38 protein-coding genes and 2 pseudogenes are annotated in these 49,014 nt (G+C 67.4%); 15 read left to right on the forward strand and 25 right to left on the reverse strand.

The annotated features are described in order from the left end of the window. Nucleotides 1-47: 47 nt before the first annotated feature. The 5 genes from NZH93_RS51040 to NZH93_RS40325 all read right to left on the reverse strand — a co-directional run bounded on the left by NZH93_RS51040 (nt 48) and on the right by NZH93_RS40325 (nt 9,353). Nucleotides 48-1,223, reverse strand: coding sequence for a cytochrome P450 (locus NZH93_RS51040; RefSeq protein ID WP_259628586.1), 1,176 nt, complete (start codon nt 1,221-1,223; stop codon nt 48-50). A gap of 79 nt (nt 1,224-1,302) precedes the next feature. Beyond that, nucleotides 1,303-4,191, reverse strand: coding sequence for an AAA family ATPase (locus NZH93_RS40310; protein WP_259628587.1), 2,889 nt, complete (start codon nt 4,189-4,191; stop codon nt 1,303-1,305). A 2-nt stretch (nt 4,192-4,193) separates the two neighbouring features. Further along, nucleotides 4,194-7,154, reverse strand: a complete 2,961-nt coding sequence (locus NZH93_RS40315) for a helix-turn-helix transcriptional regulator (protein WP_259628588.1) — start codon at nt 7,152-7,154, stop codon at nt 4,194-4,196. Between the two features lie 234 nt (nt 7,155-7,388). Continuing rightward, on the reverse strand, nt 7,389-8,102 hold the full coding sequence (locus NZH93_RS40320; RefSeq protein ID WP_259628622.1) for a LuxR C-terminal-related transcriptional regulator: 714 nt from the start codon (nt 8,100-8,102) through the stop codon (nt 7,389-7,391). A gap of 969 nt (nt 8,103-9,071) precedes the next feature. Continuing rightward, nucleotides 9,072-9,353, reverse strand: coding sequence for an Rv0250c family protein (locus tag NZH93_RS40325; protein WP_259628589.1), 282 nt, complete (start codon nt 9,351-9,353; stop codon nt 9,072-9,074). A 630-nt stretch (nt 9,354-9,983) separates the two neighbouring features. Here NZH93_RS40325 and NZH93_RS40330 point away from each other — a divergent pair. Then, nucleotides 9,984-11,855, forward strand: coding sequence for a helix-turn-helix transcriptional regulator (locus NZH93_RS40330; protein WP_259628590.1), 1,872 nt, complete (start codon nt 9,984-9,986; stop codon nt 11,853-11,855). A 417-nt stretch (nt 11,856-12,272) separates the two neighbouring features. On the opposite strand, the gene NZH93_RS40335 is transcribed toward NZH93_RS40330, so the two are convergent. Beyond that, a complete protein-coding gene (locus tag NZH93_RS40335) occupies nt 12,273-12,959 on the reverse strand; it encodes a DJ-1/PfpI family protein (protein WP_259628591.1) in 687 nt (228 codons plus the stop codon). Nucleotides 12,960-13,029: 70 nt separating this feature from the next. Between NZH93_RS40335 and NZH93_RS40340 the strand changes: the two genes are divergently transcribed. Both NZH93_RS40340 and NZH93_RS51430 read left to right on the forward strand, forming a co-directional pair. After that, on the forward strand, nt 13,030-14,166 hold the full coding sequence (locus NZH93_RS40340; protein ID WP_259628592.1) for a GlxA family transcriptional regulator: 1,137 nt from the start codon (nt 13,030-13,032) through the stop codon (nt 14,164-14,166). Continuing rightward, nucleotides 14,115-14,319: pseudogene (locus NZH93_RS51430) on the forward strand (IS701 family transposase); the annotation flags it as partial. The gene NZH93_RS40340 and the pseudogene NZH93_RS51430, both read left to right, overlap by 52 nt. A gap of 76 nt (nt 14,320-14,395) precedes the next feature. Here the strand turns inward: NZH93_RS51430 and NZH93_RS40350 are convergent. From NZH93_RS40350 to NZH93_RS40370, 5 genes are all read right to left on the reverse strand, one after another. Further along, nucleotides 14,396-15,208 carry a hypothetical protein gene (locus tag NZH93_RS40350; RefSeq protein ID WP_259628593.1) on the reverse strand — a complete coding sequence of 271 codons (813 nt, stop codon included), beginning with the start codon at nt 15,206-15,208 and terminating at the stop codon, nt 14,396-14,398. A gap of 281 nt (nt 15,209-15,489) precedes the next feature. After that, complete coding sequence (locus NZH93_RS40355; protein ID WP_259628594.1) at nt 15,490-15,825, reverse strand: DUF4387 domain-containing protein; 336 nt, start codon at nt 15,823-15,825, stop codon at nt 15,490-15,492. Continuing rightward, nucleotides 15,818-17,197, reverse strand: a complete 1,380-nt coding sequence (locus tag NZH93_RS40360) for an acyclic terpene utilization AtuA family protein (protein WP_259628595.1) — start codon at nt 17,195-17,197, stop codon at nt 15,818-15,820. Before NZH93_RS40360 ends, NZH93_RS40355 begins: the two co-directional genes overlap by 8 nt. A gap of 29 nt (nt 17,198-17,226) precedes the next feature. Then, nucleotides 17,227-18,228 carry a phosphoglycerate dehydrogenase gene (locus tag NZH93_RS40365; protein ID WP_259628596.1) on the reverse strand — a complete coding sequence of 334 codons (1,002 nt, stop codon included), beginning with the start codon at nt 18,226-18,228 and terminating at the stop codon, nt 17,227-17,229. Further along, entirely contained in the window at nt 18,225-19,514 is a 1,290-nt protein-coding gene (locus NZH93_RS40370; RefSeq protein ID WP_259628597.1) for an MFS transporter, read from the reverse strand. Before NZH93_RS40370 ends, NZH93_RS40365 begins: the two co-directional genes overlap by 4 nt. Before the next feature lie 264 nt (nt 19,515-19,778). On the opposite strand from NZH93_RS40370, the gene NZH93_RS40375 reads away from it, so the two are divergent. Further along, nucleotides 19,779-20,705 carry a LysR family transcriptional regulator gene (locus NZH93_RS40375; protein WP_259628598.1) on the forward strand — a complete coding sequence of 309 codons (927 nt, stop codon included), beginning with the start codon at nt 19,779-19,781 and terminating at the stop codon, nt 20,703-20,705. Between the two features lie 85 nt (nt 20,706-20,790). Here NZH93_RS40375 and NZH93_RS40380 read toward each other — a convergent pair whose 3' ends face one another. The 3 genes from NZH93_RS40380 to NZH93_RS40390 form a co-directional block, all read right to left on the reverse strand. Further along, nucleotides 20,791-21,672, reverse strand: a complete 882-nt coding sequence (locus tag NZH93_RS40380) for a cyclase family protein (protein WP_259628599.1) — start codon at nt 21,670-21,672, stop codon at nt 20,791-20,793. 124 nt (nt 21,673-21,796) lie between these two features. Further along, nucleotides 21,797-22,678 carry a helix-turn-helix transcriptional regulator gene (locus tag NZH93_RS40385; RefSeq protein WP_259628600.1) on the reverse strand — a complete coding sequence of 294 codons (882 nt, stop codon included), beginning with the start codon at nt 22,676-22,678 and terminating at the stop codon, nt 21,797-21,799. Between the two features lie 67 nt (nt 22,679-22,745). Next, entirely contained in the window at nt 22,746-23,720 is a 975-nt protein-coding gene (locus tag NZH93_RS40390; protein ID WP_259628601.1) for an SMP-30/gluconolactonase/LRE family protein, read from the reverse strand. 180 nt (nt 23,721-23,900) lie between these two features. Here NZH93_RS40390 and NZH93_RS40395 point away from each other — a divergent pair, with 180 nt between their 5' ends. Continuing rightward, complete coding sequence (locus tag NZH93_RS40395) at nt 23,901-24,803, forward strand: helix-turn-helix transcriptional regulator (RefSeq protein WP_259628602.1); 903 nt, start codon at nt 23,901-23,903, stop codon at nt 24,801-24,803. A 9-nt stretch (nt 24,804-24,812) separates the two neighbouring features. Here NZH93_RS40395 and NZH93_RS40400 read toward each other — a convergent pair whose 3' ends face one another. The 4 genes from NZH93_RS40400 to NZH93_RS40415 form a co-directional block, all read right to left on the reverse strand. Next, the gene (locus tag NZH93_RS40400; RefSeq protein ID WP_259628603.1) at nt 24,813-25,436 is read right to left on the reverse strand and encodes a LuxR C-terminal-related transcriptional regulator; all 624 of its coding nucleotides are present in this window, start codon (nt 25,434-25,436) and stop codon (nt 24,813-24,815) included. Between the two features lie 542 nt (nt 25,437-25,978). Continuing rightward, nucleotides 25,979-28,777 (reverse strand): ATP-binding protein, encoded by a 2,799-nt coding sequence (locus NZH93_RS40405; protein WP_259628604.1) that lies wholly within the window; start codon nt 28,775-28,777, stop codon nt 25,979-25,981. After that, nucleotides 28,774-29,493, reverse strand: a complete 720-nt coding sequence (locus tag NZH93_RS40410; RefSeq protein WP_259628605.1) for a hypothetical protein — start codon at nt 29,491-29,493, stop codon at nt 28,774-28,776. Before NZH93_RS40410 ends, NZH93_RS40405 begins: the two co-directional genes overlap by 4 nt. Nucleotides 29,494-29,664: 171 nt before the next feature. Then, nucleotides 29,665-32,469 carry a helix-turn-helix transcriptional regulator gene (locus NZH93_RS40415; protein WP_259628606.1) on the reverse strand — a complete coding sequence of 935 codons (2,805 nt, stop codon included), beginning with the start codon at nt 32,467-32,469 and terminating at the stop codon, nt 29,665-29,667. A gap of 254 nt (nt 32,470-32,723) precedes the next feature. Between NZH93_RS40415 and NZH93_RS40420 the strand changes: the two genes are divergently transcribed. Then, entirely contained in the window at nt 32,724-33,998 is a 1,275-nt protein-coding gene (locus NZH93_RS40420; RefSeq protein ID WP_259628607.1) for a lipase family protein, read from the forward strand. Between the two features lie 210 nt (nt 33,999-34,208). Here NZH93_RS40420 and NZH93_RS40425 read toward each other — a convergent pair whose 3' ends face one another. After that, nucleotides 34,209-35,114 (reverse strand): oxidoreductase, encoded by a 906-nt coding sequence (locus NZH93_RS40425; protein ID WP_259628608.1) that lies wholly within the window; start codon nt 35,112-35,114, stop codon nt 34,209-34,211. A gap of 139 nt (nt 35,115-35,253) precedes the next feature. After that, nucleotides 35,254-35,646, reverse strand: a complete 393-nt coding sequence (locus tag NZH93_RS40430) for an ester cyclase (protein ID WP_259628609.1) — start codon at nt 35,644-35,646, stop codon at nt 35,254-35,256. Between the two features lie 131 nt (nt 35,647-35,777). Between NZH93_RS40430 and NZH93_RS40435 the strand changes: the two genes are divergently transcribed. From NZH93_RS40435 to NZH93_RS40445, 3 genes are all read left to right on the forward strand, one after another. Beyond that, complete coding sequence (locus NZH93_RS40435) at nt 35,778-36,653, forward strand: helix-turn-helix transcriptional regulator (protein ID WP_259628610.1); 876 nt, start codon at nt 35,778-35,780, stop codon at nt 36,651-36,653. An 87-nt stretch (nt 36,654-36,740) separates the two neighbouring features. Further along, the gene (locus tag NZH93_RS40440; RefSeq protein WP_259628611.1) at nt 36,741-37,658 is read left to right on the forward strand and encodes an alpha/beta hydrolase; all 918 of its coding nucleotides are present in this window, start codon (nt 36,741-36,743) and stop codon (nt 37,656-37,658) included. A 121-nt stretch (nt 37,659-37,779) separates the two neighbouring features. After that, on the forward strand, nt 37,780-38,415 hold the full coding sequence (locus tag NZH93_RS40445) for a LysE family translocator (RefSeq protein ID WP_259628623.1): 636 nt from the start codon (nt 37,780-37,782) through the stop codon (nt 38,413-38,415). 29 nt (nt 38,416-38,444) lie between these two features. Here the strand turns inward: NZH93_RS40445 and NZH93_RS40450 are convergent, their stop codons facing one another. Then, nucleotides 38,445-39,044, reverse strand: coding sequence for a TetR/AcrR family transcriptional regulator (locus NZH93_RS40450; protein ID WP_259628612.1), 600 nt, complete (start codon nt 39,042-39,044; stop codon nt 38,445-38,447). A gap of 76 nt (nt 39,045-39,120) precedes the next feature. Between NZH93_RS40450 and NZH93_RS40455 the strand changes: the two genes are divergently transcribed. From NZH93_RS40455 to NZH93_RS40465, 3 genes are all read left to right on the forward strand, one after another. Beyond that, a complete protein-coding gene (locus NZH93_RS40455) occupies nt 39,121-40,431 on the forward strand; it encodes an NADH:flavin oxidoreductase/NADH oxidase family protein (protein WP_259628613.1) in 1,311 nt (436 codons plus the stop codon). 116 nt (nt 40,432-40,547) lie between these two features. Continuing rightward, nucleotides 40,548-41,795: an FAD-dependent monooxygenase gene (locus NZH93_RS40460; RefSeq protein WP_259628614.1), complete on the forward strand. Its 1,248-nt coding sequence runs from the start codon at nt 40,548-40,550 to the stop codon at nt 41,793-41,795. Nucleotides 41,796-41,854: 59 nt separating this feature from the next. Next, nucleotides 41,855-42,724: a helix-turn-helix domain-containing protein gene (locus tag NZH93_RS40465; protein ID WP_259628615.1), complete on the forward strand. Its 870-nt coding sequence runs from the start codon at nt 41,855-41,857 to the stop codon at nt 42,722-42,724. On the opposite strand, the gene NZH93_RS40470 is transcribed toward NZH93_RS40465, so the two are convergent. From NZH93_RS40470 to NZH93_RS40485, 4 genes and pseudogenes are all read right to left on the reverse strand, one after another. Further along, nucleotides 42,669-44,213 carry an acyl-CoA synthetase gene (locus NZH93_RS40470; RefSeq protein ID WP_259628616.1) on the reverse strand — a complete coding sequence of 515 codons (1,545 nt, stop codon included), beginning with the start codon at nt 44,211-44,213 and terminating at the stop codon, nt 42,669-42,671. The genes NZH93_RS40465 and NZH93_RS40470 overlap by 56 nt on opposite strands. A gap of 145 nt (nt 44,214-44,358) precedes the next feature. Further along, a pseudogene (locus NZH93_RS40475) lies at nt 44,359-45,072 on the reverse strand (LLM class flavin-dependent oxidoreductase); the annotation flags it as partial. A 595-nt stretch (nt 45,073-45,667) separates the two neighbouring features. Then, nucleotides 45,668-46,015: an antibiotic biosynthesis monooxygenase gene (locus tag NZH93_RS40480; RefSeq protein ID WP_259628617.1), complete on the reverse strand. Its 348-nt coding sequence runs from the start codon at nt 46,013-46,015 to the stop codon at nt 45,668-45,670. A 2-nt stretch (nt 46,016-46,017) separates the two neighbouring features. Further along, on the reverse strand, nt 46,018-46,932 hold the full coding sequence (locus NZH93_RS40485; protein WP_259628618.1) for an NADP-dependent oxidoreductase: 915 nt from the start codon (nt 46,930-46,932) through the stop codon (nt 46,018-46,020). A gap of 50 nt (nt 46,933-46,982) precedes the next feature. Here NZH93_RS40485 and NZH93_RS40490 point away from each other — a divergent pair, with 50 nt between their 5' ends. The 3 genes from NZH93_RS40490 to NZH93_RS40500 all read left to right on the forward strand — a co-directional run. Further along, a complete protein-coding gene (locus tag NZH93_RS40490) occupies nt 46,983-47,555 on the forward strand; it encodes a TetR/AcrR family transcriptional regulator (RefSeq protein ID WP_259628619.1) in 573 nt (190 codons plus the stop codon). Nucleotides 47,556-47,715: 160 nt separating this feature from the next. After that, on the forward strand, nt 47,716-48,357 hold the full coding sequence (locus NZH93_RS40495) for a TetR/AcrR family transcriptional regulator (protein ID WP_259628620.1): 642 nt from the start codon (nt 47,716-47,718) through the stop codon (nt 48,355-48,357). 120 nt (nt 48,358-48,477) lie between these two features. Next, nucleotides 48,478-49,014 (forward strand): alcohol dehydrogenase catalytic domain-containing protein (locus NZH93_RS40500; protein ID WP_259628621.1); only part of this gene is annotated, 537 nt, incomplete at its 3' end.

A 49,014-nucleotide genomic window follows, 5' to 3' on the forward strand; every position in this document is an offset into this window, starting at 1 on the left:
GGGCCCCGACCGGTGAGGCCGGTCGGGCCGCTCCTCGCGCCTTCCGGTCACCAGGCGATCAGGAGCCGGTCCATCGTGGAGCTGAGCCGGGCCTGGGCGTTGCCCGCGGCCGCCTCTTCCGCCGCGTCGGGCAGGCGCAGGGTCGGGAACCGGGCGAGCAGCGCCCGGACGGCGATGGCCAGCTCCATCCGCGCCAGCGGGGCACCGAGGCAGTGCCAGACGCCGTGCGCGAAAGCCAGGTGCGGGTTGGTCTTCCTGCCGAAGTCGATCTCGTCGGGGTCGTCGAAGACGCGCTCGTCGAAGTTCGCCAGCGCGAAGTCCGGCAGCACGAGGTCCCCGGCGCGGATCGTCACCCCCGCGATCTCGATGTCCTCCGCGGCGTAGTGCGGGTGCGCCCCACCGCCGTAGGTGGCGGTGCGCAGCAGTTCCTCCACGGCGGCCGGGACGAGGTCGGTGTCCTTGATCAGCGCGTCCCTCAGGTCCGCGTTGGCGGCCAGGCGACCGATGCCGTACCCCACGCTGTTCGCGACGCTGTCGCCGCCCGCGAACATGAGCATGGTGCCCAGCCTGGCGACCTCGTCGTCGGCCAGGCCCGCCGCGACCAACCCGGACAGCACGTCGTTGCCGCGTTCCAGCCGCTTGCCCGCCACCCTCTCCTGCAAGTACTGGCCGACCTTGGTGGCGTGCTTCTTGGCGTGGTCCTGCTCGTCGAGCACGGCCATCTCGTAGAGCATCCCGTGCAGGGACCTCCACTCGGAGTCGGGGATGCCGACGAACGCGCACAGCACGCGCATCCCCAACGGCACCGAGAAGTGTTCCTGGAGCTCCATCGGTGGGGTGCCCGCCGCCAGCGAGTCGACCAGTTCGTCCACGATGGACACCACGACGGGTTCGATGGCCCGCATCGCGGACTGGGAGAAGAACGGCGTGAGCACGGCCCGGAACCTGGAGTGGTCGATCGGCTCCGACCGCACCATGTCGAAGATGGGGCTCTGCACGTACTGCGCCGCGTTGGTCGGGTCGGGGTGCGAGCGCACCAGCTTGCGGTTCACCAGCAGGGCCCGGATCTCGGCGTGCCGCACCACCAGCCACGCCTCGTCGCCCGCCGGGGTGCGGACCTTCCAGATCGGCTGCTTGGCCTGCAACTCGCGCAAGTAGTCGTTCTGCCCGAACAGGGGCGAGAACATCTCGGTCATCCTCGGCAGCTCATCGGCTGAGGTCACTGTTGTTTCCTCTCAAAGATGTTGCGGATGACCAGTCTCAAGGGGTGCCCGTCCGGAAAACCCTAGTGGTTTCACCGACTCAGGGCCGCGACCACCAGCCATGACCGGGCGCCAGCGTTACCGGCGCCGGTTCGCGGTCAGCGCCGTCGGCGGTGCGCAGGGCGTCAGCCAGTGCCGCCCGGCCCGACACCTCCAGCTTGCGGTAGGCGCTCGTGAGGTGCTTCTCCACGGTGCGCAGCGCCACGGCCAGCTCGCCCGCGATCTCCCGGTTGCTCCGGCCGTCGACGACCAGCCGGGCGACCCGCAGCTCGGCTTGCGTCAACTCGGGCCCCCCGTTCCGGCGATCCGCCCCGGCCAGGTGCGCGGTCGCCCGCTGGGCGAGCCTGTCCGCGCCGCACCTGGTGGCCAGGTCGCGACCGTCGCGCAGGAGCTGGTCGGCGCGGGGAGCCCCGTCGGCCCGCAGCATGCCGCCCAACTGCGTCAGCGCCTTCGCCCTCAGCAGCGCGTTCTCCGAGCCCGCCAGGACGTCGACGGCGCGCTGGGTCAGCTCCACGCCCTCCGCTCCCCCGGTCAGCATCCCCCGCCACCGCAGGGCGGCGCCCAGAGCGGCAGGCGCACCCCACCGCACCGCGAGCTCGTAGTCCTCGTCGGCCAACCGGCGCGCGGAGTCCAGGTCGCCGAACTTCAGGTACGCGGTCGCGGCCCACTTGCGCCAGGGGTGCAGCACGGGATTGGACCACCCGGCGTCCTCGAGTAGCTGCCCGCAGTCGAGCACGTAGCTGAGCCCCCCGCAGGGGTCGGTCCGGCTGAGGAGGAAACCGCGCAGCAGCAACAGGATCGCGTTGCTGCCCACGCGCGGGTAGGCGCCCGCCCGGCGCGAGGTGCGTTCGAGCACCGCCTCGCCCAGCTTCGCGTCCCCGGACTCGAGCACGACGGCGGCCAGGGTCACGCTCGCCGTCCCCATCCCTTCCGACCAGCCCTCGTCGGCCAGGTCCCACGCCTCGGTGGCCATCGCCTTGGCCGTGCGCAGGTCGCCGAGGCCCAGGTGCACGAGCGCCTGCTCACAGCGGATGCCCACCTGCGCCGTCAACGAGTTGTGCAGGCGCGCCTCCCGCATCGCCGCGTCCAGCCAGGGCACCGCCCACCGCACGGCGTCGGCCGCCAGCAGCACGGGGGTCAGCATCGGCAGCAGGGTGTGCACGTGCGTGTAGTCCGGCGGTTCCGCGGCCAGGAGGCGGTTGCCCATGTCCGCGACGACGCGCGCGGGCAGCCGCAGCCGCGTGGTGGCGGAGTGCAACAGCGCGGTGGCGAGCTCGCGCTCACCGCCGGTGCCCAGGTCCAGTCGGGCGTCCGACAGCGCCAGCGCGTCCACCTCGACGAGCAGGTCGGACACCGCCCACTCGTTGATCAGGCTCAGCCTGCCCTTCAGCCGCAGCGCCAGGTCCCTGGTCTGGCCGGTCAGCGCGTCCGGGTCACCGAGGTCGGCGGCTACCCGCTCGACGACGTTCCGTTCACGAGCGGAGACCCCGACGAGCAGGAACGGCGCGATCCGGGAGATCGCGACGGCGCGCTCGCGCGCGGTGGCGAGCAGCGGCAGGGCCTGCATGACGTGCCGGATGGCCGCGTTGGAGTCGAACTCGCGTTCGGCGGTCGCGAGGTCGACCAGCAGGGCCGCGCGCTCGGCACCGTCGGGTGGGCACACCTGCAACGCCCTGCGCAGGCAGTGGGCCGCCAGGACGGGCGCGCCGCGGCTCAGCGCGGCGGTCGCCGCCGACCTCAACGCGGCGATCGCCCGGTCGTCGCCCCAGGTCGTCGTCGCGAGCAGGTGCGTGGCCGTCTGCTCGACCGAGCGCCCGCTGTCGTGCAGCAGCAACGCCGCGTCGAGCTGGATGTGGTCGCGCTCGGCCGCGGACATGACCTGCTCGACGGCGTCCTGCACGACGGGATGGCAGAACCGGTGGGGCAGGCCCGGCGCGAGCAGGCCAAGGCTGCTCAGGACGGTCAGCGCGGCCTCGCAGGCGTCCTCGGTGATGCCGAGGAGCCCGCAGAGCAGCTCGCGGTCGGTCAGCTCGCCCAGCACGCTCATCGCCTTGGCCATGTCCCGTACCGCGGACGGGAGGGACATCAGGCAGGCGGTGAACCGAGCGCGCAGCCGTTCCGGGCGGGAGTTGCGCACCAGCGCCGCCCCCTCGGCGGTCGGTGGCACGCCGCGGGCCGCCAACGAGGCGAGCAGGCTCACGAGGAACAGCGGGTTGCCGCCGGAGGTCGTCTGGCACGCCGACACGAACTCGTCCTGCCCGGACGTGTAGAACTCCGCGTGCACCAGCACCCGCGTGCTCGCGATCCCCAAGGGGCCCAACGGCAGCACGCGCGTCGCTGAACCGGCGAGCCTGCGGACCGCCTCGTGGTTCACGGGCTCGACCCCCGCGCGCAGGGCGAGGACGACGGTGGCAGCGGTGCCCGCCAGGTGGTCGGACAGCAGTTCGAGCCAGCGCAACGACGCGGAGTCCACCCACTGGAGGTCGTCCACGAGGATGAGCAGGGGCAGGTCGGCGCTGAGGTTGCGCACCAGCTCCAGCAGTCCCTGCAACGCCTCGGGCGTCGCGTACGCGGACTCCGGCACGTCGTGCTCGAACGCGCGGTAGGTGAACAGCGGGCGGCACGCCCCGGCGGTGCCCTGCAACCACCTCTCCCTGTCGGGCTCGGGCGAGGCGACCATGACCGGGTCGAGCAACTGGTGGACCACCCCCAGCGAGTGGTCCTGCTCCAGCCACGCGCCGTTGGCCCGCATCACCCGGATGCCCTCGTCCGCCGAGTCGCGTCCCACCAGGGTGGGCAGCCCGCGCAGGAACGTCGTGCGCCCGGCACCGACCGCGCCTGTCACCAGCAGCAACGAGCCGTTGCCCGCCCTGGCCTCGCGCACCGCGTCGGTGACCGCGGCCAGCCCGACCTCCCTCTCGAGGAACACGGTCAGTCCTCCTCGGCCAGGGTGGGGACGCCGACGTACGCGGCGCGGCGCGGTGGGCGGTCGTCGTCGTGGTCCGCGGACACGGGTCCCCGGTGTCGAGCCGGGCCGCTGGGGAGGATCTCGACCAGTGCGGACCGCCTGGAGACGCCGAGCTTGCGGTAGATGTTCGTCAGGTGCATCTCGACCGTCCGGACGGTGACGAAGAGGGCCTCGGCGATCTCCTTGTTGCTGCTGCCCCGCGCGGCGATGTCGGCGACCCGGCGTTCCGCCTCCGTCAGGTTGTCCACGGCGGACCGGCCGGACTGGCGGCGCCTCCCGCCCGCGGCGGCGTGGAGCCGGCCGGCCGTCCGCACGAGCGCGGAGGCGCCGCACAGGGTGGCCAGGTCCATCGCGACGCGCAGGTGCTTGCGGGCCGCCCCGGCGTCCCCCAGCCGCAGCAGGGCGGCGCCCAGCCTGCGCTCGGCGTGCGCCAGTTCCAGTTGCGCCGGGCTCGTGGACAACACGTGCACGGCCTCGCCGAGCAGGTCCACCGCGCGGGTGCCCGCACTGGCGATCCCCTCCGACAGCAGCCCGATCCCGATCGCGCGCGGCGTCGGCCAGAGCCTGGCCAGGTCCTGTCCCTCCTCCGCGACGCGGTGCGCCTCCGCCGTCCGCCCCATGCTGGTCAGCACGTACGTGGCGTCGACCCACCACGACGCGACCACCGGGTTGGTGACGGCGCGCTCGGCGAGGCCGCGCCCGCAGGCGAGCAGGTGGCGCAGCGCGGCGTCCGGGTCACCTGCCACCCACCGGGCGTGTCCCCTCGCCAGCAGGTAGAGGGGCCATTCGCCCACGACGTCCTCGGGCCGGGACCGGTCGACCAGGTCCAGCAGGTGCTCGGCCTGCCCCGGTTCGTCCTGCGCCGCGTGGGTGAGGGCGCGCACGATCTCCGGCATGGAGGTCCGAGCCTGTCCTGGGCCGCGTTCGGCCAGGGCGCGGTCACCCTCCGCCGCGGCGGCGTGGAGGTCGCCGACCCAGTAGTGCAGGTGCGCGCGGCCCGACAGTGCCAGGACGTGCGTCGCCGACGCCTGCTCGCCTCCTCGGTCGGCAAGCCAGCGGTACGCGGTGTGCGAGGCGTCGACCTCGTCCGCCAAGCGCAGCGCGCGGGCGGCGTTGAGGATCGCCCAGTCGCCCGTGTCGGGCAGCACGCGGGTCGCGCGCGAGGCCCAGTCGACCACGCGGGCGACCGGAACGCACTCGTCGGCGGCCAGTGCGGACATGAGGCCGAGTGTCTGCCGCTCCCCTGGGCTGTGCCCGGACGGCGGGGTCATCCCGCGGACCTTCGCGCGGGCGAGGCCGACGGTCGACCTCTCCTCCGCGCTGGTGGCCAGCAGCACCCCCTCGGCTGTCGCGAGCAGTTCCCGGTCCGCGGGCGACGGCCGGTCGCCGACCAGCAGGGTCAGCTCGTCGAGTGCGCCGCCGACCACGCGGGCGCCCTCCAGCGCCCGGCGCGCGATGAGTGAGGTGAGACCGAACTTCGCGGCGATGACCGTCCTGGTCCGGGGGTCGGCCGTCTCGGAGATGGCGATGCCCAGTTGCTCCAGCGCGGCCACCGGGTCGGACTCGCCAAGCGACCGGGCGAGGTCGACCCGGATGTGGGGTCGCGCGGCCTCGTCCCGGCCGAGTTCGATCGCTCGGCGCAGGTAGTCGACCGCCACGGTGTGGGCGCCCCGCTGTTGGGCGCCCGCGGCCGCCTCGACCAGCACTCCCACCATCCAGGACTCCGGCAGGTCGGACAGCAGCATCAGGTGCCGCGCGATGTCCTCGGCAGGCCACCCGGCGTCGTTGAGCAGCCGGGCGACCTTGGAGCGCAGCCTCTCGACCTCCTCTCCCCTGATCCGCCCGATCACACTGGCGAACAGGGAGTCGTGCGCGAACACGAGTGAGTCCGGTCTGAGCACGTCGATGCGGCGCAGGGCGTCCAGTGCCTCGGTGACCTGCCGGGACGGCACTCCGGCCAGCTCCCCGAGGGAGTGCGGTCCGACGTCCGCGGTCGTGCCGTCCAGCAGCGCCACCGCCGTGGCGACGGCGCGCACGGACTCCGACTGCTCGACGAGCCGGTCCAGCGCCGACTCGGCGACGACCGCGCCGCCGACGCGGGCCACCGCGTCGGCGGCCGCGGCGTCCGTGCTGACGCCGGAGCGGGCCAGTTCCTCCAGCAGTCGACGCAACAGGAGCGGGTTGCCCCTGGACACGTCCGCGCACGAACGGACGAACAGCGGGTCGAGCCGGTCGTCCAGGACGATGCCCGCCAGCTCGGCGACATCCGCGTGACCGAGTGGAGGGAGGTCGACGGTCTCGGCGCGCGGCTCGGCGACCATGGCCGCGAGGATGCCCTGGACGGGCCCCGGGGTGTCGGTGCGCTGGCCGAGCACCACCAGCAGCGGCAGGCGGTCCGCGCGGCGCAGCAGGAACTCCAGCCAGCGCAGGGAGGGCTCGTCGCACCACTGCGCGTCGTCGAGCACGATCGCCAGCGGCTGGTCGGTCATCACCTCGGCGGCGAGCCAGAACAGGCCGTACAGCACCTGGTAGTGCAGGAGTCTCGGCATGTCGGAACCGGCCGAGCGGCTGACGGTCAGCGCCTCCCGCGCCCACGTGGCGCCGACCTGCGCCCGGTGCCGCGCGGTCACGTCGTCCGCCGCGTCGGCGACCTCCGCCAGCGCGAACAGGGCCCGCACGGCGGCGTACCCCGTCTCGCGTTCGGTTTCGGCGCAGCTCGCGTGCAGGACGAGGAACTCGTCGTGGCGGAGCACGTCCCGCCGCACCGCGGCCAACAGGCTGGTCCTGCCCACACCCGCCGGCCCGCGCACCACGACGAGCCGCGAGTGGCCCGCGTGCGCGGCCTTCGCGCACTCCGACAGCCTGGACAACTCGGTCGACCGGCCGAGCAGAGGCCAGTCACTCGCTACGGACTTGTCCGGCATCCCTTACCCTTCGGTCTTCGAGCGTGTCTCCTGACGACCCGTGGCACCGCGCGACAAGGCTGCGGAAACCGTGTGCACAGCCCACGGGCCAAGTGGGAGTCAACCTTCGACAGCACAATCCGCTCACTGCATGAATACCAGAGAGCGGGCCTCGAAGGCACCGCGCCCGTAAACGACCTCTGCCACGAGTACCGCACGTGAGCGCACGGAAGTCGAGGTAGAGGAATTCCCAATTCAGCTCGCCACGTCATCACGCCACGAAGGCGCGACCCGAGGCGGCCACACACCGACGCTGAGAATGCCCAACTCGTATGCCTTGGACACCAGGGAGGCGCGGTTCGGCACGTCCAGTGCCCTCAACATCGCACCGACGTGGTATTCGACGCCTTGCCGACTCAGGTAGAGCTGAGTCGCCAATTGCATCGTCGAGATACCGGCTGCGACGCCTTCCAGGACGCGCCCGCCCATCCCGACGAAACGCAGTCCTTTCTTCCCCGGAACAGACAACTGGTCGACCGTGTGGTCGTAGGGGACGAAAACCGCGAACATGCTGATGGACCATTCGGACCGCCCGCCTGCCGGAATCAAGCTCAGGTCACCCAGCACGGCGCCATCGCCCTTGCGCAGCAGGACGATGTTCTCGATCACCTGCCCCCGGCCGCCGTCGACGAGCGTCGCCAGCCGTTGTCGCAGGTTGACCAGGAACGCGGGGTGCAGGAAGTCCGCGAGGGCCAGGCCGCGAACGTCGTCGGCGGACCGGTTGATCACCCGGAGGAAATCGTCATTCGCGTCGACGACGCGATCGTCGAGGTCGATGCAGAAAATACCGAGTCCCGACCAGTCGAACAATGACCGGAAGAGGTGATCCGACGCACTCGAACCCAATCGATCCTCACCACACGCGGACCCGGCATCGGCCACGACGGCGTCGATGACACCAACATCCATCTCGAACAAGGATCCTCCATTGACCAGAGACACGGCTACGCATCGGGGAACTGCCGTGCAAAAGTTTCCAACGACGTAACATCGAGATCGAATCGGGCCGGGATCAGGCCCGAACGATTATTACGGGTTGATCCGTAACGATGCAATGATTCGAGACGGGGGCGCCGGCTAAGTATGCGGCAACAGGCGGTCGAGTGCGGTTCGCACTAGGCTGTTCAGTCGTACGAAAATGCGCCGTACGGCCGCACGAATGCCACTCAGGGTGACATTGCGTAGTGGATGACGGCGTGGACGCCCAGCTCCGGCTACGAAAGGTGACCGCGATCCGCGACGCCGTGAGGCCCCCTCCACACCCTCCGACATCACGACCACTACGGCGCGGACGGACCTGGTTCAGGCCGATGACCTGCACGAACACTGGATGTCGACCACGGATGTCGATAGTGATTCAAGGGGTCCCGCGCACTCGGGAGAGCGCGCACAAGAGGCCCACCACGCGAACCGGGGCGGCGCCCCTATCGCGGGTGGCGAGATCGTGCCACCCGAGCGGTATCGGCAGACCGACCTATCCACTTCTTTCGCGTGACTGCGGTCACAAACTCCTGTTTGCGAAACGGAAAGACCGTTCACATTAACCCGGAGTCCCACTTTGACAGAGACCGGCGAACCGCTGCGAACTCGTCCACGACCGTGGACGCACTATCAGAGGCGAGCCGGAACAGGCAAGGCCCACGCCGTCCACGCCACAAAATCACCCAGCACGTCTCGAATGGCGAGAATGCCGCACCACATCGGACAGGCCGCGTCGACAACCAGCCGGGAAACCGCCGGGTCAGACTGAGAAATCGCACCGAGCGATCTACGGGCACCATCGCCGAATGCGAATTAAGCTCAGGAATTGGTCGTCGTCCGCCGGAGGGGCGCCGCGGCGGGCGTCCGCCACGACGACCGCGTCCCCGCTTCCCGACGTCAGGCGATGTGCGGCCGGTAGCCGCCGATGCCCTCGTCGTCGGCGTGGCTCCACAGATCGGGGTCGTACGGCGCGTCCGACACGTAGACGACCTCGTCGGCCGGGTAGCCCGATGCCGGGGCCAGACCCAGCAGGTCGGCGGCGTCGATCTCGAGGCGCTCCACGCCGTTCACGAGCCGCCGGATCGCCGCGTGATCTCCGTGGGCGGCACGCAGTGCCCCGAGGCAGCGACGCAGCTCACCCAACGCACGGTGCAGGTCGGAGTTGTTGGCACTCGTCACGGGAACCTCCAAGTTCGCCTTGCGGACTCGTCCTCGCAGCTTTTCGACCGGGGTGCCCCAGAACACCCGCACCCCTGACCGTTCAGGCCAGCGACCGAACTGACAAGTACCTCCGGCATCTCCTGGTGATTCCGCAGTGCGGATCCCGCTTCCGCTGGTCGGGTCCGACACCGGGATCGCACCGGAATGCCTTTACAACGCGGCATCCGACGGAATCGGACGCCGCCGATCGCCGAGCGGCGACACCGCCACGGCCTGCACCACACCGCCCGCGGCGGAATCGATTGCCACCACTTCCGCCATCGGAGACGGCCGCCTCCCCGGACCTTGGTGATTTCCCTACACATCCGCACGGGCGGCGGTCGGACGAAGAATCGTCGATAACATCGGCGGCATGCGCGGCCCACGCCTTCCGAGCTAGATGGGAAACACCCACCGACGACCGAGAACGCATCCGCGCCGTCCATTTCCGCACCGGTTCCCGCCGAACCAGGTCGCTTCTCGACCAATCCCGCACAGGTCCGGAACCCGGTGCCGCCACCGCTTTCCCCGCACGGCCGGGGTCGCCCCGCGGCGGCCCGGCCGCCCGGTGAGTGGGTGCCGGAACCACCAGGCCGAGGAGGTTGTCCGATGAACACGGCGAAGAACACCGCACTGCACCACACCCTCGCAGAGCTCCGCCGCTGCCTTGTGCTGCTGCACGCGAAGCACGGCAACCACGCGGTGATCCAGCGCCTCGCGAACGGGCTCGGGCGGCTGGAGATCGACGCGGCGGACCTGCCAGGTGCTCGGCGCGGACCCGCCGACGAGGTGTTGCCGAACGCGACCCCGGCACCGTGGCTCCACGTGGTGCAGCAGGGCGCGGACGGCGAGGTGGCGAAGTGGGCGCTGCTCGACGACCAGGTCGAGGACGCGCTCGAGTACCTGGAACTCGCGATCCGCGACCGCACCGACGAGGTCCCCTTCGAGCTCACGATGATGCTGGTGCGCCTCAGGTTCCGACTCAGCCCGGCCTCCGTGCTCCAGCAGGTGCCCGCACTGGCGGAGGCCATGCGCGAGGGCAGGTTGCACGGCCGCGGCCTGCTCTGGTTCGTGCGCTTCCTCGTCCTGAACGGCCGGGTGGACGACGTCGCCGCGGGCTTGACGCGGCTCGTCGAGCGGATGGACGAACTGGACGAGCACAGCGTGGCCGAACTGATGAGCACCCGGATGTGGGCCGCTTACTCGCACCCCGACCTCGCTCGCGTGCTGCCCTCGGTGCCGATCGGCTCCGACCGGTCGCCGGTCGACGTGGACGCGCCGGTCCGCGCGGCCACCGCGTTGGCAGATTTGGTCGGCCGTGAACTCGACGACGCGGCGGAGGACGCGGAGCGCGTACTGAAGGAGGCCGATCCCGTCGAGCGGCCGGGCGAGGCCGTCCGCGAGGCGCTGCACACGCTGCTGCACCTGGAGAAGTTCCACCGGGTGAAGTCCTGGTGCGACACCTTCTTGACCGACGGTCCCGAGTCGTCCGGCCCACCGGACTGGCGGCGAGAGCTGGCGGCGATCCGCGCCCAGGCCGCGCTGCGCACAGGTGACCTGCCCGCTGCCCGCGAGTACGCGCGATTCGCGCTGGAGAGAACCGCCTCCGGCACCAGCGGTGCCGACATCGGCATGGCGCTCGGCACGCTGGTGCAGGCGAGCACCGCGATGGGAAAGCTCACCGAGGCCACCGAGACCTTGGCTCTCGGTGTACCCCAAAACCTCTACCGCGCCCAGCACGGGTTGCAGCACTACTTGTTCGCCAAGGCCTGTCACCACCTGGCCACGCGGCAGCTACCCGAGGCGCTGAACGACTTCCTCTCCTGCGGCGAACTGATGGTGGCGTGGAAGGTGGACTCGCCAGGGATCCTGCCGTGGCGCACCGGCGCCGCCGAGGTGTACCTGCTGCTGGGCAACCAGGCCAAGGCTCGGGAACTGGTCGACGAGCAGCTAGCGCTGCCGGTGGCCGGGCCGTCACTCTCGCACGGCACGGCCTTGCGGATCAAGGCCGCCACGGTACGACCGCGGCGACGCTCCCAGTTGCTGCACCAAGCGCTGGACGAACTCCAGGCCGCGGGCGGGCAGTTGGAGGTCGCCCGCGTGATGGCCGACCTGAGCCGCCTCCACCACGAACTGGGGGAACGCGGCCGAGCGCGGGTGACCATCCGACGGGCCTGGTGGCTCGCCAAGGCCTGCCAGGCGGAGCCGCTGTGCGACGAACTGTTCCCCGACCGGAGCCGCGCGGCGAGCAGACCGGAGGCCAACGAGGTCGAGGTGGGCCCCGCCGCGCTGTCCGACGCCGAACGGCGAGTCGCGGAACTGGCCGCGCTCGGGCACACCAACCGGGAGATCGCCAACAAGCTCTACGTCACGACCAGCACCGTCGAGCAACACCTGACGAAGGCGTACCGGAAGCTGAAGGTCACACACCGCAGAAGCCTGCCCGCCGTGATGTCCAACGACGTCATCTCCACCGCCTGACGGCCCCGCGATGCTGGCGCGAGCAAGCGCTGGACAAGGCACCGGGAATGGCGCTGTCCCAGGCAGACTTCGTGCGGATAGTCCCAACTGGACACCCGATCACGACAACCTCCACCACGGGCATCAGCCTGTCCGGCTCCTTGTCGCATGTGGACGATTCGATGAGCGCCCGACGAACCGATCGTGCCCAGCCACGCCTACGAGCATGTCCTTACCGTTCTCGGCACAGCACCCGACGGCATGCGCGCCAAGGACATCTGCTTGGCCCTCGACATCGAACCCTGCCCAAACCCGTCGAAGGCACCCGCGCAGGCTCAAACGCCTGATCGGCCACGAACTCGTACCGGAACCTCAGCGCGGAATGTTCACCCTGATCCAGAGACGGACCTGATTTCCCGAACCTCCCTCTGAGGCCGATCAATCGGCCCTGCGGGCCGCCTGCATCAGCGGGAGGATGTTGGTGAGCGTGTGGTGGCGGTTCTCCGGGCTGGTCGCCGCGACGAGGTCCACCCGCGGGTCCCACGGGTGCTCGAGCATGCCGGCCACCGCACGGGCAGTGTCGGTGTTCTCCAGCCGGTCGACCAGGTGCAGTGCCATGTCGATGCCTGCGGTGATGCCCGCGCTGGTCACCACCGGGCCAGCGTCCACCCAGCGCCGGTCGCGGACGACCTCGACCTTCGGGTGCTGCCCGGCCAACTCGTCCAGGACGAGCCAGTGGGAGGTGGCGGCGCGGCCGTCGAGCAGACCGGCCGCGGCGTAGACCATCGCGCCGTTGCAGACCGAGGTCATGATCGTGCCGTGCTCGGCGAGGGCCCGCATCCGGGCCAGATGGGTCTGGTCGGCGTACAGCGTGTCGATGCCCGCGCCGCCGGGGTGCACGATGAGGTCGGGCCGAGGCTCGTCGTCGATCCCGCCGTCCGGGGTGACCGTCAACCCCAGCGCACAGCGTACGGGCGCCCCGTCGAGGCTGGCCGTACGCACGCTCACCGGACGGGTCGCCACCGTCTGCCAGATCCGGAGCGTCTCCCACGGGCCGGTGAAGTCCAACTCCTCGACACCGTCGAAAAGGAGCACGGTGATGCGGTAGGGCCGTGTGTCCGTCATGCCCTCATCCTTCGTGCCCCGCCCCGCCCCGACGAGAAGCAGGAATGCCCCTGATCGATAGGATTCCGCCATGACCGGTTCGTCCAGGCGGCGCCATCGCATCGCGGTGCTCGCCCTCGACGGTGTGCAGCCGATGGAAGTCGGCATGCCGTTCCAGACCTTCGGCCTCCACGACAGCCGCTACGACGTCATCTTGTGCGGGCAGTCCGCCGGGCCGGTCGAGACCCTCAACGGCTGGTCGCTCACCGCGCCGTACGGCCTCGACGAGGTGGTCACGGCGGACACGGTGATCGTGCCGGCCTACCGGGGCTCGGAGCGGGACACCCCACCGGATGCCACCCCGGACGTGCGCGACGCGCTCCGCGAGGCGCACTCCCGTGGCGCGCGGATCGCCACCATCTGCGCGGGCGCGTTCGCCCTGGCCTCCACCGGCCTGCTCGACGGCAAGCGCGCGACCACCCACTGGCTGCTCACCGATGAGCTAGCCCGCCGGCATCCGCGCGTCGAGGTGGATCCCGGCGTGCTCTACGTCGACAACGGTTCCCTGATCACCTCGGCCGGGGTGGCCAGCGGCATCGACCTCTGCCTGCACCTTCTGCGCCGGGACTGCGGCGCGGCCACGGCCACGTCGATCGCCCGCGGAATTGTGGCCGCGCCACACCGCGAGGGCGGACAGGCACAGTACGTGACCCGCCCGCCCGCGCCACCGAACCGCACCGAGCTGAGCGCGACCCTGGAGTGGGCCCTGCGCCGCCTCGACACCCCGCTGACGGTCGCCGAGTTGGCCGCGCACGCTGTGGTCGCCGAGCGCACGTTCGCCCGGATGTTCACCGCGCAGCTCGGGGTCAGCCCGATCAAGTGGCTCACGGCCGCCCGGATCAGCCGCGCCCGCGAACTACTCGAGACGACCGACGCCGGCATAGACCACGTCGGCCAGGCATGCGGTCTGGGAACCCCGGCGAATTTCCGCCACCACTTCCGGCTCGCGACAGGAACCACCCCGACCGACTACCGCCGCACCTTCTCATCCCGCACCCCCCACCCGGTGTCCACGCCTCGCCGAAGAGGGTTGCTGGCGGAGTTGCAGGCGGAGTTGCAGGCGGACTTGCCCGGACCGCTTGGCCCTGGGCGGACATCAGCACCACGATCGCCCGCCATCGGGTCGAACCCTGGCGGCGCGAACGGGCGTGTGCGCGGGGCCTGCTGAAGCCGATCGCGGGAAAGAACGGTTGGACACTGGCGGAAGTGGCCGGGGAATCCACGCCGGATGGATGGAATGCAGCGGCTGCTCAACGCCGTGTCGTGGGACGCCGACGGTGTCTGGAACGGTCTCCGCGCCTATGGGGTGGAGCAGCTCGGCGTGCAAGAGTGGACGAGCAGAACGCCGGTGATCGAGCCGGTGACCGTGATCAACTGTCCGGCCTGATCGTTCGCCGTCAAGGGGTCTCGAGTGCGGGCTCGACCCAGGCCCCACTGACATCCACGCAAGCGGCGGCGGAAGTCCGCAGGGTCACCCGCCGCACACCCGCGAGTTTCGCCTCCAGTTCCTCGGCCGACTTCACCGGCAGAGTGATCGAGGCCACCGTGACGCCGTCGGCGATCACCGCGAACGTGACCGGCGCTCCGGTCGGCGTGTCGCGCACGGCGACCTTCGTGGTGAGCCTCCCGGAGAAGCCGCCGAGGTCGTAGGTCTCCACCAGCACACCGGGAACGCCGTTCACGCAGGACAGGTGTGCGATCTTGGCCTCGAAGCCGGGTTTGTTCTCGACGGTGACGGTCTCATCGCTCAACACCCGCCCGTCCAACGGCGTGAGCCGGGCCAGCGGACCAGGGGACGCGACCTCCGCGGAGGGTGCCGTGCTCGATGGAACACTGCTCGAGGTGGTCGTCGTGGTAGGTGAGGGCTGGGTCCACGGAGACGATGGCGCCGACCCGGTGGGCGACGACCCGAACGGGATGCCCACGGCGACGCCCAGTGCCGTCACCGCGACGATTCCGACGATCACCGCACCCCAGACCAATCCCGAGGTGGTATGAACGTGCACACCACCCTCGATCGCCCCGGCTTGGACAACAGGTGACTTGGCCGCGTTGGACGTGCCAGTCGATGGCCCGTCTAATCGGGTCACGGCCGCAGTGTGGTGATGGTGTACGACCACGTCCCTTCCCGCTTGGACGACCTTGCTGGAGTTCGAGGCGTCCGCCGACTGCTGAGCGACGAGCGGATCCGGCCTGGATTCATGGTCCACGGGAAGATTCTGCCCCGCAGCGACTCACCGCTCCGGACCCCCGTCACGTTTCCCGACCCAACTGCGGCCCCGCCCGCAATAGTGCGGCCGGGGCAAGCTCGACGAGCCCGCCGTGGAACTGGTTCCGCAACTGCGTCCAGGTTCGGTCCGCTGGACTCGGAACTTGCAGTAGGGCGGGGTGACCACCCGCCCTACTGTTCAGGCGACGAGCCGTCGATAGCTGACGTAGGCCAAGATCCACAGACCAATGGCGAGGGTCCTCTTTGGTCACCCAGCGCCCGCTACTCCCCCAGCACCCTCATACGCGCCAACGGGACGTGGTGCTGACCGGCGTGAATATCGCGGTCTCGAAGCGAACCCTGGCTGATCGGGCGCGGGAAGGACACCTTCACGACGTTGAGCGAGGGGATCCGGAAGATCTGGATGGAGCGGGCGTCCACGCCGTAGAGCCCGCTCACCACCTGTTCGTTGATGAAGGACTCGTCCGCGACGATCGCATAGCCTTCGGAGTCGCGCATGAACAGCTCCATGGTGACCCAGAACGGACCGGCGTTCTTGGAGCGCACCTCGATCGCCAGGTCGGCGAGCGTACGTCCCTCCGCAAGGGTCTCAGACATAACTGGCCTCTCCCATCTTGGTGCGGAACAGCTTGGTGGGGGTTGTGTCGACGGCGTGGTTCAGCACGAACTCGTACGCGGGTCCGCGCTCGATCTCGGCCGGGGAGTAGGGGAAAGCCAGACTGGGCAGGTAGTCCATGTCATGGGCGGGCAGGTGGAGCATGAGTGGATTGGCGACTTTCGCGACGGCGGTGGCGGTCGCCTGGTCACCGGCGTTGACGAGCAGCATCACTCCGACTTCCCGCGGAGGTGCGGACTCGGGCTCGAGTTCGTCGAGCACCGCGTTGTGGCCGTAGAGACGGATGTCGAAGGCGTACTCGGACGGTTCGAGTTCCAGCGTCTGCCTGACTCGACCGATGATCGTCTCGCGCAAGAACCCCGCCCAAGCGTCGATCTGACCGAGGATGATCGGGTCTCGGACCGCGCTGAAGGAAACGGTCTCGAAGCCCGAGATCCGAGCCCCCTCCAGCTTGATCGTGTACTGGTCGGCCACGTGGAACCGCGAGCCCTCCACCCGCACGACGCGGTCGTCAACCGCGGTGTAGACGGCGTCTCGGACGTCAAGCGTGCCGTCAGGCTCGCGCATCTCGAACGGGTTGACCGTCTCGTAGAGCATGTGGGCCGCCACGGAGATCGGGGTGCACGCCGCGTCCGGGCTCAGGGGCTCGATCGAGAACCCGGTCGCGTCGATCGTGGCGAGCACCCCACCCTCACGCGGATTGGTCGTGCACAGACCGCCACACTCGACGATCTTCGCGGCGTGCCAGGTCGGACCCGCGGGCATCCCCTTCATCAGCGGGTACGCCGCAGCAACCGCGGTGTCGGTAGCACGCCCGGCCAGCACGACCTGCGCTCCGCCCTGGAGGGCTTCCACGATCGGCTCATGCCCCATGACCCCGACGATGTGGGTGCAGCTCTCGAGCGTCTCCGAGTCGAGTTCTCCCGCCGGTGCCAGAGCGCGAACACGGCCGGCGGCCACGTCGTCCTTCAGGTGGGCCGCGTCCTGCTCGCTGTAAATTCGCGCGACCTTGAGGTCGATGCCTTCCTCCCTCATCACATCCGCGACGATTCCGGCGACCCAATCCACCCCCTTGTCGGTACCGCTGGTGCCACAGGAACCCACGATGAGTGGAATGTTCGCTCGGGCGGACGCCCTGAGCAGGTGGCGAAGGTCGCGCTTGACCGCTTGCGCCGTGGACTTCGAGCTCGCCGAACCCAGGTAGTAGGGCCCGCTGTCGGTCGATCCACCATCCACGCTGATGACATCGGCACCGAGTTCGAGGCCACGCTCGATGGTGGCCTCCGGAAATCCGCTACCCAGCATCCCGGTGGCGGCAAGCACCCGGACCACGTCTCCTGGTCGGTTGTCCATCTTCTCTCCCTGTGTAGTCGACGTAGTCATCAGGAATACGTGGGTCCATCTACACCGGCATCCGCGGTGATCGCCGTCTGATGCCGAGCGTTCACGCAGTGCCGGGCCTGGCCGGCCAGAGCAGCGACGAGTTCCACCGCCCCTTCCATTCCGGCAGCGGCCCGAGCCTGCGCGGTCTGTCCCGCGAGGTGCGAGTAGACGACGATTCCGTCCACACCGCGCAGCGGACTACCAGCGGGCAACGGCTCTTGAGCGGCAACGTCCAGGTGTGCGCCCGCGATTGTTCCGTCACGCACGGCGGTCGCGAGAGCGACTTCGTCGACCACACCGCCCCGCGCGGTATTCACCAGGAAAGCCGTCCGCCGCATCTGGTGCAGCTCCGCCATTCCAATGAGTCCACGGGTTCGCGCCGTCAGCGCGGTGTGCAGCGAGACGTAGTCCGAGCCCGCGAGCAATTCAGGTAGGTCCACGAACCGAACGTCATGGCCGACGCGCTGGTCACGTGGCACTCCGGTCACGCACAGCACGTTCATGCCGAAAACACGGGCGAACGGCACGACAGCCCGCGCCACGGTTCCGTATCCGACCAAGCCGAGGTTCGCGCCGCGCAACTCCTGTCCGTCAGCGCGCGGCCAAGTCCCTGCCGCAACACCGGTCGCGCTCTGCACCAGACCACGGGCAGCCGCCAGCAGCAATCCCATGGTGTACTCGGCCACGGCGTTCGCGTTGATGCCGGGCAGGTTGCTGACGGTGATGCCCAAACGCGCCGCCGCTGCCACGTCGATCGAGTCGTAACCGACTCCGGTGCGAACGATGACGCGCAAGTCCGGAGCCTGGGCCAGAACCTCGGCGGTCATCGGCTCGTTGCCGACCAGGGCCGCACTTATCCCCTTGAGGGCGACCACGAGCTCGTCGGGGTCGCGTGGACCCACGAGCGGCCGGTACACGGGTTCCAGCCCGGCCCCGCGAAGGTATCGGTCGACCTCCCCACCAGGACGGAGGTAATCAGTCGTCACCAACACACGGGTCATAGCGCACTTCCCGTGCCGTACCTGCGCTGAAGCACGCTTACCCGCCCCACGACGACTATCGCGAAACCGGCCACGACCGCGATGTTCAACATCAAGAACGGCCAGCCCGTGACGTCGACCATGGCCCCGACCAGGGCCGGGCCGATGAACGCGCCGCCCGCCCAGCCCACCGTGTAGAGCCCGGTGTAGGTGCCGACCACACGGGTCGACGGCGCGAGGTTCCACAGGACCACGACCGCGTTGATCAGGAAACTGGACGCCCCCACCGCGGCAAGGGCCAACGCCGTGTACGCACCCGCCGGGGCCTGCCACAACGTACCCAGCACCATTGCGACCAAGAAGATGGCCATACCCGCGAGCATGACCTTGATGCGCCCGAAGCGTTCCGCCAGCAAAGCCACGGGGAAGGCGGCGAGGAGGAAGGCGACGCCGCTGGGGAGGGTCAACCCGCCTGCCGAACCTCGGGACATCTCGAGCGCTTCCTGCCCGTACGGGGTGATGAGCGCCCTCAACGCCGCCCAAGCACTGCCGAAGAGCAAAATGCCGACCATGAACAGGAGTCGACTGCGGTCACGATCCCGCACGATGTCAGCAATGGTGTCACGAACCCGAACAGTCGCGATCTCGTCGCCCTTCTGCGCGCGATCCTCCTCCACCGCCGCCCGGTAAGCGGGAGAATCACTGTCGCGGATCTTGAAACCGACCACCGCGATCGAGATGAGCATGAGGACCGAGGGGATGGCGAAGGCCAGCGTCGGGTAGTCGTCCACGAGCAAGGCACTGATCAGCGCGGAGACGATGACCGTCATCCCAGCGGCGAACTTCACCGCCGCGTTGGCGCGACTACGCCTCTCAGGCGAGATGTAGTCGGGCAGGAGCGACTCCGCCACCGGCTTGAAGGAGTTGCACACCAGCGCGTAGGCAAGCATGACCCCCAGGAGCAACGGCAACGAGTCCGCACTGAAGGGGATCAGCACGAACAGAAGCGCCGCCACCGGCATCCCGACCACGAGGAACGGAATCCTTCGACCCCATGGCGTACGCGTATTATCCGAACGATTTCCCATCCATGGCTGGATGAATATCCCAAGAAGATTGTCCGACCCCATCAACAGGCCGACAACGGCAACACTGGCAATGTGCTCACGCAGCAGTGGCGGCACCTGGGCGTCGAAAAAATTCCAGGTCACCTCCTGCGCGAACACCACAAGCGCCACATAGAAGGTAATGCGCACGCCCCGCGGAGGATTCACTTTCCCCACTTGCGCATCATCGACCGCGGTCATCGGGTCGCCTTTCCTAGTCCACGGTTTCATGTACTGATTTCCATGCTTTCCAGGTCACAGCCAGAGGTGGCCGAAAGTTCTTACGCAAGCCCTGGACGTTGACGGAACCTCACGACGTCTCTTCGTCGAAGGACCCGTCCACACCGGCTCCTTGACCCACGTCTCCACTGTGGACGCTGCGCACCCCATCTACAAGACCGCAGCGGACAACGTAGCCTTTCTCCAGCAGAAAGTCGTGGTCTCGGCGGGAGCAGGCAGGAGCAGATGAACGACATCATCGACGATCTCCGGTTCTTCCAGGTGATCGCAGCCAGTGAGACACTCACATCGGCCTCACGCGAGCTGGGTTGTTCCCTGCCAGTAGTCAGCAAACGCCTCAGCGCCTTGGAGAAGAGGCTCGACGTTCGACTGGTGCAGCGAGGTGCCCGTCGGCTTGTCCTGACCTCTGAAGGCGAGCTGTACTCCGCCCGTCTCGGCTCGATCCTCGATCAGATCCGAGAACTCGAAGACCAGGTCAGCGACAGCTCCGAACAGTTGCGCGGATCCGTCGTAGTCCACGCCACACTGGGTTTGGGGCGAACACATGTCGCCCCGCTGCTGAGCGAGTTCGCCGGAGATCACCCGGAGCTGCACTTGCAGCTCAACACTTCCGACCTTCCACTACGACCGCACCGCCGCGAGTTCGACCTGGCCGTGCACGTGGGGGCGCCGGGCGACTCGACCCTTCGCATGCGCCGCCTGGCCCAGAATCGGCGAATCCCGTGCGCCGCTCCCGCCTACCTCGCTCGGCGCGGTACGCCTGCGACCGTGGCGGACTTGGTGAACCACGACTGCATCGTGCTTCGCGAGAACGAGGGTGACTTCGATCTGTGGCGGTTCGGCGACGCCAGTGCGACGCACCAGTTGCGCGTCAGCGGTGGCCTGTCCACCAATGATGGTGATGTGGTCACGCTCTGGGCCCTCGAAGGACGTGGTGTGGTGATGCGCTCCGAGTGGCAGGTCCTCCCGTACCTGGAGAGCGGCGAGTTGGTTCGAGTCTTGCCCGAGGTGCCCACGCCAGCCGCGGACATCTACGCGTTGTTCACCGACGACAGGCACGTTCCTCGTCGGGTGAGCAAACTCGTCGAGCACCTCGCCGCTCGACTTCCCGAACGGCTCGGCAGAGCGCACCCCCGACTCGACCCGTTCTGACGGACGTCGAGATCAGGGGTGACCACCCCGCGCCGCGACCGAGCACGGCGACATCATCCTCACGGCTGAAGCGATCGACGCGCGATCAGAACACGGCGACAGGGTTGACCGGAACGCCTGTCAGCCCGTGAATGCGTGGCGGAGCGACGACGAGCATGAAGCTGTAGCGCTGCGACTCCGCGCACAGCGCCGCGAGATCGTCCAGCGCGGCCGCGTCGATCAACGGCATCGCCATCCGACCAAGCCCGACCCCGTGCAGGGGTGACGGTTCGTCCGGGTCGAGCGGCGGGTGCGCGTCACCGCGGTCCGCGGCGCAGAGCGCGACACCACGCTCGTGCATCCAGCGCACCGCATCCATGCTGATCCCCGGTGAGAGCCTGCCGTCCGACAGCGGCAAGCTCGTCCACCCGAGCCGGACCACCAGCGCGTCACCCGACCCCACCTTCACGCCCTCCCGTTCCTCAGCCCGTTCGAAGTCCCGCGACGTGACGGCGTAACCAGAGGGCACGGGCCCGTCGATCGCCAGGTCGAGCAAAACCCCCCGCGTGGTGATCCCGGCGGCGAACGCCGTCGTCGACGCGTGCGTGACACCTCCGGCGGTCACCACCTGAGCCCTCGGCACACCGGGGTAGACCTGGTCGTCGGTCGACCAGTGCGCCAGCGCGTCGATGTGCGTCGACCTGGCGTGGTGATTGGTGACCAGCACGTGGTCCGCCGCCACGCCGATTCCGGTGTAGGACATCAGGTGCTGCACCGGAGAGGCGTCCACCGTCAAAGGCGCGAACGGGCTGCTGATCATCGGGCTGGGGATGATCGGCTGAGCCAAGGACACGGACCGACCGGTCCGCACCTCCGCGGCGGCTTTCGCGCGCACCGCGTCGGTGACCAGGTTGAGCGTGCCGAGTTCGTCGTCGATTCCCCACCGACCCCAGTTGTCAGGCAGGTCGGAGACAGTCGGAACAGACATTTTCATTGCTCCTCTTAAACAGGCCATGAAGTATTCGCGGAGTGATAAGTACACAATGGACACCAGCTTGCAGGGCTCGGGCGGACTTCTCCCTACCTTCTCGAGCGTGTGCCACTCCTGGTGCTCATCGCGATCGGGCCCTTCCGTCCAGTGAGCGTGTCGCGTGCAGGGACGTGAGGATTTGCAGGCGGTCCGCGTCGGCGCTGTTCGGTTCGACGGTGAAGACGAGCATGACCGGTCCCGGATTGCCCGGTAGGGGGTAGGTGTCCCACGTCAGGTCGATGTCGCCGACCTGGGGCACTCGGAGGGTTTTGCTGCCGCTGACCGCTTCGCGGACGTTGTGGCGGGCCCACAGCCTGCGGAACTCGGCGCTGCGGATGCTCAACTCCCCAATGACCGCGGTGGCACGGGGGTGGGTGGGATCGGCGGCTACGGCGGTGCGCATCATACCCATGTACTCCAGGGCCTGTTCTTCCCAGCCGGGGCAGGTCAGCGGGTCCGTGAACGTCTTGTCGAACATCAGCAGGAGCATGTTGAGGCGGTCGGGTGGGTAGTCGTCCGGCGACCCGAGCAGCGCCTCGGCCATCTGGTTCCAGTCGAGCACGTCGAGGTGCCTGCCGAGCACGAGGGCCGGTGTGGCCATCAACCGCAGCAGTCGTCGGGTGCTGTCCGGTACTCGTTCCCGGTCGTGGTCGGTGTTGACGGGCGCAGGCTGTCTGGCTGCGCGGGCCAGGGCGAACAGGTGCCTGCACTCCTTGTCGTTGAGACCGAGCGCTTGGGCGAGCGCGTTCAGGATGTCATCGGACGGGCGTACCTCCCGGCCCTGCTCCATCCGCTGGTAGTAGTCAGTGCTCACCCCGGCCAGCAGAGCCAGTTCCTCGCGTCGCAGCCCGGTGACCTTGCGCCTTCCACCCGGATCGAGGCCGACGTCTTGCGGACGTAGCTGACCTCGCCGGGCACGCAGGAAATCACCGAGCTCCCGCGCGTGCGGAGTGGACCTGTTCATGGACGTCAGCTTGCCCGCTACCCGACCGCTGAAGATAGGTCTCCCAGACCCGGGCACCCCGTTGGCTCTAGAGCGTCACCCGCACCACCGTGAACGGCAGGTGAGGATTTTCGATCTGATACTGGAAGTTGACGACCAGCAGATCGTCGCAACCGTCGAACGTCGCCGTTGACGGGACGTCCATACCCCGACCATTGATTCGACGCTTCACGCGCGCTCGCGAGTAGTCGTCGGTCAACTCGAGAACGCTGATCTCACCTTCGGGATGGAAGAGACTGGTGATGCTGTACAGCTCGCCGTCGCGCAGCAGCAGGCCATCAGCTCCGATGTCCGTCACCCCGCCGAGATCAACAGGAGTGACAGCACCGGTCGATGTGCTGATCCGGTAGAACGCTTGCGAGTTGGTGTCCGCCATCAGCACGTAGCGTCCATCCGGGGTCACGACGAGGCCGTTGCCGTTGATGCCGTCCTCGTATTCCACCGGCGTACCACTGAAATTCACGGCCACTCGCAACGGCTGGTTGACCGTGGTGTCGTCCAGTTGGGCCGCGCTGATCCGATAGAGGACGGGTTGCAGGGAATCAGTGACGTAGGCGTCTCCGTTGGGGGCGATAGCGACGTCGTTGACCAGTCCGGTCCGCGAGCCGGAGTCGAACACGTGCAGCAGCGCTGCGGCTCGCGTGCTGTACACGAAGACCTTGCCGGTGGCACCTCCCGCGACGACCAGTCGGCCCTTGGTGATCTTCATACCGACCGCGGTGGTACGGCCGTCGCGTCCGCCGGGCAGGAAGACTTGCAGGCTCTGCTGGTCAACCCTGCCACGCCAGATCGTTCCATCGCTTGTTCCGCCGACGTAGAAGTACGGCGTACCGGGCTCGCGGACGATGCCTTCGGGATAGGCCTTGTCCCCTGGAACGACGTAGCGGTCGACAACTCGGCCACCGTGCGCCTGGCTCACCGGTGTCGTCGAACCAAAGGCGGAGAGAGCAAGAGTCACGGCCAGGGCGGTGCTGAGCAGGTGACGTGGACGGGGCTTGCGCATGGCGAACCTCCAGGGAAGTGCTGAAACAACGTCAGTGGCACCGAATTCGCGGCCGAGGTCCGTCCGCGCTTCGTAAACAGGTATGCAAGCTCCTTTTAACCAGGACTGGCAGGGGGTGGCTTATCCGGGGAAGAACCTCTCCCCCCTCTTCCACCGCTGTGGCAGAGGTACCGTGGAGACGTGAGCAACGCCTCTCAGCACAGATCGAGAAATCAGGCCGACGTGAGGGATTTCTTGATGAGCAGGCGCGCCAGGATCACGCCGGACCAGGCCGGACTGCTCACCTTCGGACCACGTCGGGTCCCAGGGTTGCGCCGGGAAGAGGTCGCACGCCTCGCAGGCATCAGCACCGACTGGTACACGCGCTTGGAGAAGGGCTACATCGGTGAGGTGTCCGAGGATGTTCTCCGAGCTGTGGCCAGGGTTCTGCGACTGAACGACGAGGAGCGGATCTACCTGCTCGACCTGGCTCGCGCGGCCCGGCGAGCACGTCGCCCGAGCAGGACCACGCAGGAGTTCTCACCGAGCGTGCAGTGGCTGCTGGACAGCATGACGCTGTCGGCGGCGATGGTCAGCGACAGTCGCCAGGACGTCCTGGCGACGAACGCACTGGGACGCGCGCTCTACGCGCCGCTGTTCACCAGCGACACCACGCTCGAACGTGGGCGCGCGAACTTGGCGCGCTACCACTTCCTCGACCACAGTGCTCGTGACTTCTACGGCGACTGGAACGCGACTGCCGACGTTCTCACCGCTTCATTGCGCACTGAGGCCGGACGCGATCCTCATGATGTCGAGGCTCGTGACCTCGCCGACGAACTGATCGCCGCCAGTCCTGACTTCCGGACTCGGTGGAACTCGCATGATGTTCTCATTCACGCGCAGGGCGTCAAGACCTTCCACCATCCCGAGGTGGGCGAGCTGAGCCTGACTTACCGATCGGTGGATTTGCCCGTCGTCGCCGAAGAGATCATGTCCCTCTGCGTCTGCACCGCCGAACCTGGCTCTACCGCCGAGGACCAGGTGAAGCTGCTCACGAGCTGGGCGGCATCATCGCGAACACCACTCGACGCGAACGACTGAAGTCGTCAACTACTTCAAGAACTCAGGCTCGACCCTCGGAGGCCAGGTAGCGACGCTCAACATGCCCATCGAGTACGCCTTGGACACCAGCGCGGTCCGGTTCGGGGCTTTGAGCTTCCTCTGCATCGCCGCAAGGTGGTACTCGACACCCTGTCGGCTCAGGAAGAGCCTCGACGCCAACTGCATCGTGGACTCCCCCGCGGCCATTCCCTCCAAGATCCTGGCGTGCACATCACTGAGCACTTTTCCTTGACCGTTCGCCGCGCGGTCCCGTTCACCCGCGGTCTGCTTCAAGATCACCAGTAGCGCCGTGATGGACGAGCCGTCCCCGCGCACCGCGATCCCGGTCATGGTCGTGAGGACGGTGCTGCCGTCCGGCTGGATGGCCGCGACCAACTCGGCGAACCGGCTGCGCTTGCCCTCGACCAGCTTCTCCATCTGCCGCTCCAAGCCGGATCGAGCACCGGGGTGGACCAACTCGGCGAAGTCACGGCTGTACACGTCCTGGATCGACCTGCCGAAGAAGGTGAGCAGGTCGATGTTCGCTTCCAGAACTCTCCTCGTTGGATCCAGGCGCGCCATGCCCAGCCCTGACTGCTCGAACATCGAGCGGTAGAGGCTGTCATCAGCCAATCCACCGGAGTGCTCAACCGGATGATCGTCACACGTGAACACAAATACTCCTTACGACGAACAGGAGGCAGCACCCTGCCCACCACTCAAGGGATTCTTCGACGATCGTACGAATGGCAGTAATGCAGAGGCAAACTTCATCGCCCGGACGTAGCTAATTCTGTGGTTGACGCACCACATCGGTTCGGTGTCACCAACCCCCGAACCTTTAACCCAAAACTCGCGCACAAAACGGCCCTGAACTGCGACAGAACCAGATCCACAGTGGACTCGAACTCGCCTTTGCCAAGCCTTCGAAGCCCAGGCTCATCTCAATTGGACACCTACACCAGACAATGGCCGATAAGCAGAAAATTTGCGCCATCAACTTCTTACGGCAACACGCGAGCGTTGCACGGCCGAGATGATTGCGATGGATTTCACAGATCATGAGAGATGTATGCGCGCTGGGGCACATCAAACTGCCCCAATGGACGCGTCAGCCGGGCAAGCAGGAGATCCACAAGTAGAGCGACCTTGAGCAGACCAGGCGGTGAAGCGGCCTATTCGAGGTCAGCCAGTGCCGCCGGGAGGCCGGCCCGACCCGCTACTCCGAGCTTGCGGTAGGAGCTCGTCAGGTGCTTCTCGACCGCACGCGAGGTGACCCCGAACTCCTCGGCGATCTCATGGTTGGTGAAGCCTTCAGCCGCCCGCGCGGAGACGCGCCGCTCGGTCTTGGTCAACGCGGCCGAGACCGGCTTGCCCAGGCCGAACCACACATCGACACCCGCCTGCACCGGATGGCCCTTGCGGGATGCGGTGCCGCGGCGATGGTCCAGCGCGGACGTGACCCTGGCGAGTTCCAACGCGTCACCCGAGGCCGCCAGGATCGCGGAGGCACGGATGAGCAGCTCGACACCCGCATCGCCCTCGGTGATCATTCCCCGGATCCGCAGGGCCCTGCCGACGGTGTCAGGAGCTCCCCATTCGAGCGCACGCCCGTACTCCTCGTCGGCCAGTTCAAGAGCTTCGCCCTGCTTGCCGAGGGAGTAGTTCAAGCCCGCCGCCCAGCCTCGCCACGGGATCGCCGCGGGGTTCCTCCAGCCCAACAGGTCCAAGCTTCGCCCACAGTCCATCAGGTGGTCGAGCGCTGCGACCTGGTCTCCCGAGCGGGCGGCAAGCCAGGCCCGGATCAGCCCGACCAGCCAGGACTCGGAAACGCTCGGCTCGACGCCCCCGCACCGGGCTAGAACCCACTCGGCGAGCACGACGTCGTCCACCTCGATCGCGACGAGCGCAAGCACGAGCACCGACCTCGATGCCGGCTTGGCCCGGTCCGAGCCGACCGACTCCACAGCCATCGACGCCATGGTCTTGGCCTCGGCCAGGTCCCCTGTTCTCAGCAGCACCAGCGCGTACTCGGCACCGATGGCGGTCTGGGCGGCAGCCGAGCCGACCCGAACAGCCTCGTCCAGCGCGAGCTTGAGCCAATCCTGGGCCGATTCAGGCGAGCCTGCCGCGATCAGCGCACCGATCACCAGCGGCACCACCGCATGCGCGGTCCGGGACGATGCGGGCTCGAGGTCCAGCAACTTGCGCCCGAGCCGGAGCGCGTCCGCCGCGGGGTAGGAACCGGTCATGGTCGCCGCGTAGAGCAGAACTTCAGCGAGCTCGCGGTCGCCTTTGGTGTTCAACGGGACATCGGGTCCCAGTCCACGCAGCCGCTCGACGGCGTCCGCGAGTTGTCCGGCTTGGCGAAATCGGGTGAAGCGCAGCCGAGCTTCCAGGCAGAGCGCTATTTCCCGATCGAAAGCGGATACCCGCACCGACTCGGCCGCCTCCTGGGCCATCTCGTCTGCCACTCGGGCGTAGATCTCGACCACCATCTGCGAGGCTGTTGCCAGCAGAGCAGGTGGAACCTGTGCGAGAGCGACGGCGCGGTCACGGGTGGACGGCAAGGACGGCACTCCCTGCGACAGGTGCCGCAGGGCCGCGGCAGGATCGAACTCCACCTCCACAGCCGCCAGTTCGACGAGCAGAGTCGCTCGGTCAGCGGTGCCGGGCGACGAGTCCATCAGCGCTCGATGCAGGTACCGGGCCCCCATCTCCGGAGTTCCGCGGTGGAAAGCGGTCGCCGCCGACTCCCGCAGAACCTCGATCGCCCACGGTTCACACTCTCCAGCGGTGGCGAGCAGATGCACGACGACGTCTTCGGACGAGTGGCCACTGTCGTACAGCAGCCCGGCGGCTCGCCGGTGGAGGCGGTCGACCTCCCCCGCCGTCATCATCTGTTCGACAGCTCCACGGATGACAGCATGGACGAAGCGCGGCGGTTCACCCCGAACGATCAGCCCGAGCCTGCCCAGTTGGCGGACAGCTTCGGCGCGACCCACAGGATCGAGATCCGCCAGTCGCCCCACCAGTGCGCTGTCGCCCTGGCGGTCCAGCACGACCATTGCCTTGGCGAAGGCCGTGATGGGGTGCGGCTGCACTCGGAGGTATCCCGCCACTCGGTCGCGCAAGTGCGGCGGCGACAGCGATGTCACCATCCCTGCCGAGGTGGCCAGCGGTCGGTACCCGCTCCGGCGCAGGAACGCGATCATCGATGTCAAGAACATCGGGTTGCCCATACCAACTTCGTGGCAGGCAACCACGAACTCTTCGTCACCCGCTTCCCCGAACTCGTCGCGCACCATTCGCTGGACGCTGTCGGCTGCCAGGGGCCCGAGCCACAGCCGGTGCGTGGCGACAGCGACCAATTCCCGTACCGCCAGGCGATCGGCACGGGGATCACCCTCCCGGATCGCCATCACCACCGTGACCCGTGGATCCGCCATTCGCCTGGCGAGGTATCCCAACATCCGCAACGAGGGCATGTCGGCCCACTGCACGTCGTCCACCAGCAGCAGTAGCGGTTGGTCCGCGCTCATGGCGCTGATCATCCGCACCAGGCCGTGCAGCACGGGATGTTCCGCGCTGCGGACTCGACGATCCTCGTCCGGCATCAGTTCCTCGTCACGGCCTCCTGACGAACGCATGAGGTCGGCGGTGAAGAGCAGTGATGTTTGGGATGCGGCATTTCCCAGCCACCGTTCGCGAACGTCCCCGTCTGCCGCGATGAACGATGCCTCCAACAACTGCCGTACGACGCCAAAGGCGAAGTCCTGCTCCAGAGGCGCACAACCGGCTTGCAGCACAAGCACTCCGCGCTCGTCAGCCAGTACTGGTAGGTGCTGGAGGAATTTCGACTTCCCAATCCCCGCCGGGCCCGACACCACCACGAGCTGGCCGCGGCCGTGTTCCGCGACCCGCATCGCGTCGACAACGGTGTCGACCTCAGGACCTCGGTCGTACAGCGTCACCGTCGCGCACCTCCGACAGTGGTGCCGTACCACGTTCGCGACCACATGCCGTGTGCATTTCGGAGGTCTGTGGCTCCCGCGGGGCTCTCCGCGTCACCGCTCGACAACCGCACCAAACCGCGCGCGTACAGCAGAATCGCCGAGTCCGCGCAGCTCGAGCCGTCCGGCACTTCGCCCATCCAGTCCTGGCTGAGCCAGTGCAGTGCGAGCAACGTGCCGCGAGCGCCGGGGGACATGTCCTCGCGGCGCCGCACCTCACCGGTGAGTCGGCTGACGAGCGCCTGGTCCCCGCGGGACAACGCCAAGTCCGCAGCGCGCACACGCAGCACATCGGTCTCGCGGTCCGCCGGAGCCGCGATCACTCTGGCGAAGTGGCGGTCGCTGGCGAACGGCACCGTCGCCAACTCCACCTCGCCGAGGTCGAACAGGATCCGCGACGCGAGCGAGCCGGTAGCCGGTTCCTGGAGCGCACGTCCCAACAGGCGGGTCGCGATGGCGGTGTTGCCCTCTTCGGTGCACGTACGGGCAGCATCGTGCAGAACTCTCGCAGCCCGGGTTTCACCGATCGGTCGAGTGCCGAGCAGGATGTTCGCGACGACGGTATCCGGAATCGCCCTGCGATGACAAAGCTCAGCCACGCCACCCTGTGTCCGCTCCCGCGCGTCGGCGTCCATCGTCACGAGCAGGTGGTCCGAAGGCACCCAGTCGGCCAGCACGGGCCACCGGTCGTCCGTCAGCAGCCTACCTCCACCCAGTGTTGCCAGAACTCCTCGGAAAACGTCCTGCTCACTGTCGCGATCGACCAACAAGCCAAGGCGCTCGGCTATTCGCAATGAAAACTCCAGAAAGCGATCGACAACGAAGCTCCCCCACCCACCCGCTCCGTGCTACGGCCCGTCGCGCCTATCGTGCGGCCGAGCCTCGACTACCCCACGACGTTCAGCGGGTTCCACCACGTCGATCAATTGGGAGCGCTCGCTCAACCCGAGCTTGCGATAGCTGTTGGTGAGGTGGAACTCGACGGTTCGCTGGGTCACGAAGAGGGAGTGTGCGATCTCGTCGTTGCTGATGCCGCGCGCGGCCAGGCTCACGACCTGCGTCTCGGCAGGGGTGAGGGCCTTCGCCCCGGACAGGCGGGTGCGCCGAGGCCTGCCTCCCGCGGCAATCAACTCCAGCCGGGCGCGCGCGGCGAGTACCACGGCTCCGCATTGCGTGGCCAGGTCAAGACCACGACGCAGCGTCTTGCGTGCCACCTCGTCATCATCTGCGGCGTGCTGTGCACAGCCGAGCTCGACAAGGGCCTTTGCCAGTTCCAGGCGAACCGGGGATCGCTCACCATGAGAAACCGCGCGGCGTAGGAGAACGAGGCCCTTCGCGCCGCCTTCGACCACTCCCAGAACACGAAGTGCCGACCCGACCGCGCCGTCCGAACCCCAGCGCTGGGCCGACTTCAGTGCTTCCTCGGCCAAGCGCTGTGCCTCAGCCCGTTCACCTAGCCGGTGGTGCAGCAGCGCCGCCCGTCCCCGCCACGGGAGGTACGCCTCGTTGTGGATGTTCCACGACGACAACAAGCGACCACAGCTCAACAGTTGTTCAAGGGCTGCCCGGTGGTCGCCCAGCCCTTCGTAGACCTGCGCCCGTGCTGCGAGAATCGGACCCCAGAGATACGAATTCGCGGAGGAAGCTGAGGAGAGGGCATCCAGCAGCCGGGACGCCTCATGCCACCGGCCGAGTTCTCCAAGGCACCCGACGGCTGTTGCCACCGACAAGAGCGGATCACCAACCCGGTGGCCGTCGGAGCTCGCCTTCAGCACCGCCTGTGCGTCCACAAGAGCCCCTGGCACGTTGCCGCGCTGGAATCGCGCTCCGCGCAGCACCATGAGTGTCATCGGCTGGTTGTGCGCTCTGGCCTTGCAGATGCCGAGGTCGTAGGAAGCTGTGACAAGGTCGAACTGCTCAGCGAGTTGGAGCACGGCGAGCGCGCTCAGGAACATCGGGTGCAGCAGTTCGTCGCGCAGCAGCAGATCATCCCGCATGGCACGTGTGGCCAGTTCTACGGCGGAAGCCGCTTCCCATTCACCTCCCAGCGCTGCCAGGAACGCGTGCACCGCCACTAGCGCGCACTGTCCCGGAGTGTCCGACCGGGACGGTTCATCCAGTGCGTCGATGCGCGGTTTCAGCCGCGTCATCCCATCGAGGTCACCCATCGCAACGCAGATCACGTGCCCGAGAAGTCGAGTGCGAAGCTCATCGTTCTCCGGTTCGCCTCCGGCAGTCACCTCATCCAGTTGCCTCAAAGAGTCTTCCAGCAACTCCACGAGCTCAGCAGTACCAGTTCCAGCGACCAGCGGAAACAGACCGACTGCTGTTCTCGCTCTCTGCAACGGCGTGGCCATCAGCCTCAACAGCCGCACCAGGTGCTCCCACGCCGACCACGGATCGAATGACCGCTCGACAAGGATCAGTGCGGTGAGCAGCGCGATGTGGAGGTCGTTGTCCCACCGTCCGGTGAGGGCGTGCCGCAGATAAGCCACGGCCAGATCGGGCGCGCCGCGTTCGACGGCGTTCGAGGAGGCTTCACGCAGGACTGCGACCATCTCCGGCTGCTCCGGCGGTCCTGCTGCGAGCAGATGGGAGGCAACCACCTCGACCGGCGCTCCTCTGTCACCGAGAGATCTGGCGGCCCGCTGATGCACCCGGACGCGCTGCGACGCGGCCATGTCCCGGACAACCGCTTCAGCCAGCTCCGAGTGGGCGAACTCCAGTGTGCCGGGTACCAGTACGCCCAACTGGTCGAGCGCCATCACGGACCGGCTGGCCACGGTAGTTCCGACAGAGCCCACATCCGCGGCGACGGACAACTCGGTGCCACTACCGAGCACCGCGAGCACCTGCGCCAACTGGATGACCTCACCGGATTGCGCGCGCAGAACATCGAGAACCCATTCGCAGCGCGCCTGAACGCCCATTTCAAGCGCAACGTCCACGTTCTTGGCCGAGGGCAGCACCGACCGGCTTGCCAGCGCTCGGAGCGTCTCGCGCAGGACCAGAGGATTTCCTCCGGATACCTCGTGGCATGTGGTGGTGAACTCCGCCTCCGGCTCGGCGTGCAGGTAGCGCGCGACCACCCTGGTCACCGCCTCGCGACCCAACGGCTGCACCTGGACGACTTGGCAATTCGGTACGGACTGGAGTTCCGAGAGCAGAGTGGTCGTCTCGTGGTCCACGTCGTCGGCCACCGCCGCGAGCACGACCACCGGCATCCCTGCCACACGTCGTGCGAGGTGCAACAGCCACCTGGTGGACGACATGTCGACCAGGTGCAGATCATCGATGACGATGGCGACCGGGCTGACCATGGCCAAGGTCTCCATCGACCGGTGGAGGGCGTGCAGCACCTTGAACGGGACATCCGCTTCCGGCGACTCCGCGGATGTGCCAACAGCATCGGTCCGGTGCCGTGTGGACCAAATGGCCTCCATCATGGCGCGACGCCCTTGCGCATCGGTTGATGAGGCCCGAAAGATCCGACGTACGGCCCCGAACTCACTTCGAGGTGTCGAACTCCTACCGGAGGTGCGCAACACCCGGAACCCGGCTTCGCCCGCTGCCTTGGCCGCGATTTCCAGCAGAGTGGTCTTACCCGACCCGGCCGGCCCTGAAATCAAGGTGATTCGACCACCGCCATTCACCTGGAGAGGTGATCCTGGGACGAGGCTCTTGAGCAGTGGGTCCGCTGCTCAGGTGCGCGAGGATGTTTGCCTGCCATGCCGACCAGTATGCGGATGCGCTCACCACCGCAGGTAGGTCTGGCAGTCCTAGGGAAACCTGTGCGAGGGACAAACGCCTGGATGCCGTGATCCTTGCCGAACGGCCGGTCAGCGCAAAGCGCCATGACCAAATCCAAGACTGAAATTCGACCGGCCTCCCCGAGATTGGAGCATCTTTGTCCGTTGATCGATGGATCTCAACCCGAACGGCCATCCTGGCCGTCGTCATGGCGGTGACGAGCCCGATCCTCACCGCCGCCGTCACTGTCCCCGGTACATCCGCGGCCGCACCTTCGCCAGCCGTCGTCCGCCCGGACAGCGATCCGTTCTACGCCGTGCCACCTCATCTGGATTCGACGCCTGATGGCACCGTGTTGCGGTCGCGGCGCCTGCCGACTTCAGCACTGGCGACCCCGGCACCAGCCCAGGTCTGGCAACTGCTCTACAAAACTCGTGACAACGCCGGACGCCCGACGGCCACAGTCGCCACGTTGCTGGTACCCACGGCCAAGTGGGCAGGCGAAGGTTCCCGACCACTGCTGTCGTACCAGACGCCCGAAGACGGCTTGGCCACCTTCTGCGCACCGTCCTACCTGCTCCGCGCGGGCTCCGTGCTCTCCGGCCCGAGCTCGGTGCAGTTCGACCGGGATCAGGTCAAGGCAGCGATCCACCGCGGCTGGGCGGTCGTGGTACCGGACTACGAAGGGCCCCGATCCGAATTCCTCGGGGCGGCCGCGGCCGCCCACGGCGTACTCGACGGCATCCGCGCGGCCCGTTCCTTCACGCCGGCACGCGTGTCGCGCAAAGCCCCCGTAGGCCTATGGGGCTACTCCGGTGGCGGCTTCGCCACCGCGGCGGCGGCTCAACTCCAGGCCGACTACGCCCCGGAGCTGGCGATCAGCGGCATCGCCGAAGGTGGTGTCATCGCCGACATCAACGCGAGCGTGCAGGCTGTCGGCGGACAGGCGTTCTCCGGCTGGCTCCCCTTCGGCTTCGCCGCTCTGCGCCACGTCTACCCGCACGCGAACGTCAACCAATACCTCAACTCCGCCGCCCAGGCTCAGGCCGATGCTGTTCAGCACGGCTGCGCGGGCGAGGCCATCACCCGCGGACCCTTCTTCGCACCGTTGACGCAGTTCGAGGCGTGGTCGAACTCCTTGACCTCAGGCTCGTTCCACGACTTCGCCCACAGCGTCAGCCCGATCAGCTTCGGCGGCACGCCGACCGCGCCGGTCTACCTGTACCACGGCACGGCCGACGAACTCATCCCGGTCGAAGGCGCCAGGAAGTTGGCTGCGCGATACCGCGCGTCCGGTGCGGATGTCACCCTGGTGCAAGACGAAGCGCAGGACCACGGAGATGAACAGGCCCATGGAGTGGCCGGGGCGGTCGCTTTCCTCGACCGGCAGTTCTCCGAGCAAAACCACAGGTCGAGCGGGCTCCCACAATAGTTGCGCGACCCCACTCCGACCAGGTGCCGTCAAGGTCCTCCACTTGCGGTGATCAGCCAAGGCCCGCGTACACCGTTCGTTGAGACCGGCAGCACTTTGAGCACGGTCCCATTCCAGCATGGCCAGGATGGGACCGTGTTCGCCTGCCGGCGCGGAAGTCGGTGTCATCCGGACTCCCTGCCCTGGATTGACTTTCCTGTCGTTCCTGGCTCAGATGGAGCGAACGCCGGTCAGTTCTTCGGCTGCTGCCCAGAGCTTCTTGCCGACTTCCGGGTCGGCGGCGTCGCTGCTGAGCTTGGCCTCGGTGACCCGTCCTCGCGTCTCCCCCCACCCCGCAGGGCCGAAGAAGTCGCCGCCCCGCACCTCGGGGTCGGTCGCGGCACGCAACTGCGGCAGCACGCCTTGCTCCACCCGTTGCGTGACCAGCAGACCGGCCGTCGCGAGCACCTTGCCGACCCGGCCGCGGTGCTCCCAAGCCCTCGGCGTCAGATTGGTGCGGGTGAGACCTGGATGAGCCAGTGCACTCACGATCGACGACCCGGCAGCACGCAACCGGCGGTCCAACTCCACCCCGAAGACAGTGCTGGCGAGCTTGGATCGGCCGTAGGCGGTGGTACCCCGGTAATCGCGCACGAACTGGAGGTCGTCGAAGTCCAGGTGCGCGTTCTTGTGGGTGATCGAACTGAGGTTGACCACCCTGGCTCCACGAGCCGCACTCAGGTTGTCGAGGAGCAGGCCGGTCAACGCGAAGTGCCCCAACGCGTTGGTGCCAAGGTGCAACTCGAAACCATCGGCGGTCGTACGACGAGGACCGAGCAGTTCAACGCCGGCGTTGTTGATCAGTAGGTCGACCACCGGGTGGTCGACCTCCAGCTTCGTCGCGAACTCGCGCACGGACTCGAGCGAGGCCAGGTCGAGTTCACGCACCTCGACGTTGCCCGCGATCCGGCGGGCGGCCTCCGCACCAGCGGCGGTGTTGCGCACGGCCAACACGACGTGGGCACCGCGGCGGGCGAGTTCCGTGGCCGTGGCCAAGCCGAGTCCCGAGTTCGCTCCGGTCACGACGGCGACTCGGCCACGCTGGTCGGGGATGCGGTCCGCGGTCCATCCGGTCATGTCTGTTCTCCTCGCGATGTCGTTGTGCTGCAACGAAGACGCTAGGAGAGATCTGCCACGGCCCGGTCGTTCGCGTTTTCCTGGGCCTGCCAGACCTACCGTCGAGTGGTGGGACCGCGGCATAGTGCGGAGCGGCTCATCAGCTTTCGCCTAGCTGACTGCGGATCGCGTCCAGGTCGACCAGAGACCAAATGCGAGCGATCCTGCCCTCCTGATAGCGGTAGAAGACATGCTCCGCGAACGAGATCTTCCCCTCCGCCGGAGGCAGTCCCCGAAAGGACTTCGGGGTGCACTCGAAGTCGATCCGGCATGCCACCTCGTCCCCCGCGATCACCAGAAGGCCGATCTCGTAGCGCAGATCCGGTATCTCGGCGGCGTCACGGCGCAGCAGGTCCTGGAACTCCGCCAGACCCAGCCGCCGATCGTTGTGGACGACAGGATCGTGCACGAATCGCCCGAGATCGTCGAACCGTCGTTCGTTCAGGCAGTCGAGATACGCCCGGTACTGCGCTTCGATGAAGTTCTCACCCATGCTGCTCGAGCCTACGCCGACCGCTGATCACCAGCAGGCACCCGCACGTCGTGCAGGCAACTACCCCGTGCCGCTCTCCCTGGGTCTGCCAGACCTACCTTCGAGCAGCGAGGTCACGAGAGACTGCCGACATGGCTTCTCATCCGCACGCCCAGGAGCTTGGGGACTTCCTGCGCGCCCGACGTGGACAACTGCGCCCACAGGACGTCGGACTGGAATCCGGTGGAAAGCGCAAGGTCAGCGGACTGCGACGCGAGGAGTTGGCACTACTGGCAGGCCTGAGCACAGACTATTACCAGCGAATGGAACAGGGCCGTGAAATACGGCCATCTGATGACGTCCTCGATGCCGTGGCCAACGCGCTCGGGCTCGACGACAAGGACCGCAGGCACCTGTTCAAGCTGGCTCGCGCCGCCCGGCGACCGGTGCACAGCACAGCGAATCACGACCGCGAAGTGGTTCCGGACAGTACGCGACGACTGCTTCGGGTGATGACCACACCAGCCATCGTGCTCGGTAGGTACCTCGATCTGCTCGACTGGAACCCGCTGGCCGAAATGATGCTCGGTTCCCCGGACAGATACCCCACCGACCGCCTGAACATGCTCCTGCTGATGTTCGACAGCACGTTCACGGATCAGCGGACCTGCCCGAACTGGGAGAATCAAGCCCTGAACTACATGGGCATGATGCGCAGAGCCATTGCCTACGATCCCACCCATCCACGCGCCACAGCAGTCGTGGGAGAACTGAGCATCCGCAGCGCCGAGTTTCGACGCCTGTGGGCACGACATGACGTCCGGGAGACGGTCAGTGGCACCAACACCTTCCGCATTCCGGAGATCGGCAAGATCGCCATGTACTGGGACGCCTACCCTTTGCCAGGCTGCCCCGGCCCGTTCATGCTCATCTTCACCGCAGAGCCGGGCAGCGCGGACGCGATCCAGCTACAGCTTCTCGCATCACCGCACACGGCCCAGCAGTCCGCGATAAAGGTAGCGGAATGACAGGAAGCCTGACGCCGTGCCCTGAGTCCATCTCGGACGCCGCCGGCTCCCGGTAGAATATCCGGCATAAGGGGAGGTCTCCATCACATGCGTCAAGACGTCACGATCTCGCGAGGGTCGATCGAGCTCTCCGCCGTCCTCCACTTGCCTGACGACATCGCCGGAACCGCGCCGTTGCCTGTGGTCGTGCTCTCGACACCGGGCAGCAGCGTCAAGGAGCAGATCGGCGCGAACTACGCTTCCCGTCTCGCAGTTCACGGCATCGCGGCGCTCGCATTCGACCCTGCCCATCAGGGCCAAAGCGGCGGTGAGCCACGAGACCTCGAGGATCCCTACCGGCGCGGCGAGGACATCTCCTACGCGATTGACACACTTGCCACGATTCCGGGCATCGACCCGCAGCGCATCGGGGTCCTGGGAATCTGCGCGGGCGGCGGTTACGCGGTGCACACCGCTCGTACAGAGCATCGAATCAAGGCCATCGCCACGGTCGTCCCGGTCGACATCGGCACGGCGTTTCGCAGCTTCCAGCCAGGCAGTCCTGCCGAGGCACTCGGTTCCCTCGCTGACGCGCGCACCGAGGAAGTGCTTTCCGGTGAACTGAACCGCGTGAACTGGCTTCCGGATACGTTGGAGGATGCCGCGGCAGGCGGAATCACCGATATCGACACGACCCAGGCGATCACCTTCTACCGCACCGAGCGCGGCGGAAACGAGCACTCGACCAACCGCCGCCTCGCACGTAGCGACTCGCTGATCCTGGGCTACGACGCGTACCACCTGGTCGACCAGCTCATGACCCAGCCCCTGCAAGTCATTCTCGCCGGACGCATCGGCAACACGGGATCCTACGAAGCAGGCATGCGGCTCTGGAAGCTGTCACCCAATCCGATCGACCTCATGGTGATCGAGGGAGCCGGACATTATGAGATGTACGACGAGCCGGAGTATGTCGACGCCGCCATCGATCGGCTCGTCACCTTCTACACGGATAACCTGGCGTGACAGCGGAGCGGACCACCTCGACCACCGAGGAAATGCTGCGGCGGCTGACAAGCACCTGTCATGAGCGTCCCGCTGAACTGTGCGGTTCGGAGCACCAACGGCTAGCCTCGTTGGTGTGCCTGTGAACCCGAGCCTGCTCGTCGGATTTCTGATCCTCTCGGCACTGTTGTCGGCAATACCGGGTCCGTCTGTCCTGTTGGCGACCAGTCGCGCCGTGATGCGCGGCCGACGACCAGCCATGTGGATCGTGCTCGGCAACGCCGTCGGCGGCCTGGTACTGCTCGCGCTGGTGCTGGTCGGCCTCGGTGCTGTCATCGCGGCATCGACGCAACTCTTCCTCGTCGTGAAGATCGCGGGAGCGGCCTACCTCCTGTGGCTGGGCGTGCAGTCGTTGCGCGGAGCACGCCGCACCGACCTCGAACCGCAGCCCGGACCGGCGACCGGATCGTCGTTCACCGGGATCGCCGCGGCACGCCAGGGATTCACCGTCGGCGTCGCCAACCCCAAGAGCATCGTCTCGTTGATGGCGATCCTTCCCCAGTTCGTCGACCACGCACTCGGCCACCCGGCCTTCCAGATGCTCGTCATCGGCATAGTCGGCGCCATCGCCCAAACCCTCATCGAGACCATCTGGGTGTTCGCCGCAGGATCACTCCGCACCTGGTTCCGACGCAGGCCCAGCCGCCTCCAGTACTTCAAGGCGGGCGGCGGTGTCGCCATGATCGGTCTGGCGGGCAAGCTCGCCATCGATCGATGAGCGTCCTCACAGGACAGTGCTGAGCGAGGTCAGCGCCTTCCCTCCACCGCAACAGGGGCCGCTGCCCCTGCGGTGAGAGTCGCCTGGACGGTCGCCCGGACGAAGTCGTCGACTGTCTGGTGCGGCGCCGGCTTCAACGCCCCGTCCACCAGCAACAGGGTAAGCCCCTGCGCCAGCGCCCAGACGCCGGCGCAGAGCGCGTCCGCGCCGGAACCACCGGTCGTGGCGGCCACACCGCCGGCCACTACCGCCCTCACCGCATCTTCCGCGGCCCGGATCCGGGGATCGTCACCGCACATGTGAGCGACGGTCAGCCGGTACAGCCCTGGACGAGCGAGGGCGTGCCGGACCGCCGCCGCCGTGATGGCGAAGATCTCGTCGCCAGGGTCAGCCGCGGCCGCCGCGGCGACCATGCTCTCCCTCACCTGTTCCAAGCCGTGAAGGGCAAGTGCCGCAAGCAGTGCGGCCTTGTCCGCGTAGTGGTTGTAGGGCGCGTTCGGCGACACACCGGCCTCGCGCGCCACGGCACGCAAAGATAGTTGTTCAGGCCCTGCTGTTTCCACCAGCTCCAACGCCGAGGCCAGCAGGCTCGCACGCAGATCGCCGTGGTGGTAGCCGACGCGACTCATATTGACAGCGTACACATCCCCCCATATGTTGACAGTGTCCACAATATGGACGACGTCAACATTGAGAGGTTTCCACGTGGCAGAGCTCGACATACCACTGAAACTGGCGAACGGCACGCTGCTGCCCAACCGGATCGCGAAGGCGGCGATGGAGGAGTTCCTCGCCGTCCACGGCCAACTGCCCGGACCGGGTCTGGTCGAGCTGTACCGGCGGTGGGCCACCGGCGGCGCGGGTTTGCTGATCACCGGGCACGTCATGGTGGACCACAGGTCCCTGGCCGACCCCTCAGACGTCGTCCTGGAGGCGACAACGCCGCTGAAACCGTTCCGGCAGTGGGCACGCGCCGCCCAGTCCGGTGGCGGCCAGGTCTGGCTCCAGATCAACCACCCCGGTCGCGTGATCGCCTCCGACATGCCCGGCCTCGTCCGGTCGGCATCAGACGTGCCGGTGAACCTCGGTCGCTACTCCCGCCTCTACCGGCAGCCCGAGCCGATGACCTCCGACGACATCGCGGAGACCGTCCAGCGATTTGCGACCTCCGCGCGCATGGCGGAGTCCGCGGGTTTCGACGGCGTGCAGATCCATGCCGCGCACGGGTACCTCATCAGCCAGTTCCTGTCGCCGCTGACGAACAGGCGCACCGACGAGTGGGGCGGTGAGCTGCGCAACCGCGCCCGCCTGCTGCTCGACGTCGTCGCCGCCATCCGGCGCGAAGTGAGCAACGAGTTCGCTGTCGCGGTGAAGCTGAACACCGCGGACTTCCAGCGCGGTGGCTTCGACTCCGAGGACGCCAAACGGGTCGTGTCGATGCTCTCGGAGTCCGCGGTCGACCTCGTCGAACTCTCCGGAGGGTCACTGGAAAGCCTGGCCACCAGCGGAAGCACCGCAGACGGCAGCACCCTCGCGCGCGAGGCCTACTTCCTCGACGCCGCCGCCTCGATCCTCGACGGCGCGCCGCTGCCGATCATGATCACCGGAGGCATCCGTCGCAGGCCCGTCGCGGAGAACGCACTGGTGCGCGGCGCTTCCGTGGTCGGCATGGCGACCGCGCTCGCCGTCGACCCGGACCTGCCCCGACGCTGGTTTCAAGGAGAGGACGTTGCCGTGCGGATCACTCCACTTCGACTGCGGGACAAGGCAATCGCCGCGGCCGCGGCGCAGGCGGCCACCCGGTGCCGCCTGGTCGGGTTGAGCGGCGGGAGAACTGCGTCGAAGCCGCGGCCTCTCCTGGCACTGGCCTGGGAACGGCTGCGCCGCCGCACCGCACTCCGTCGCTACCGCGCCTGGTTCAACGGACAACAGGGCCCGAAGATGGCCGGCGGGTTCACCGGCAAGCCGGACGTGCCAACGATGCGGGGAGCCTCGGTTACGAAGAGGAACGTGTAATCGTTGCAGCGCCAGGGAAGTCGCCTCTCACGACAACCACTAATTGGCGGGTTTCCAGTATACGGTGTCATTATGCTGGTGGTGCGCAGCGCATCGGCGAATGCACGATTGTGCCCATGGGTATCGGAGAGCACACGTTCCAGCAAGAGGTCCGGCGGAGCCGGAGAAACCGCGCTTTGGTCGTCGGCCTCGGGATCAGCGGGATCGCCACCGCCTTGCGTCTGCGCTCCATCGGCTGGGAGACCGTGATCGTGGAGAAGTCGCCCGGTCGTCGCACGGACGGCTACTTCATCGGGATCTTCGGCGCCGGTCAGGCAGCCGCACGACGGCTCGGCATCTTGGATGCCATTCCTGACCGGTCGCCGGCGAACAGCGTCAACTACGTCGTCACCCGCTCCGGTGATCGCAGGTCCGGGCTGGGATTCACCGACTTTCCGGGCGAACCACGGGTCATGCTGCGCGGCGATGTCGAACAGGGCGCGTTCGCCGCGCTGCCGGACGATGTGGAGATCCGGTATACGACCACGCCGATTCGCATCGAGCAGGACGCAGACGGCGTCGACGCCACGCTGGAGCAGAGCGGTACGACCGTCACCGAGCGTTTCGACTTGGTGGTGGGCGCCGACGGCGTGCGATCCACGGTCAGACGCCTGGTGTTCGGCCCGCACGAGCAATACCTGCGCCGGCTCGGGTACATGATCGCGGCTTTCATGCTGCCGGGCCCGATCGGTGGCATCTCAGCGACCGAGGGTGCCATGCTGCTCGAACCGGGCCGCTCACTGTTGGTTCTGCCGTTCGTGGATCACGCGCCGACCGCTTTCTTCTCCTACCGCACCGATGACGTCGACTTGCAATTCACCGGCCGACCGGTCGACCGGCTTCGCGCCGCCTACGTCCCCAAGCCCTACGGCAGGCTGCTCGGTGAGGCTCTCGACGCGTTCGAAGCCACGGACGACTACCTCTTCGACACGGTCGAACAGGTTCAGGCGAGCACGTGGTCGAAGGGAAGGGTGATGCTGACCGGCGACGCCGCCTGGTGCGCGACCGTCTATTCCGGAATGGGGACCTCCGCGGCCCTTGCCGGCGCCGATCTGCTCGGCACGATGCTCCAGCGCCACAGCGACAGGATCGGCCCAGCGCTGCTGGCGTGGGAGAACCACCTTCGTCCGCACATCGCCTCGTACCAACGCACCGGTATCAAACAGATCTCCCTCTTCACCCCGGCCAGTCGGCGGCAGATCGTGGGGAGGAGGCTCTTCGAGTTCGTCGACAGGTTGCCAGTGGTCGGTACCGCGACACGTCAACGACTCAACAACAGCGAGGACAACCTCGAGAAGGACCGGGACATCGCGTTCGTCGACTGAGCGGCAGCGGCCACCGGCGAAAGGCCGAAGCGTTCCCCGCCACCGGAAAGTGATGATCCATGCCGAAAACCCGCCAACCCGCCCTGCCGCTCGGCGGCCTCGAAGTGATCACACTCCGGCGGGGAGCGTGGCTGCCCGACGGCTATCACCTCACCCCCCACCGTCACACTCATGGCCAACTGGTGTACGCGGCCGCCGGAGCCCTGGCCACCACGACGGAGCGCGGGACCTGGATCGCGCCGGCCAACCGGGTGACCTGGACGCCGCCCGGCTTCGATCACTCCCACCGCTTCTACGGCCGGGCTGACGTCCGGGTCGTCGCCGTCCCGGTGCGGATGTGCGGCGAACTCTGGGGGCATCCCGGTGTGTTCGCGGTAAGTCACCTGCTCCGCGAGGCCATCCTGACACTGACCGGCAAGCCGGAGACCCGCTCCGGCGCCCACGAACGGCTGCTCTCGGTGATGATCGACGAACTCACCGAAACAGTCGAGCAGCCGCTGCACCTACCCGAGCCCCACGACGACCGACTGCGCGCCGTCACCGACCTCCTGCACGCGGACCCTGGCCGGACGGCGACCCTGGCCGAACTCGGACGAGCTGTCGGAGCGAGCGAACGCACCCTCAGTCGGCTGTTCCACACCGAACTCGGCATGAGCTTTCACCGCTGGCGCACGATCCTGCGCATCCACCACGCCCTCCAGCACCTCACCAACGGCGTCTCGGTCACCGCTACCGCAATCGCGTGCGGATGGTCCAATTCCTCCAGCTTGATCGAGGCGTTCACCGACGTCATCGGCCAGACCCCGGGCCGCTATCAAGCCGATCACCGCAAACCTTGTCCGTCGTGTCACCGGGCCCGGCCTGAGGGCTGCTTCAACTCACCTGGCGATCGACGCTTCCCCAGTGCGTCGCCCGCAGCACGCGCTTGAGCACCTTCCCGGCGCCCGAGATCGGCAGGGTGTCGACGAACTCGACACTGCGTGGCGCCTTGTAGCCGGCGATGAACTTCTTTGCTTGCTCCCGCAGCTCGTCCGCGGTCACCGAGGCGCCGGATCGCAACACGACGACGGCGTGCACGCGTTCACCCCACTTGGCGTCGGGTACTCCGATCACCGCGCACTGGGCGACTGCCGGGTGCTGGCTCAGGGCGTTCTCGACCTCGACGGAGTAGACGTTCTCCCCGCCGCTGACGATCATGTCCTTTATCCGGTCCACGATGTACAGGTAGCCCTCACCGTCGAGGTAACCTCCGTCTCCCGTGTGCATCCAGCCGTCTCGCAGCGCCTGGGAGGTCTCTTCCGCCTTGCCCCAATAACCGAGCATGACGTGGCCGCCCCTGACCGCGATCTCGCCGACGGTTCCGCGCTGTACCTCGACACCGCCCGGATCGACGATGCGGACCTCGGCGTGGGGTGCCGCGCGCCCGGCGGAATGCAACAGGCCGCGCTCGTGGTCGGCGGGGGTCAGCAGTGTGGCGATCGGGGCCAGTTCGGTCATGCCGTAAGCCTGGACGAATCGCGCACCGGGAAGAGCGGCCATCGCGCGTTCGAGGACGGCCTTGTGGATCGGAGAAGCGCCGTAGAGCAGGGACCGCAGACTGGTCAGGTCGTACTCGGCCACTCGGGGATGGTCGACGAGCAGTTGAATCATGGTCGGGACCAGCAGGACGTCGGTGACCTGCTGCGCCTGCACAGCGGTCATCGTGGTCACCGGGTCGAACGACGGCAAGATCACGTGGCTGCCACCGGCCATCAGGGTCGCGCCCCACGAGGTGAGACAGGCGATGTGGAACAGCGGCGCCACATGCAGGGTACGGCCACCTTGCGCGACCAGGCTGCCGGACGCACGGCCACCGAGCCATGAGGTGCCGAGGTTGTCGTGTGACAGCATCACCCCTTTGGGCACGCCGGTCGTGCCGCCGGTGTAGAACAGGCCGGCCAGTTCCGCCCCGCCTCGGCGGACGTCGGGGACGGGTTGCGCAGCGGCGATCAGGTCCTCATAGGACAGTGCGTCAACGGGAGCGGGACCATCGCCGATGTGGATGACCGTGGTCAAACAGGGTGACAGTTCACGCAACACCGGAAGCGTCTCGGCGAACGCGTCGTCAACCAGCAGCACCCGCGAGTCGGAGTCGATCAACGAGTATGCGATCTCCGTCGGACTCCAGCGGGTGTTGGCAGGGTTGAGCACCGCCCCCGCCCACGGCACGGCCAGCAGGTATTCGATGTAGCGGTCGGAGTTCTGCGCGAGGATCGCCACTCGGTCGCTCTCCCCCACTCCTAGCTCGCGCAGCGCCCCGGCAAACCGGGAGACGCGATCCGCGACCTCGGCGAAGGTGCGACGTCGATCTCCGCAGATCGTCATCACCTCGTCGGGTTGCTGCTGAACGGCGCGGTGCAGTCCTTGCGTCAGGTACATCGAGCTCTCCAACTGTGAGTGACGGCAAGCCTGTCGCAGATCGGCCGTCGAGTCTTCATCAGGCGAGGCCAATCAAGAGCGGGGGTAGCTCTCCGGCGTCGACAAGCGAACCGCACCTGGTCCACGAACGTCCGGAGTATTCACATCAACTACCTACGCCTGAGACGTCGAGGGCGTCAGTCACGGCACGAAGGCTCACGATCCCCTGCTCGAAATCCTGTCCCATCAGCGAAACGGACAGCGTGGTGACCCCCGCCGCGGCAAGCGCCTTCATCTTGTCCACCAGGCGCTCCTTCGGGCCTAGCAACGCCGTCGCGTCCAGGAACTCCAGCGGAATCGCCGCCATCGCGCCCGCGTAGTCCCGCGACAGGTACTTCTCCTGGATCTCCGCCGCCTCGGCCGGAAAACCCATCCGCACCATCAGGTCGTTGTAGAAGTTCTGCTTCCGCGAACCCATGCCGCCCACGTACAACGCCGTGTACGCCCGAACCGGATCCGCACACGCCTTCCAGTCCTCCCCCACGACCAGCGGCACCGTCGGCACCACGTCGAACCCGTCCATCGTCTTGCCGACCCGCTCCCGGCCCGCCCTCACGCTCGCCAGCGACTCCGCCGAGAACTCCGACGAGAAGAAGATCGCCAGCCACCCGTCCGCGATCTCACCCGTCAACTCCAGGTTCTTCGGCCCCACCGCCGCCAGGTAGATCGAGATCTTCTCCCGAACAGGATGCACCGTGAGCTGCAACGCCTTACCCGGACCAAGCGGCAACGGCAACGTGTAATGCGCACCGTCATACCGCAGCTTCTCCCGCGTGAGTGCCTTCTTCAGAAGGTAGGACTGGGATTCCCAGGAAGGCGACCACGACCGTGGTTCGGCAAGGATCCCTGAATCCGATCTCCGCTGGTGACTCGCCGAACGAGGACCCTTTCGGCCGACTTGGCTGGCCGTTGCCGCCGACATCAAGGTATTTCCCCTGCACCAGCAGGGACCTGACCCGTCGTAACGCTGCGCCTGGAAGGGTGGGAGGGCGAAACTCGGCCCGCTCTGGCCTCGGCGTCTGGCCTCGCCCTTCATCAATTCGAACCGGACGGTGAGGTTGATTCAAGTCCGACATCCGCCGAAAGCTCCATTCGTCCCACCGACTGACGCGGCGGCGGACCGCAGATCAGATCACCACGATTCGTCGCCCGCGCGTGTGTCCCACACATGGCGGATGGTCGACGATCCGGAGACCACCGTGGACGAGGTTTTCGACATGATCGACGCGGCCTGGGAGGCCGGCCGCGACTCCGCGGGCGCGCATCACGACGCAATCCCTGTGGGCAGGCGCACAACACGACCCGTCACAGCGAGGTAGGCGTGGGCCAGCATCGCACAGGTGATGGGCCGCGTTGAGCAACCGCCGCATCCATCCGGCGCGCAGGCTACATGATCATGAAGTGCGGCCGGAGTACTAAAGATCCCGGACGTCCTCCGCCCTGTAGCGCACGGCCTCCAGGTAGTTGTTCTGCGAGACCGTCACCCCGAGTTCACTGAAAACGTCGAGCATCTCGACGCCATTGCCGCGTATCTCCTCCGCCGTGCTCCGGAGGGCCTCTGCGAGCAACTCGGCACTCTCCCAGCGGGCCACGTTGATGAACTGGAACGGCCCATCGGCATCGACGTAGCGGTGAAAGACCCCATCCAGCAGGCCGGGCTGGCGCTCGACCACAGGCCGAATGGTCTCCTGCCAGAACGCGAAGAACCGTTCGACGTTCTGCGCCGGCATCGAGAAGTGAACAATGGTCGTGATGGCACCCATGGTCACCGTCCGTTCCGCACAACGATGACGGTGCGGCCTGCGACGTGGCCCGCCTGGCTGGCCGCCTGCGCGTCGGCGGCCTGTTCAAGCGTGAAGGAGTTCGCGACCGGAATGCGCAACTGGCCGGATTCGAAGAGGCGCGCCGCCTCGGCGAGCGCCGCTGTGCGATCGCCGCCCGTCCCGGTGTTGATCTGGGCACCATGCTCAGGAGCGGTGAAGTCGGCGATGGAGAGTACTTTTGTCGCGTCGCCGGTGAGTTCGACCAGATCAGGGATGATGCCCGAGCCCGCGATGTCGAACGCCGCGTCGACGCCGTCGACGGCCAGGGCCCGAGCACGATCGACGAGGCCATGGCCGTAGACCGTGGGAATGGCACCGAGATCCGCGAGATAGGACTGGTTGGCCGCGCTCGCGGTGCCGATGACACGCACACCCCTGGAGATGGCGATCTGCGACAGCGCCGTGCCGACGCCTCCTGACGCGCCGCTGACCAGAATCGTCTGGCCGGCCGTAACGTGCAACTGGTCGAGAATGCGATGCGCCGTGGCGACCGGGACGCCATAACCGGCGGCCTCGGTGAAGCCGAGCATCTCAGGCTTGCGCGCCCAGGCTGACAGGACGGCGTACTCGGCATAGGTGTTCGCCCCGGTGCCGAACACGGCGGTGCCGGTCTCGATGCCCTCGACTCCGAGCCCGACTTCGTCGACGACACCTGCGGCGTCCACTCCGGTCCCCGACGGAAACGTGACTGGTGCGATCTCCTTCAGGTGTCCCGCGCGGACCTTCCAGTCGAAGCCGTTGACGCCCGCGGCGTGGACCGCGATTCGGATCTGGCCCGGTCCGGCATGCGGCTCGGGAACCTCGGCCAGCTCCAGGACCTCGGGGCCGCCGTACTCGGCGTAGCAGATGCTCTTCATGGAACTATCATACACAATGTTTGATAGAGATCGTTGTGTATGATTGACGCATGGAGACGCGGAAAGCGCCGGAGGGCACGGTCGACCCACGCGTCCAGCGAACGAAGTCGCACGTCCTCGCGCTCACACGGATGCTGCTGGCCGACGGCGGCCCGACCGCGGTGACCTATCAGGAACTGTCGAAGCAGGCCCGAGTGACCAGGCAGACGCTGTACCGACACTGGCCGACCCGCGAGGCGCTGTTCGTCGACCTGGCACTGGAACACGCGGAAGCGGGGATGCCAGACGGTTCCGGTTCCGCGGAGGACGTCGTCGCCGCGTTCCTGTTCGGACTACGCGACGGCATGAACGACCCGGCCAGCGCAGCACCGCTCACGACCCTGATCGCCTACGCCGACTCCGACAAAGGCTGTGCCGCCGCACTGCGTGAGATCGCGACCAACCGCAGATCCGCCCTGAACGTGTTGCTCGCGCCATTGGGAGCGCATCTCACGGCCGAGGAGTACGCGACGCTCTGCGGACCGGTGCTGTTCCAGCGGTTCCTCACTCGAACTCCCGCGAGCGATGATCTCCTACGACAGCTCGCTGCCGATTGGGCTTCGAGCACTCCCAGCCCGTCGTAGACAGGTCCACGTCACTCTGCTGGCCGAACTTGGCGTTCGCACGAGCGCTCCGTACGTCGTGGCGGTGCAGATCCCGAAAAGCATCTGGGCACTAGCCTGAACACGGCCACGCACCCCGAAGATCTGACAAGAATCCAGCCGGGAGAAGGAGCCGAGACCCGTGGTACGACCTCAGGACGAAAGGATCACCGATGCGGTACTCGACTCAGCCCGCGAATTGCTGGGCGAAGTCGGCTACCGCAACCTGACCGTCGAAGCGCTCGCCACGCGCGCCCGGACGACCAAGCCCGCCATCCGCCGACGGTGGCCGTCGCTGAAACACGTCATCGTCGACGCCATGGCGACCGACAACAGCACGATGGCCGAGCCCGACACCGGCTGCACGCACTGCGACCTCGTCATACTGGTCGAAGAGCTACGCCGGTCCATGGACGACGTCACGCTCGGAAAGATCCTCCCGGCCCTGGTGATGGACCTGGCCGACGACGCGGACCTCAAGCGCCGGTTCCTGACCACGGCCTGGCAACCGCGGCGAGAACGCACCAACCGGATCCTCGAACGTGGCATCGCCCGCGGCGAGCTGCGCCCGGACCTCGATCTCGAACTGGCCCAGGACCTGCTCGCGGCAACGGTCGTGTACCGATTCCTGTTCGCCCACGCACCCCTGGGACCGGACGTCAGCGAGCAGATCGTCGAATACTCCCTGGGCGGCATCGCCGGCGACGCCGAGGTCCGGCATGACGGCACGTGTCGCACGGCGCACGGTGACGTCAGGAAACACGCCACCCGGCCGCGTCCCTGATCCAGACCGTCATCCGAGGGCCAGGACTCGAGCCCCTGACGGACACCGGTCGCGATTGACGGGTGACACGCAAGTCGATAACGTTCCGATCCGGATCGGAACGTAACGGAAGGAGATGCCGTGCTGACTGCTGTCGTCACATCACCCGAGGAGCTAGCCGTGGTCCAGGCCCCGGAACCGGTTCCAGGGCCTGGACAGGTACTCATCGACGTCGACGCCGTCGGGGTCGGCTACGTCGACCTCATGTCCCGCAGAGGCGAGTACTTCAACTTCCCCGGTGCCGGCGCGACGCCCGGCATCGAAGTCGTCGGCCGTGTCGCGACTACCGGCCCAGGCACTCCTGAAACCCTCGTGGGACAACGTTTTCTCGCGTTGTTGACCACCTTCGGCGGCTACGCCGAAAAAGTCGTCGCCAACGCGGATCGGCTGCTCCTCGCACCGGACGGCCTCAGCGGGGACGACGTGGCCGCACTGGGCCTGAACGCACTGGTTGCCGAGAGCGCGCTGCACCGGGCGGAGGTGACCGCCGGGGACCGCGTGCTGATCCTCGGCGCGGGCGGCGGGATCGGCGTGCTCGCCACCCAGATCGCTCATGCCCGCCAAGCCGAGGTCACCGTCGTCACCTCCTCGGCCGATCGCGGCGATCGACTGCGCGCG

Source organism: Umezawaea endophytica, assembly GCF_025061645.1.
GTDB lineage: Bacteria > Actinomycetota > Actinomycetes > Mycobacteriales > Pseudonocardiaceae > Umezawaea > Umezawaea endophytica.

Bases quoted from the DNA above. Each gene is read 5' to 3' on its own strand.
- NZH93_RS40380 (WP_259628599.1), bottom strand. From the start codon at position 21,672: ATGTCTGTTCCGACTGTCTCCGACCTGCCTGACAACTGGGGTCGGTGG.
- NZH93_RS40390 (WP_259628601.1), bottom strand. From the start codon at position 23,720: ATGCGCAAGCCCCGTCCACGTCACCTGCTCAGCACCGCCCTGGCCGTG.
- NZH93_RS40465 (WP_259628615.1), top strand. From the start codon at position 41,855: ATGCCGAAAACCCGCCAACCCGCCCTGCCGCTCGGCGGCCTCGAAGTG.
- NZH93_RS40375 (WP_259628598.1), top strand. From the start codon at position 19,779: ATGAACGACATCATCGACGATCTCCGGTTCTTCCAGGTGATCGCAGCC.
- NZH93_RS40450 (WP_259628612.1), bottom strand. From the start codon at position 39,044: ATGAGTCGCGTCGGCTACCACCACGGCGATCTGCGTGCGAGCCTGCTG.
- NZH93_RS40320 (WP_259628622.1), bottom strand. From the start codon at position 8,102: ATGGATGTTGGTGTCATCGACGCCGTCGTGGCCGATGCCGGGTCCGCG.
- NZH93_RS40365 (WP_259628596.1), bottom strand. From the start codon at position 18,228: ATGACCCGTGTGTTGGTGACGACTGATTACCTCCGTCCTGGTGGGGAG.
- NZH93_RS40460 (WP_259628614.1), top strand. From the start codon at position 40,548: ATGGGTATCGGAGAGCACACGTTCCAGCAAGAGGTCCGGCGGAGCCGG.
- NZH93_RS40480 (WP_259628617.1), bottom strand. From the start codon at position 46,015: ATGGGTGCCATCACGACCATTGTTCACTTCTCGATGCCGGCGCAGAAC.
- NZH93_RS40470 (WP_259628616.1), bottom strand. From the start codon at position 44,213: ATGTACCTGACGCAAGGACTGCACCGCGCCGTTCAGCAGCAACCCGAC.
- NZH93_RS40340 (WP_259628592.1), top strand. From the start codon at position 13,030: ATGACCGGTTCGTCCAGGCGGCGCCATCGCATCGCGGTGCTCGCCCTC.
- NZH93_RS40430 (WP_259628609.1), bottom strand. From the start codon at position 35,646: ATGGGTGAGAACTTCATCGAAGCGCAGTACCGGGCGTATCTCGACTGC.
- NZH93_RS40330 (WP_259628590.1), top strand. From the start codon at position 9,984: ATGAACACGGCGAAGAACACCGCACTGCACCACACCCTCGCAGAGCTC.
- NZH93_RS40425 (WP_259628608.1), bottom strand. From the start codon at position 35,114: ATGACCGGATGGACCGCGGACCGCATCCCCGACCAGCGTGGCCGAGTC.
- NZH93_RS40335 (WP_259628591.1), bottom strand. From the start codon at position 12,959: ATGACGGACACACGGCCCTACCGCATCACCGTGCTCCTTTTCGACGGT.
- NZH93_RS40490 (WP_259628619.1), top strand. From the start codon at position 46,983: ATGGAGACGCGGAAAGCGCCGGAGGGCACGGTCGACCCACGCGTCCAG.
- NZH93_RS40485 (WP_259628618.1), bottom strand. From the start codon at position 46,932: ATGAAGAGCATCTGCTACGCCGAGTACGGCGGCCCCGAGGTCCTGGAG.
- NZH93_RS40435 (WP_259628610.1), top strand. From the start codon at position 35,778: ATGGCTTCTCATCCGCACGCCCAGGAGCTTGGGGACTTCCTGCGCGCC.
- NZH93_RS40385 (WP_259628600.1), bottom strand. From the start codon at position 22,678: ATGAACAGGTCCACTCCGCACGCGCGGGAGCTCGGTGATTTCCTGCGT.
- NZH93_RS40370 (WP_259628597.1), bottom strand. From the start codon at position 19,514: ATGACCGCGGTCGATGATGCGCAAGTGGGGAAAGTGAATCCTCCGCGG.
- NZH93_RS40355 (WP_259628594.1), bottom strand. From the start codon at position 15,825: ATGTCTGAGACCCTTGCGGAGGGACGTACGCTCGCCGACCTGGCGATC.
- NZH93_RS40440 (WP_259628611.1), top strand. From the start codon at position 36,741: ATGCGTCAAGACGTCACGATCTCGCGAGGGTCGATCGAGCTCTCCGCC.
- NZH93_RS40360 (WP_259628595.1), bottom strand. From the start codon at position 17,197: ATGGACAACCGACCAGGAGACGTGGTCCGGGTGCTTGCCGCCACCGGG.
- NZH93_RS40315 (WP_259628588.1), bottom strand. From the start codon at position 7,154: ATGCCGGACAAGTCCGTAGCGAGTGACTGGCCTCTGCTCGGCCGGTCG.